Raw genomic sequence first — 57,671 nt, 5'->3', positions numbered from 1 at the left:
GCACGGGAGCGCAGTTCAAGAAGCTGGCGCGGCCTTGAATGCGCAGAATCACCGGCTCAGAATAAGCGTCGATGAGAAAAACTGGGCTTTCGGTTTCGGGCATGGATGTCTGTTAGGTCTATGTTCTGGGATGGTAGTTTCGCCGTCCGGATTGGCCGAACGGCGAAACAAAGTGCTGTAAATTAGTTATCGAGCAATTGGCGCAAAACATAAGTTAAGATACCACCATTGCGGTAATATTCAATCTCAACTTGAGTGTCCAACCTCACATCGAGCGTGACTTTTTCCTCTGTACCATCCGCGCGATGGATGACCAAAGTGGCCTCGGCTCCGGGCTTGATATCTTCGCCTAAGCCTTGGATGTCAAAGACTTCTGTCCCGTCGAGACCGAGCGTATCCTTGTCTACGCCTTCCTTGAAGCAAAGCGGCAGGACGCCCATACCAATCAGATTGCTGCGGTGAATACGTTCGTAAGACTTGGTTACCACAGCCTTTACACCAAGCAAGGCCGTGCCTTTGGCGGCCCAGTCGCGGGAGGAACCCATGCCGTAATCGACGCCGCCGATTACGATCAGTCCTTCACCGCGCTCCTTGTATTTCATGGCCGCATCGTAGATGGGCATGATTTCGCCGTCGGGCTGGAGCTTGGTGTAGCCGCCTTCCTTGCCGTCGGCCATTTCGTTGCGAATGCGGACGTTGGCGAAGGTCCCGCGGGTCATCACGCGGTCGTTGCCACGGCGAGAGCCGTAGCTGTTAAACTCACGCACCTCGACGCCGTTATCGAGCAGGTATTTACCAGCCGGGCTGTCGGGCTTGATCGCGCCAGCAGGCGAAATGTGGTCCGTGGTCACCGAGTCCCCCAGGAGCGCCATCGGGCGCAAACCGGCAAACGACTCGATCTTGCCCGGTTTCATGCCAAAGCCATCGAAGAACGGCGGCTGCTGAATGTAGGTGGACTTCGCGTTCCAGTCGTAAATGTCGCCCGTCGAGGACTGGACGTCATTCCACTGAGGGCTGGCCGAGTTGAGGTCGGCATACTTCTGGCGAAACATCTCCGGCTTGAGTCCCTTGAGGATGTTTTCCTGGATTTCCTCGTGGCTGGGCCAGATGTCTCGCAGGTAAACGGGATTGCCGTCTGCATCGGTGCCGAGCGGGTCGTTGTCCATGTCGAAGTTAACCGTGCCAGCCAGCGCGAAGGCCACGACCAGCGGGGGGCTCATCAGGAAATTCGCCTTAATGGAGCCATGGACACGGGCTTCGAAATTGCGGTTACCGGAGAGCACTGACGCCGTCACGAGCTCGCCCTCCGAAATGGCTTCCTCAACAGACTGGTCCAGCGGCCCGGAGTTGCCAATACAGGTCGTGCAGCCGTAGCCGACGAGGTTGAAGCCGAGCTTATCGAGGTATTTGCTCAGCCCGGTTTCGTTCAAATAATCGGTCACCACGCGGGAGCCCGGCCCGAGCGAGCATTTGACGGTCGGGTCGACGGTCAGGCCTTTTTCGACGGCTTTTTTCGCGACCAAACCGGCGGCCAGCATCACGGACGGGTTCGAGGTGTTGGTGCAGCTGGTGATCGCCGCAATGAGCACGGAGCCGTGGGTGATCTCCGGCAGCGTCTCGGTGTGAACCAGCGCCCCACCCTCGTCACGCCAGCGTTCGATGTCTTTGCTGGCATCCACGGAGGCCGTGCGTTTGGCGTTCTCATTGGAGACGCCATAACCACCTTCGGCAATCGGCGCATGGAGCATCGTGTTCCAGGCCGACTTGAGCTGGTCCAGATCGATGCGGTCCTGCGGTCGCTTTGGGCCAGCAACGCTGGGCACGATGGTCGCCAGGTCGAGGTCGAGGCTTTTGGTGTATTTAATTTCGCCCGCCTTCGGCATGCCGAAGAGGCCCTGGGCGTCCAAAAATTCTTTAACCAGCGCAATCTGGTCTTCCGTGCGGCCGGTGGCGCGCAGGTAGTCGAGCGACTTGTCGTCGACGGGGAAAAAGCCCATCGTCGCGCCGTATTCCGGGGCCATATTGGCGATGGTTGCGCGGTCGGCCAACGTGAGCGCCTCGGCACCCTCGCCGTAGAATTCCACGAACTTGCCCACCACCTTTTCGGCGCGGAGCATTTCCGTGATGCGCAGTGTGAGGTCCGTCGCGGTGACGCCCTCTTTGAGCGTGCCGGTCAGGTTTACCCCGATCACTTCCGGCGTCTGGAACGTAACCGGCTGGCCAAGCATACCAGCTTCCGCCTCGATGCCGCCCACGCCCCAGCCGACAATGCCGAGGCCGTTGATCATCGTGGTGTGCGAGTCGGTGCCCACAAGGCTGTCCGGGTAAAGCACGTTTTTGCCGCCAATTTCCTTTTGGAAAACGACCCGCGCCAGGTACTCCAGATTCACCTGGTGGACAATGCCGATCGCGGGTGGCACCACGCTAAAGGTTTCAAAAGCCTGCTGCCCCCACTTGAGGAACTCGTAGCGCTCGATGTTGCGCTCGAACTCCCGCTGCAGGTTCGCCACGAAAGCGTTTGCCGTGCCGGCGCGATCCACCTGCACGGAGTGGTCAATCACCAGGTCGACCGGCACCAGCGGCTCGATCAACCCGGCGTCTTTGTTCAGCTCGGCAACGGCGTCGCGCATGGCTGCGAGGTCGACGAGCAACGGCACGCCGGTAAAGTCCTGCAGCACAATGCGGGAGACGACAAACGGCACCTCTTCGGCGGCCGGTTTCTCGGCGTTCCAATTCGCCAATCGCTTCACATCCTCTTCGTTGATGCCTGCCGTGCCGCAGTTGCGCAGCACGCTTTCCAGGACGATACGAATACAAACCGGCAAGGTGGATACCGGGCCTACGCCGCTTTTTTCCAGCGCGGGCAGTGAATAGTAAACTCCCTTGTCGGCGAGTTCACGGACGACATTAAATGGGTCGGTGATGTCTGACATGGTTGTTAATTAAAGCGAAGCAAGATTGATGCGAATTGAGCCAGAGAAGAAAAAGTTTAACTGAGGGCAGCCTTGACCTCGTCAAACGGCGGAAGGTTATGCGGATCTTCCGTCACCCATGAATAGACGATTTTGCCGTCGGCGTCGATGACGAATGCGGCGCGCTTGGCCACACCCTTGAAGCCGAGCAGGTCTTCGTAGAGCACGTCGTAGCTGGCGGCGACGTCCTTATTGAAGTCCGACAACAGCGGCACAGTGATCGAGTTGGCCTTGGCGAAAGCTTCCTGCGAGAACGGGCTGTCCACGGAGATGCCGTAAACCACGGCGTCGAGGCCGGCGTATTCGTCAAGTGCGCTGCTCATCGTGCAGAGCTCGTCTTGGCAAACACTGGTGAATGCCAGCGGGAAAAACAGAAGAACGGTCTTCTTGGAGCCGAAGTTCGAGCTCAGGGTGACGTCCGACAGGCCGTCTGCGTTTTTAGTCTTCAGCGTGAAATCGGGAGCGGTAGTACCGGTAGATAATGCCATAAATTAGAATGGTTGGAATGAACTCACAACCAAGCCCCAAGCGAAGCGCAAGTCAAGCATTGCAGCGGATCTGTCCACATGGATGCCCGCATATTTATCATTTGATTAAGTTTGAACACCCAACTGGCGTCAGCACGCCTCCGCATTTCGCCTCAGCGGTTCCGTGGCCACGGCTAGCAGCGCGCCCGGCGCGTCAGATCCGGTGCAACAAGCCCGTTTACTTGGCCGCGGCTGGAGTCGGCCCATCGCCAAACTCCTTAAAATATGCCCGGGCAAGCAGCGTAAAGAGCAACGCATAAGCAACCAGCGCCATACATTCCTGGGCCAAAGCTACATTAATCCATTCGAAGTAGGCCGATAGGTAGAGCGAGAGGATGCCAAAGACAAACCCGACCATAATCGAAAAGATGAAGTAAAAGGAAACATACGCAGCCAGCAGGTAAGCCCCTGCGCTCCAGCCCGGTCGCACCATCCAGGCCAGCAGCGGGAAGCTCAGCACGAGCACAAGTATGATGATCGGCATCTCCATTTGCCCGCCACAAAAGCGATGCGCCACGCACGGGGCAAGCTTTACCCAAAACCGATTTTAGGTCGCTCAAATATTCGACGCATCCGGCACTGCCCCACCCCGCCCGGATTCAGGCGCCCGTTTCCAAGTATCACCAGTCTTTCAATTCCTCAACCAATCGACTAGGGGTTCATGAAGGATCGGAAACGGACGCCTGAGATTGAGCAGTGATGGCCGGCGTAGCTTCGGTGGGCCGGTTTGATGACACGAACCGACGCAGCCTCACCAACGCCATACAGCAGTGGCAATAAATCGTGTAGCTTAGCTTTAATATCAGGCTCCTCATGGTGGGGAACTTCGCATCAAGAAGCAAAAACGTCGTTTTGCCAATTCGCCAAAACCCTCATTTTTAATGGCTTACCAAATCAAACCTTCAATTAAACCAAACAGGCGCGGCCAAATTCTTACGCTAGCCCGCAAACATCCCCGGAAATATTCCACAATCCGTATTCCGCAATCCCCGTTGACATTTGCCCTTGTCCAACGGCGTCGATTCCGACTTTAATCCATGCCTTTCCAAGAAATCCCATGAGCCGACTAGACATCATCAAGCAGAACATCGACACCATCATTGGCGCGGACGAGCTAATGGAGCGCATTCGCGCTGGCAAAAAACTCCGCATCAAACTCGGCGTCGACCCCACCCGCCCCGACCTGACCTTTGGCCACCTCGTTGTCTTCAACAAGATGAAGCAATTTCAGGACATGGGCCACGAGTGCATCCTGCTCATCGGCGATTACACCGCCACCATCGGCGACCCCAGCGGACGCTCCGACACCCGCCCGGTCCTTACCGAGGACGAGGTGCGCGCCAACGCCGAAACCTACCTCGACCAGGCCTTTAAAATCCTCGACGAAGAACGCACCCTCGTGCGCTACAACAGCGAGTGGTTCAACAAAATGACCTTCGGCGATACGCTCAACCTGGCCCGCAAGATGACCGTCGCCCGCATGCTTGAGCGCGACGACTTCGCCAAGCGCCACGCGAGCAACAGCCCGATCTCCATCGTCGAGTTCCTCTACCCGCTCGTGCAGGGCTACGACTCCGTCATGCTCGAAAGCGACGTCGAGCTCGGCGGCACCGACCAGCTCTTTAACATGCTCGTCGGCCGCCAGTTGCAAAAAGACGCCGGGCAGCCCGAGCAGGCCGTCATCACCATGCCGCTCCTCGTCGGCCTCGACGGCGTCAAGAAGATGTCCAAGAGCTACGACAACTACATCTCCTTCAACCATTCGCCCAAGGAGATGTTTGGCCGCATCATGTCCATCGACGACGAGACGATGTGGGACTACTACCGCCTGCTCCTGCTCATGGACGAAGACCGCATTGAGCACCACAAGCAGGACCACCCGATGAGCTCTAAAAAGCACCTCGCCGCGTCCCTGGTCGGCATGTTCTACTCCCTGGCCGACGGCAAGCGCGAGCTGGAGCAATTTGAACAAGTTTTCGCCAAAAACCAGCGCCCCGACGACATGCCCGAGTTCGCCTGGGCCGACCTCGCCGGTGGCGAAGCCAGCTTTGGCCTGATCAACCTCATGATGGCCACCGACTTTTTCCCAAGCAAAAAGGAGATCCGCCGCCTCATCGAGCAAGGTGCCGTCAAGATCAACGACGAAGCCGTCAGCGACCCGACCACCAACATCGACAAGCCCACGGACGAGCTCGTCATCCAGGCCGGTAAGCGGAAGTTCTTCAAGGTGCTGGGCTAAGGAGTCCTCTGGAAAGTAACAACACTGGTGTTGCGCGACTACAAAACGTGCCCGGCGAGCACCGACTGTAGTTCGTAGATATTCACCTTCTTGTTGAACTTCTTCCAGATCGGCACATCGTCGCTACCCACCCAAATTTTAAGTTCTGCATCGAGGTCGAAGCTACCAGCGGTCTCCACGCTAAACTTCGTCACCTTGTCATAGGGCACGCTGAGGTATTCGATTTTCTTGCCGGTCATACCCTGCACGTCCACGAGTAGCAGGCGTTTGTTCGTGAAAACGAAGGTATCGCGAAAGACCGCAAAACCGATGTCGATCGTTTCGCCATTGGTCAGCAACTGGCCGTATTTTTCCTGAAGTTCCTCCGGGGCGACGACGCCCGCATTACCCAATAAATTAGAAAACAGTCCCATATTAAAATACAGCCCATCAACAAATCACCGCATGGCAATGTTTTTACCCCAAATCGGATCCACGGATCGAGGCTGTTAAGAAAAAGTTAAGCATGTGCCGCCGAGAGAATTATCTTCCACCGGTGACAAAGAAGCTTTTGCTAGAGTCTGTTTCGAGTGATTGCAGAGATGCTCCATAATCCGGCGTATTTGCTGAGCCTGTTTCTGGTGGCCTCGGTGCTGATGATCTGGCGGCTGGAGGAGCTGTCCAACGGCGGCATGGAGGGCACCGTACTGGGCAACCTCGTCATGCCCTACCTCTCCGGCCTCGGCAACCTGATCTTTGTCGTCGTCATCCTGCGCAATGGCCAACCCGGCGAGGAGGTCATGACGAACTGCCTCGTCAACAACGCGACCAACCTCACCTTGCTCGTTGGCCTGCCCGCCGTCATTTGGGGGCTCAGCCTCACACCACGGGGCAAAGCCAAGAAAGCCAAGCAGCAGGCCGAGCTCCACCGCCTGGCGCTGCTGCTCACGCTGCTGGCCATCTTCTTTTTCGGCGGCATCACCTGGGCGCTGGGTAAGGATGGCGTGCTCGACTTCGGTGACGGCCTCGCGTTAATCGGCCTGTTTTTCCTCTGGCAACTGTTCCACGTCTATGAGCTGCTCAAGGAAAACGTCCGCAGCTCTGGTCGCTTCAATCCGTGGATCATCGTGGAGTTCACCCTGCTCGCGCTCGGCGGCTACGGCCTGCTGTTTAGCATCACCGGGCTCGTCGATTACATTTCCGACATCGATTCCGGCTTCATCAGCCGTGAAAACCTCGGCCTGCTGACCGGCCTGCTCATGGCGCTGCCCAACGCCATGCTCGCTCTGTTCTACGGCGCGCGCCGCGAGGCCGACGTGGTTTACAGCGCCCAGGCGGGCGACGCTCACGTGTGCATCCCGCTCTGCGTCGGGCTCTATGCGATCGTGAAACCGCTGGAACTGCCGGCAAACTTTACCCCAGCCATCCTGATGATCGCGGGTGTGGCGGCATTTCACGTGCTCAGTCTGGCGCTGTTCCGCCGCCTGCACCGCGCCAGCGGTGGCGTGCTGATCGTGCTCTACGGCGTGTTTCTTTATTGGAGCGCGTAGGCGCTGCAAGTGAAACGGGGTTTTTAACCACGAAGGACACGAAGCGCACGAAGGATAGGCCAACTGATTAAAACCACGGAGGGCACAGAGGAATGGAGCTAACATTTCTCCGTATCTCTGTGCCCTCCGTGGTTAAAAAAACTTTGCAGTGGTCTTCGTGCGCTTCGTGTCCTTCGTGGTTAAATAACAGCTGGAGTGGACCCATTTTGTCATCTGGCCTGAGTTGCGAAACTTCCATTAGTGGCTTCGGTATTAGCCATGTGGCACTCCATCCGGACCGAACTAACCCTGGACCTCCCGCGCGAGGAGGTGTTCGCGTTTTTCGCCTATGCCGAGAATCTGGAAAAGATCACCCCGGACAATCTCGGCTTCCGCATCCTGACACCGCTGCCCATCGAGATGCGGCAGGACGTCGTCATCGACTACCGCATCAGCCTGCATGGCATTCCGATGCGCTGGCGCACGCTGATCCCCGTCTGGGACCCGCCACATGAATTCGTCGACGAGCAGATCAAGGGGCCCTACAAGACTTGGATCCACCGCCACACCTTTGAGGAGCTGGGCCCGCGCCGCACGAAGATCATTGACTACGTGCGCTACGAACTGCCCTTCACGCCGCTGGGCGACATCGCCTACCCGCTAATTAAGCGCCAGGTCGAAGGCATTTTCCGGCATCGCAACGAGGTCATCCCCAAGTTACTCCAGGCCACCGAGTGATCCTATTTCTCAAGAGCCACCCAAGGCTTAATTGAACTTGCGCATCCCGCCGCGCCGCTAAAACATTCGCCTGCATGAATGACGCAGCGAGCATTCTCGAAAAGGAGATCCCGGGCGAAGTCGGCCTCGTCGAGTGGCAGGACTACACCCATGACGCACCCTTCACCTGTGAAGGCGGCGGCACGCTGCCCGGCTTTACCCTGCGCTACGAAAGCTACGGCCGCCTGAACGCAGAGCGCAGCAACGCCATCCTTATATGCCATGCCCTCAGCGGCGACCACCACGCAGCCGGCGTCCACGACCTGAATGACCGCAAGACCGGCTGGTGGAACAACATGATCGGGCCCGGCAAGCCCATCGACACCAACGAATATTTCGTGCTCTGCGCCAACTGCCTCGGTGGTTGCCAGGGCTCCACCGGCCCCGCCAGCGTCAACCCGCAAACCGGCAAGCACTACAACCTCGACTTCCCTGTCGTGACGATTCGCGACATGGTACGCGCGCAAAAGCACCTCATCGAGCACTTCGGCATTGAGCAGTTGCACGCCGTCGTGGGCGGCTCCATGGGCGGCATGCAGGTGCTCCAGTGGATGATCGAGTTTCCCGAGGCCGTGCGCCTGGCCCTCCCAATGGCCACCACCGCGCGCCAAAACGCGCAGGCTATCGCCTTCAACGAGGTGGGCCGCAGCGCGATCATGCAGGACCCCGAGTGGCGCGGCGGCGATTACGAAGACGGCAAAGGCCCACACGTCGGCTTGGCCATCGCCCGCATGATGGCCCACATCACCTACCTGTCAGACCGCGGCATGGACGACAAATTCGGCCGCCGCAGGCGCTCCTCCGACGCCCGTGAACTCTTCGACATCGAGTTCGAAGTGGAGAGCTATCTGCGCTATCAGGGCAAGACCTTCGTCAACCGTTTCGACGCCAATACCTACCTGTATTTCACCAAGGCGTTGGACCGCTTCGACCTCTACGGAGAAAACGGCCGCCTGGAGGAAAAGCTCGACGCCGTGCAATGCCGCACGCTCGTCATCGGCTTCAAGACGGACTGGCTGTTCCCGCCCCAGCAGAACCGCGCCATCGCGCACGCCCTGCTACGCTGCGGCAAGCACGCCACCTACGCCGAGATCGACAGCGACCTCGGCCACGACTCATTCCTCGTCGAAGCCCCCGAGCTACAAAAGCTCATCCGCGAGTTCCTGAAGAAGCGGTGAGGTAGCTGGAGGGCGATGCTTCGTCATCGCCGCAGCGTATCCTTAGCTAAGTCAAATTGCGAAGGGGCAAATTGACGGTGGTGACGAAGCACCGCCCTCCAGCGTAATTCAGCCCATTTGCCCAATCGGCAAATGTTTCGGAGTATACAGCAAAGGCGGGACGCCAATGCTACGGATCAATCTGGGACAACCTTGTTCAGCGGATACTCGATGATGCCTTCGGCACCGTGGGCCTTGAGGCTCGGGATGATCTCGCGGACCACCTTTTCGTCGAGCACAACTTCCAGCGCGACGTAGTTTTCGTCGGTGAGCTGGGAAATGGTAGGGTTGCGAAGCGCGGGCAACTCGTCGAGGATGTCCGGCACCTTGCTCTTTTCGATGTTCAGCTTGAGGCCGACTTTCTTGTTTGCCTCAAGGGCAGCGGTCAGCAGCAGCGCCATGCTTTCGATCTTGGCACGCTTTTCCGGGCAGGCCCAGGCTTCCTTGTTCGCAATGAGCTTGGTGTTGGTTTCCAGCAGCACATCAACGATGCGCAGCTTGTTCGCGCGGAGGGAATTACCGGTCTCGGTCAGGTCCACGATCGCGTCGACCATTTCCGGAACCTTCACCTCCGTGGCACCCCAGGAGAACTCAACTTCGGCCTTCACGCCGTTGTCTGCCAGATAGCGGCTCACGATGTTGGTGACCTCCGTGGCGATGCGCTTACCCTCCAGGTCCTTGACGGACTGAACCGACGATGCTTCCGGAACGACAAGCACCCAGCGGCTCTTCACATTGGAAGCGCGGCTGTAGATGAGGTCGCAGACTTCGACAACGTCGGAGCCGTTCTCCACCACCCAGTCATGCCCGGTGAGTCCACAATCAAAAAAGCCGTTCTCGACGTAGCGGCTCATTTCCTGCGCACGGATGAAGCGGCCGTCGAGCTGTGGGTCGTCAAAGGACGGGCGGTAGGAGCGCGAGCTTTTCGCGATCTGGTAGCCGGCCTTGCCAAACAGCTTGAGGGTGGATTCTTCCAGGCTGCCCTTCGGCAGACCCAGCATGATGAGAGGTTTTTCGGATGTCACAATAAACGCATGACAAACCGCCTCAGGCCGTGCAGACAAGCTAATTTTGCTTTGCCATCGGCATTGGGGCGAATAGGCTCCATTGAAATCGCCTTCTGGCGACTCCATTTTTCGTATGACAGCGCCCACTCCATTATCTCCCGGCAGCCAAACGCCCGGCTTCGCTTTTCGCTATGCGGACGGCACCGAAGGCCACACCGACCAGCTAAAAGGTCTCTATCTGGTGTATTTTTACCCGCGTGACGACACCCCGGGCTGCACCAAGGAAGCCTGCGCCTTCCGTGATATTTTTGAAGATTTCACCAAGGCCGGCATTACGGTGATCGGCGTTAGCTGCGATGACGACGCCTCGCACGAGAAATTTCGAAAAAAATTCAGCCTCCCCTTCCCTCTCGCCGCCGACACCGACCAAACGCTGGTCAAGGCATTCGGCGTGTGGGGCCCGAAGAAATTCATGGGCAAGGAGTATGAAGGCATCCACCGCATGTCATTCCTGGTCAGCCCGGATGGCAAGGTGCTCAAAACCTATCCCAAAGTAAAACCGGAAGAACACGCCGCTGAAGTCCTCCAAGACGCCCAAGCACACACCTAACTTATCATGCCGAAAGAAGCCAAGCCTCTGATCCTGATCTGCGAAGACGAAAAGGAAATTGCCGAGATGGTGGCCGACCATCTTGAGACCGAAGACATGCTGCCCCAGATGTTTCACCGGGGTGAGAACGCCATCCGCTTCCTCAAGAGCAACCACGCCAACCTGATGCTGCTCGACGTAAACCTGCCGGATACGACGGGCTTCCAGCTCATCGAGGAACTCCGCCAGCACAACATCCAGGTGCCGATCATTTTCGTAACCGCGCACAACTCGGAAGTCAGCAAGGTGAAGGGGCTCGACCTCGGTGCCGACGATTACCTGACCAAGCCTTTCAGCCTGCCCGAGCTAACTGCGCGCATCAAGGCTGTGCTCCGCCGCACCGAGACGGCCAAGGACCAGCACATCACCAACAACGTCGAGATCACCGAAAAACCGTTCGATTTCTGTGGTGCCAGCGTCAACCCGACCCGCATGGAGATCGAGTTCCCCGACGGTGCCAGCGAGAAAATCGGTCGCAAAGAGCTCGGTATCATTTCCTATCTGGTCTCTTACCCGAACACCGTGCTGACCCGCCGTAGCCTGATCCACGCCGTCTGGGGCGTGCATGCCGACGTCCGCAGCCGCTCGCTGGACCAATACGTGGTTAAGATTCGCAACCTGCTCTCCGCGCACGAGTGCAACACGGACATCTTCCGCACCGTCCACGGCGTCGGTTACATTTACGACCCGCAGTAAGGAGCCAGATCAATTACGCCCGAAGTTCCACAGAGGTTCGGGCGTAATTGTTAAAAATGTCGGTCGAAAGTAGGACAAACTTTCGGGCGTGTTGCGGGTATCTTTCGCCCGAAAATTTGTAGCATCACACTAACCCAAACCCAAGCCATAGCGCTCGTAGGCTTGGTCGGCGGATTGTTTCATCTCCATCAACTCCAGGAAGTCGACCAGTTTGCGCATTTCCACCGGCGCGCGTTCGATCTGTCCGCAATCAAAGCTCGTGTCTAGCGTGACCAGCTTTACGTTTCGGCGCAGGTCATCCGCAAATGCAGGCAACTGCTCACGAAAGCGCGGCGGCTTGATGTCGGCAGCATTGGCGATGGTGTTTTCCAAAGACCCAAATTCATTTAGCCACTTTGCCGCAGTCTTCGGACCGCAACCCTTGAGGCCGGGAATGTTATCCGAGGTGTCCCCAATAAGCGCGAGGTAATCGACCACCAATTCCGGCGCAACACCGAACTTTTCCGTCACCCCCTCGGCGTCCAGCTTACGCCAGCCGATGCGGGGATTCGCCGTAGGTGCCGGCAAAAGCTGTGTCACGTTGCCGCCCACGCATTGGGCCAAGTCCTTATCGGCGCTGACAATGACGACCTCGTGCCCCTGCTCTCCCAAGATACGCGCCGCCGAGCCTATCAGGTCATCGGCCTCAATGCCCCTCTGTGAGCGCACGGGATAGCCCAACAGGCTCGTAAGCTCACGAATCAGCGGCACCTGCTGCTCCAGCGCCTCTGGCGTTTCGTCGCGGTTAGCCTTGTAATCGGGTAAGATTGCGAGGTGTCGGTCAGAGCCCCCTTCATCAAAGAAGACGGCAATAATGTCCGGCTGCTCCAAGTCTTCGAGCTTCCACATCGCCTTGATCCAACCGTGTAGCGCACCCGTCGGAAGGCCATCAGAGCGAGTCAAATCGGGCAGCGCATAGTAGCTGCGAAACGTGATGTTGTAACCGTCAACGAGGAGGATTTTGCTCATACCATCAAGGAAAGTCGCGTAAAGCCTCGCCCGCCAGCATGTAATGTTTGAAGGCAAAAAAAAGTCCCCAGCGCTCAAGCACTGGGGACTGAAAAGTTTGATTTAACTTACTCGGAGATCGAGCGGCCTACGCCACCACCGGGAGTAACCACAACCGGGCTCTGGAAGAGCGAGTTGGCTTCAACCGAGCCAATCGTTTGGCGTGCGGGCGAGCCCCCGGGGGAAATCAGGTTGGCAGTCACGAAGATCAGGAGGTTACGCTTTTGAGCGGTTTCACCCTTGTTCATGAACAGACGACCGAGGAATGGAATGTCGCCGAGAACCGGGACCTTGTCTTCGATGGTCTTGATTTCTTCGCGGGTCAATCCACCGATAACCACCGTAGCACCGTCGAAGATCGTGACTTCGGTGCGGACTTCACGGGTGGAGAAGATCGGCTGATAGAAACCGGAGGGAACCGTAACCGTGGTGCCAGAGGCAATCGCGATGGACGGGCCACCGTATTCCACAAAGCCTTCGAACTCGGTAACACGCGGCTCAAGCTTGAGCGAAATGTTGTCGTTTTCTTCAACGGTCGGCGTAACTTCCATTTCCACACCAACGTTGCGGACGGAGAAGTCTTGCGGCGTGCCCGCGGTAATCGCAACCGCAGCCGAGCCACCACCGGTGGTGATCGAACCACCAGCTTGCGAAACTTCCGCTTCGATATCACCGTAGTTTTCCGGGTAACGAAGTTCCTGAGCCACGACGATCTGAGCGGTGCGGCCGGAAAGAACGGTCAGCTTCGGAGCGCTGAGCAGGTCACTGCCTTCCTGGCGAGCCAGAGCGTTCACACTCACGCTAACATCGACACCTTCGATGATGCCCATGAAGGAGCCCATCACGCCACCAGCGGCACCCAAGTCAATAACATTGGGGATCGCAGGAGCACCGGCATCGTAAGTCGTGTCCGGGAAGCCGGTTTGACGAACGTTGATGAAGGAGTCTTCAGTCTGAGTGCTGAATACGTTGGCAAGTGTCTGGTTGCTGGAACCAATAAACTTATCTTGTGGATTATTCGGATTCGATACGGTCCAATTGAAGCCGAGTTCATCGAGGTTACCCTGAATGACGTCGAGGAACTTCGCTTCGATTTCAACCTGCTTGGTTTGGTCGTAGCGGCGCAGGATGTTGCGCATTTTCTCGAGGTTCTTCGGAGTCTGAGTAACGATCAGCTGAGTGCCGTCGAACACGAGGCTCGCGCCCGGCTCTTCGAAGTTGATACCAGCACGGCTGAAGAAGTCACGGATGGATTCTTCTTCGTCACCACCGCTAGGACCGGTCGGAGCTGCTGGAGCGGAGAACGGGTCGCTGACTGCAGAGGCACCACCGCCACCAGTGCCACCACCGCCAGTGAGGCGGATGATGATTTGACGGGAGATCGGGAAGAACTCAGTTTCCATCAGGCCACCTGAATTATCACCGCCGGGAGAAACGATCACTGTTTCGTCACTGATGTCCCAGGTGAAAGCAACGGACTCCGTGGTGAAGTCCAGGATGCGGTCCAGGGAAAGGCTGCGAAGGGTGATATTGACCATCGGGTCGCGGCCACCGGTGTTCAGCAGAACGATATTGACGCCACGGTCCTTGGCAGCGGCATCCACTGCGGGATCATATTCGACGGAAAGTTCGGACAGAGTTTCAATAACGCGGGATAGCGGCACATTGGAGAAGCTGACACGCGGGATGTAGATCGACTTCAACTTTGCAACGATCGGATCTTCACCCGTTTCTTGATTCGGGCCTGCATCCAGGTCGTAAACCTGTGGGCGCTGCCAGGAACGGGAAACTTCCTGAAGCATCTGATCACGGGTCTTGCCGTGGTCAAGCCATGAGGACTTGCCAAGCTGCTGCATAATTTCCAGTTGGAGAGCCTTTGCTTCGGCATTGGTGGGGTCGCGGGCTTCAACTTCGCGAAGCTTGCTCATCGCACCTTCGTAATCACCATAAAGCATCATGGAGCGTGCGGTAACGAGCGTTTCGTCATTGGTCTTCACCTTGGCAACGTAGTCCGGGCTCAGCACCTCGGGGTCTTGACGCCATGGGTTGCTCTGAAGCTTCTTAACCTTCTTCTCAAACTTTGCGAGACGCTCGTCCTCGCCAAGAGTATCGCGGTAAGCCAAAGCAGCGGCTTCAGCGGCGGTCGCGTTGTTTTCCTTCAGCGCCTTGTTACCAGCGTCGAGGATGATGTCACCGCGTGCGGTGCGCAGGTCTTCGATGATGAATTCGGTCGCGGTGGACTCTGGAATGGACTGCTGGGCAGCGGCCAAGATGGCGTCGGCTTCGTCAGCACGGCCATTTTCCACGAGGATTTCCGCATCAGCCAAAGCTTGCTCACCACGGGCGATGGCGGCTTGCTGCTCGGTGGCGGCGGCGGCCATCAGGTAATCCACGTCATCACCGCCAGTGAGGATCACTTCGGTGGTGGTCTCGGTGCCGTCCGCGTTGGTCATGGTGACCACGGTTGCGCCGTCGGTTACGGTCGTGGCGGCCGGTTGAAAATCACTAATGCCTGCAGCCTGGCCGTAAACGGTGGGCTGTCCGGCGCTTTGGCGCTCGATGTCCTTGTTTACGGAATCGAGGAGGCGTTGCACATTCTGGTCATCCGGATTCTTGCGGAGCAATTCTTCCAGATTGGCTTTTGCCGTCATGAGCTCACCGGACTCACGAGCGCGGAGTGCGGACGCCATGAGGCGGATTTTTTCTTGAGTTTCGCTGCTCTGGGCATGGACCTCAGTCACGCTGAGGCACGCCGATGCGACGATGGCTGCAGCGGCGAAAGTAGAGGCGAAGCGATGGAGTTTCCGGAGTCGTTTCATGATTCTTAAGTTAGCAAGCAACGGCGAGACTACGCACGTTGGTCATCAAATTAGCATTTAGGAGTATCACTTAATTTTGAAAAAAGCTGTCAAAAACACTGGAATTTTCATCCTGTGCTTCATTTTCTTCGGGGGATTGGTCATCAACCGTGCTTTCAGGCGCAGCGGTGGATGCTGGTGCAACGGTTAAGGTTTTAGTTTCAGTTGGAGTGTCATCAGCAAACGTTTTCTCGATAGAAGCCGATTGGTTGTCAAAATCAAAGTCAAGTAATTTGAACGTTACATCTCCAACCTCTTCACTTTGGCCCGCATCTTCCCACTCAATCGTGCGGGATGGGTATGGCGGCAAAGTTTCAAACTTCAAGAAGTAAGAATTGGGGATGTAAAGACGCTCGGCAGTGGTGAGCACGATGTTTTCACCACTGACTTCGTCTTTGATCGTCACGCTGGGCACGCGGCTGATCAGCCCCTGCTCATCAACGACCTTTTCTACCACGAAGTCCATGATCTCGACTTGGTGCTCGGGGAAGCGATCGCCGACCTTACCACGGAAAGCCTGATTGGTATCGTAGTTGAAAAGCGAAACGGTCGCGTCGTCGAAATCACCGGACAGCGCTTCGAAATATGCCTCCAACTGGACACGGAACAGCTCACGCTCGATGCTGACAAAGCGGAAACCAAAAGGCGGGATCGGCTCGTCTTCCTTGGGTGGCTGAAAAATGAATGTCTTGGTCGCTTCGTCCCACCAGATTTTCGGCGGAGTGAATACATCGTATAGTTCGCGACCATCGTCATCCTGGGCAACAGGGTCCACCCAGACAGCAGTCGACGACTCAAACTTATCTGCGGTGAGATTCTCGTAACCTTCGCCAAATGGCGTTTTGGTCACGGAAGCTTCTACTTCCGCTTGCTGCGTGGCGTAGTATGCGCCGCTGCCAGCAAGGGCGATGACTCCGACGGCGAGGATGATTTTATCGTAAAAAGCTTTCATGGGGATTAATATGCCTCCTCTCCGTCGAGCATGGCCTGATTGGAGGATGCTTCATCCTTGGTGAGGTCAACCGAGATATATTCGAGAACAACAGTAAATTCGGAGACGTTTTCCGCCACAATCGGCTCACGCTCAGGCTCTGCGGACTCCTCCGTCTCCTCTTTTTCGGGGACACCGCCAAACAGGCTGAAGATATCCTGTTGGTCAGTCTTCGTCGTTGAGGCCGTAGAGCTGACGCTGCTTTCCAGCGGGACAACTTCCACGGCGCGCACCACGAGTGGCACTTCGAACTCTTCGATCTGCTTGAGGAAAGAGCGCAGATTCTCAGTGTATCCGGTGAAGACGATTTTGAAGGGCAAGGTTTCTACCGCACCTTCGACAGCGGCTGTTTCAACACCAATGCGGAACTCATCCTTCTTCATGCCATCGCTGGCCGTATTAGGCGTGCGGCGATTGCCCGTTTGTTGCGGAGCCTCCATCAACGAGGTCACCTCCACAGGAGCGCGGCTGATTGAAACGATACCCTTGGGACGCGTATTGAACAGCTTGCGCAAGATGTAGGTAAGGATCTCTTTTTGCTGATTGATGATAGCTACATCACTGTCAGCGGGTGGCTTACCGGAATCAATGTAACGGCTGAAACCAAAAGCAAAGTTCTCCGGAATCGAGGTCGACGGGATCGGCTCGCCCGCTGCCTTCTTCTTCTCGATCTGCTCGTCGGTAAACTCGACCGGAATGGTGCGTTTGGCGACTTGAGCGAATTCGTTGCTGTAAGCGCGGAGTTGGAAAAGCATCTGCGTGCCGTTAGTCGGTGCTTCGACCTTCAGCATGTCTGGCTTGTTACCGTAAGTTGAGTCCACCCGTGCTTCGAGGGCCTTGGTCAGCGCCTCGACATTGGCCTTGGCGGCATCCAAATTGGCCTGCGTGGGAGCGGGCTGCAAGGACAGCGCAGCGTTCAGCTGTGACTCGGCCGACTTAACAGCCTTCTTTTGCTTATCCACTTCTTCCTGCAACATGAAGAAGTAGACTATCCCGCCGATGAACAGTAGTATGAACAGCGCCAGCAGCGCGCTGAATACCGGGTTCTGTTTCAATTTATTCATATTGGGCTTAAAGGGGTCGTTCGGGGTTGATCACCAGAGAGAAGTCAAACTTGAGGATGCGTGGGTCGCTGTCATCGAAGTTCTGGTCTTTCACATCGCTAATAAATTCGGATGCTTTGAAACTTTCGAGCAGCTTGTTCACACGCTGGTAGGCCTGATCATAACTTGCGGTCGGCTCGGACGGATTCCAGTTTTTGATCAGCAGACGACCGGAGAGGTCGAGATTGCCGGAGGCGGCGCGGTCGAGCTTGAGGTCTTCCAGCCACACATCCTGCACGGCTTGCAAGCGCTCCTGCAAGTCACTAAAGAATGCGATCCAGTTCGAGCGCGAATTGACCAGGCTTTCGAGGTCGCCGATGTCATCACGAAGCGATTCTGCCTGGGCCTGAAGATCGACGATCTCCGTGTGCAAGCTTTGCAGAGGCGGTGCCTGAGTCTTCAGCTGGCGCGCCTCCTTTTCGTAGGCCGCCTTGGCCTGCATTTGGCCGAAAATCGGGGGCACGGTAGCCAGTGCGAGGCAAGCAGCACCGATCAGGATGAACGGCTTTTGCTTGGCGAAGCGCATCTTCTCAGCGAGCTGCTGCGGGAGCAGGTTGATGCTGACGGCCTCGGCATCAATCATCCGGGCAGCTTCACCGACGACCTCACTCAGCACGTGCTGGTGCTCTTCGAGGTAAACGGCATCTACATTCGAGCCAACTTCCAGGCTCGCAACCGGGTCAAAGAAATGCACCGGCATGCGCTGGGATTGCTCCAGTTGCTCAGCCAAACCGGGGAGCAGCGAGCCGCGGCCCGTCAGCAAAATGCGCTTTGGCGCAGCGGCACCGCGTTGGCGGCGGTAGTTGACGATGGAACGGGTGACTTCCTGGCTAAGCTTCTTTTGGAAATTCTGGGCGTTGGTCTGCAGCACCTGAGCGCTCGGATCGTCCTGATCCATACTCGTTTGGCCAGAGAAGAACGCGATCTTGATCTGCTCGGCGTCCACGAAGTTTTTGCCAAGGCTGTCCGCAAGGTTCTGGGTAAGCGTGTTGCCACCTAGGGTGATGTTGCGAATGAAAAAGCCAAGCTCATTAATGAAGAGCAGATTCGAGGAACGGGCACCGATATTGATCAGCAGAGTGTCCTCTTCGTCGCCCGGGTAGCAATACTTGTAGGCGTTGTAATCAAGGATCGAAGCCGCCTCGATATCCAGAGGCGTAATGCCCTGCTTGCGAAGGTCGGTGCAGAATCCGTTAATCACCTCACTCTTCACCGCAATGACGACCACTTCAGTTTCGACGCCGTCATCGGCAATCACCTGGTGGTCCCAAACGACTTCATTGAGCGGGAACGGAATTTTTTGCTGGGCTTCGAAGGCAATGATCTGCGCGCGTTTGGACTCATCCACATGCGGCACATTGATCAGCTTGGTCAGCAGTTGGTAACCGGGGACAATCAGAGTCGCCTTGTCACCGCCTTTGACGCGGCCTTTGACGTTGCGGACGGCGTCCATGACCACAGGCAACCACTCGGTTTCCTCGGTCAGGTCGTATTCGAGGTCCTGTTGGGCGAAGCTTTCCAACACCAAACTGTTGTTGCGTTCGCTAAAGACAGAGGCGGTCACGTGACCAGCTCCACAATTGATAATCAGTTTCTTAGCAGCGCTCATGAACGAGGAAAGGGGCCATTTGAATAGGGATTAAAGATTGCGCAAGCATATTTCAAAACCAGCGCGCGCGGTAAGGTATATCACTATCAAAGAGTTAATTCTCTTCAATTCTGACAAAAGGCGGGCGATCGGTGCCACTTTCGCGGTAGCCATTGCCGGAGAGGTAGCCCGGCAGCATGATGCCCTGGGTGGGAGAACCGGCGATGCCCTTCATCGAAGACAGGGACTGCATATTCAGGTTACGCGAAGCGCGCTTGCTGATGTTCTCCGCTGACACGGGGATGTCTTGATCGTTTACAGCGAGATCAATCACCCAGTATTCCGGCTCCTTGCTGAGGTTGTCGCGCTGGGCGATGTCGTAAGGAATCCAGAAAGCAATTTTACGGGACTTCTTGGTTTCCATCGTAGCGATGACCACGGAAGCCTCGTGGAAGATAAATTCGCGGGCCGAAGCGGGACGATCCGGGTGCGGATAGCCGACGAGCAGCGTCACCTTGATGTTGTCCACGTAGTTCGGGTTGATCACCGACGGGTCGTTTTTCGGGTTACCCTTGGCCTCGACGTCGATCTCAATCATGTAGTCGCCCCAGGGTCGCTCCTTGGCACCGAACTTCACATTTTTGATTTCAACGCGGTCAGCTTGAGCGGCCACATCAGTGACCGAGCCGGCGAGAATTAGCAAAACTAAGATAAAGAGAGAAGGTAAACGGGGATGCATCCAGCATGGTAAAAGAGAATCACCGATGCGAATCAACAAGAAAACGCAGAGATTCAAGTGTTTGGGGAATATTTACCTAATTGAGGCCTCCGTATTAGCGAAAATATTCAAAAACATTGCCTTAGGCGGTGAGTCGCATTCCCTGACTGCTGTGGAAATTACCGCCAACCAACTGCCTTTTAAAATCAGCGTGCTCGTTTTCCTGCGGGGAAATGACGGCCGCCTGCTGCTCATCGAGCGCCGCAAAGCGCCCAACTACGGTTGCTGGAGCCCTATCGGTGGTAAGCTGGAGATGGCCTTGGGCGAGTCCCCCTTCGAATGCGCGGTGCGCGAAGTCGAGGAGGAAGTCCGCCTGAAAATCACGACCAACGACCTGCATTTATTCGGTTACGTTTCAGAAAAAGGCTTCGAGGGCAACGGCCACTGGCTCATGTTTCTCTTTGATTGCAAGAAGCCCATCCCTGCCCTGCCCGCCGAAATCGATGAGGGCCAGTTCGCTTTTTACACACGTGAGGAAATTAATGACCTTGCGATTCCACCAACGGACCACCAGCTCGTCTGGCCGTATTACGACTCCCACCGCGAGCGCTTCATTGCGCTGCGCGCTGATTGCCATCCCGACCGGGATTTAGAAATTGTGGTTGAACAATCCCTGTAGTGTGCGAAACTGCGCCGCTTTCCCGAATAATTCGTCTGTCGAACACAGCGGGGAATACACCACTCGAACCGATACACTCATCCGAACGATCACCATACCGTGACCGCCAAAAAGAAAACCAAATCAGTAAAGAAAGCTGAGCGCTGGCAGGACGTCGACGTCCACGAGCTGGCCAAGCTGGAGATCAACCAACGCCTGACCGACGAAGAAAAAGTGCGTTTGTACACCGACATGGTGCGCATCCGACGCTTCGAGGGCCGTAGCCTCCGCTCCTACCAGGAGGGTAAAATCGGCGGTTTTCTCCACCTTTACGAAGGCCAGGAAGCTTGCGCCGTGGGCACCATTTCCCTGCTCGGCGCGGACGACCACGTCATCACTGCCTACCGTGACCATGGTCACGCGCTGGCCGTCGGCATGAGCATGAACGAGTGTATGGCGGAAATGTATGGCAAGCACACCGGTTGCTCCAAGGGCAAGGGCGGCTCCATGCACTTCTTCGCGCCGGACAAGAATTACTGGGGCGGCCACGGCATCGTCGGCGGCCAGATCCCGCTCGGCACCGGCATCGCCTTTGCACTGAAGCGCCAGGGTAAAAAAGGTTGCTGCCTCGCCTACATGGGTGATGGCGCGATCAACCAGGGCGCGGTCCACGAAGCCTACAACCTCGCCGGCCTGTGGGACTTGCCCGTGATTTTCATCATCGAAAACAATGCCTACTCCATGGGCACCAGCCAGGCCCGCTCCTCGGCTTATCCGGAATGCCTCGCCCAGCGCGCCGAAGCCTACGGCATGGATTGGGATACCGTCAACGGCAACATCCTTTACGACGTCCGCGCCAAGACCTACGAGGCCATCAAGCGCGCCCACGAGGAATCCCGCCCGACCGTCCTGGAAGTCTTTACCTACCGCTACCGCGGCCACTCCGTTGCTGACGCGAACCACGAAAAGTATCGCTCCAAGGACGAGATTCTGGATTACAAGGAGAACAAGGACCCAATCACCTTGACCCGCAAACAGTTCATCGAAGAGGGCGTCCTGACCGAAGAGTCGGCCAAGGACATCGACAAGGCCGCAATGGAAGAAGCCACTGCATCGGCCGAATTTGCCGATAAGTCCCCCTTCCCGCCCGCAACCTCCATCCTCGAAGATACCTACTGGAGCATGGACAACAAGGGCCAGGACCCGCAAATCGACGAACTCAACCAAGGCCGGTTCATTTTCGAAGACGGCGGAGTCTACGACAAGTAACCACAGATTTTACAAGCAATGCCACAAATTACTTACCGCCAAGCCATCAAGGAAGCGCTCGCCGAAGAGATCGAGCGCGACCCGAATGTCTTCGTCATGGGCGAAGAAGTCGCCCAATACAACGGTGCCTACAAGGTCACCGAAGGCCTGTGGGAAAAATACGGGGACAAGCACCTCGTCGACGCCCCGATCAGCGAAGCCGGCTTCATCGGCCTGGGCATCGGTGCCTCGATGCTCGGCATGCGCCCCGTCATGGAGTTCATGTTCTGGAGCTTCTGCTACGTCGCCTTTGACCAGCTACTCAACAACGGCTCCTTCTGCCGTTACATGTCCGGTGGCCTGATGAATGTGCCCATCGTTGTCCGCGGTCCCGCCAACGGCGGCACCAATGTCGGCGCGACGCACTCCCACACGCCGGAAAACCTCTGCGCCAACCACCCGGGCATCAAGGTCGTCTGCCCCTCTAATGCAGCCGACGCCAAAGGCCTGATGAAGACCGCCATTCGCGACAACGACCCGGTCTTCGTCATGGAAAACACTGTGCTCTACGGCCAGAAGTGGGAAGTCCCCGAAGAGGAATACCTGATCCCGATGGGTAAGGCCAACATCCTCAAGGAAGGCAAAGACATCTCCCTGATCGCTCACGGACGCGCCGCGATCACCGCGCTCGAAGCCGCTGGCAAGCTGGCTGAGGAATACGACATCGACGCCGAGGTCCTCGACCTGCGCTCGATCCGCCCTCTCGACGTCGAGGCCATTCTCGCCACGGTCAAGAAGACCAACCGCGTCGTCTACGTGGAAGAGAACAAGCCCTTCGCCAGCGTAGGTGCCCAGATCACCAGCATCATCCAGGAAGAAGCGTTCGACTACCTCGACGCCCCGATCCTGCGCGTATCGACCATCGACGCGCCACAAATCTACTCCATGCCGCTGGAAAAAATCCAGATCCCCGACGCCGACCGCGTGGTCAAAAAGGTGCTCAAGATCTGCTAACCGCGAAATTTACTTTGCAACACCAAGCCCGGCCTCAGAGCCGGGCTTTTTTGTTTGGGGATTAGATGGACGATTTAACAGGAAGATCGGAAAGAACGGGAAGACATGCAAACAAACATGGGGCATGCGCATGCGCGTGAGCGGCCAACTAGGCCTATTATTTTGAACAGAAGGCAGCGAAGAGAGCAAAGGCCAACCGACGATTTCAAGGAGTTACCAGCGTTCCACAAGTTAACATATCCTCAAATCACCTGTATCATCTGGAAACCTTGACCAATAAGCGCTTGCACATCATATTCTAAGTTGAGGGACGCACCGACGGCTTGCGTCATTCGTAGGTTGCAGAAAATTAACTACGCTGCTCAGATGAATCACACAAACACCAGACATCACATCACATTCCTTCTGAAAATGTGGTTTTCAATAGTTTGGCACAGTCGAAAGGCACCTCGATTCTATGTTACGATGTTTTGGCTGGCTGCGGCAGGAGCGGTAAATCATTTATTAATATTTAATGTCATTTACATGGTAAATGATTCATGGCCGCATCCAATCACCACGATGTATGCCGTGTTAATGCTTATCTTCCTATTTTTTGCTACAGTATTCACACTGTACGCATCTCTTGCCTCGCTCCTGGGTCTGTTGCTCATGTTAATGATTCCTGCAATCAGGCCGCATGAGCGTAGCAATCAGAGTAGTTCCTTCTTTGAGGGAGATTTGAAAAAGAGTATTAATCTAACCAATCTGCTGGCTTTGATTATTTTTGCTGGCTGCCTATTTGGATCTTATTGGTATTTCTTCCTAACTGAATAAACGACAATTTGAATCAGTCAGAATATAGAACTGCGCGCCCCTTGGAGGATCATGCCATCTCACATTCCAGAGGCTAACATACGATAAACCGATTTCAACAGATAGCTATACCGAATCTGCCTTACCCCATATCCAAATCCAACCCTTCGGCAGCGGGGGGGTCGAGGAGCCAGACGACTTTGTGGGCGTGGGCGCGGAGGAGGTGGACGGGTTTTTCGCGCGGGTTGAAGTCGCCATGGAAGGCTTGAAAGATTGCCTCCTCTTTGGCGTCGCCGCGGACGGTGACCACGATCTGCTTGCAGCGGGAAAAGCCCTCGGGGGTGATCGTTACGCGCCAGCCTTTGCCTGGCCATTCGACGGCGGCGAAGTTCTCGTGGCGCTGGCCGCCGATCAACGGGCAATGCGGAAATAGCGAAGCGGTGTGATTGTCGCCACCCATGCCGAGGAAGCAGATGTCGAACCCGCGGTGCGCGCCGAAGCGTTCGTTCCAGCGGTGGTTAAACTCGTCGGCACAGGCCTCGGGAGCGAGCTCGACGGGCCACGGCATTTTATAGTTCGCGGTCACGCCCAGGGGTTGCAGCAGGCCGCGGTCGGCGTGGCCAAAGTTGCTCTCGTCGTCGTTCAGAGGGACGCAGCGCTCGTCACTGGTCGCCCAGACCACGCGGTCTTTCAGCGTGGAGGCGAGTGCCTGGTGGTTGGCCGCCCACTCGTAGAAGGCGCGCGGGGTGGAGCCGCCGGTCAGCCCGATGACAACCTCCTCATTGGCATTTTTGAGAGTGTTTTTAATCAGGCGCATCGTCTCCACGTAGAGCGCCTCTTTAGGCAATACGTGAACCTGACCCAGTTTGGTTTCAAAGGTCTTCATGGCAACGGAAGTTGGGGTTGACTGTCGGGGTATTGGTCAAATTGGGGCGTTAGGCGAAGAACATCGCCTCGGCGAGGGCCTTCTCACCGGAGAGCAGCTCCACATGCATTGGGGCGCTCGTGCGGCCAAGGCCGAAGTCCGCCGTGATCTGGGCACCGTGGCCTTCGGCGTTGAGGGTCCACAGCAGGTGGTGGCCATTGCTGTAGGTCCACTCCAGTTCGAGCGCGTGCTCGTCGGGGCAATTGCCCGTCACGAATTCCACGTCCAACTGGCTATCCTTGGTGCAGCTGGTAAGGCACTCGCGGCACCATTTCACGAGGTTGGCGGCCTCGCCCTTGTGGGTGGCGACGGCGCGCGCCTCGACTTTTTGCAGGCCGTCGATGAGGCGGGCAGGCTCAATGGAACTCAGGTGCTGGCCGAGCGACTGGCGCACGGGCAGCAAGCGCGCCCAGGCCAGATCGATCACGCCTTCGGGGCGCGGCCATTCGATGCTGGTCAGGTCGTTGGCGTCTTCCATTTCCACGGTCGAGTCATAGATGACGCGGCGGCAGCGTTTCACGAAATCCATGTGCATCTGGGTGATGCGCTCGGCGGGAATGCGGTTAAACCAGTGGTAGGTCGGCAAGTCATTTTCCAACCAGATCGACACCTGGCTGCTCAGGAAACCGGCCTCACGCGTCGGGTAGCCGAGGATGACGGCCTCCACGCAGCACTGGTCGCGCAGGGATTCGCCAATGTAGCACATGCTGAAAATCTTACCCTGCAGCAGGCGGTCGCTGCGCTCACGGCCCATCGGGCAAAGCACGACGATGCGGCAGGGATATTTCTGCCCAAATTCGATGGCCGCGTCGAACCGCTCCTTGGCCTCCTCGGGCGAGGTTTTCAGTCCCAGGTGCAGGATGATGTTCATCTGCGAAGCGCGAAATTCACTCGCGGCACCCAGCTTGGGATCGAACTGGGAGCTCCACATGCTGGAGAGCATCGGGGAAACCTCGGAGACCGGCATTTGCTGGCCGGGCAACACATCAAAAATAGTAGGCGGTTCGGCGGTGGTCATATATAATAGCCTAGCCCAATAACCCACCCGACGACAAGCATTTGTGGACGATTCTTGCCAAAAAAGTGCTCTTGGCGCACGCGTCCCTCCCCCGCGATAAATTTCCCCACGCTCCATCACATAAAATGGTTTACGCAACCTAAACGACGAGGCATAAATCAATCTCATCGCACCCATGAAAAACATTGCTGACGACGCCGTCGACTTGACCTTGTCAGCGGCTTGGTAACCGTCAGATGATCACTTTTTATGCTGCAACGCCTGCGACAGCTCATCACGCCCAAGGACGCTCCCAACGAGCGGGCGGCGCGTGGGCAGCTGGGTGAAAAGAAGGCCGCACAGCTCCTGAAAAAGAAGGGGTTGCGCATCCTTCACCGCAACTGGCGGGCGGGCAAAGACGAGTTGGACATCATCGCGCTCGACGGGGCCACGTTTGTCTTTGTCGAAGTGCGCAGCCGCAATGCCAGCGCCAAAGTCAGCGGTTACCACAGTGTGACGGCGAAGAAAAAAGCCTGTCTCCTGCGCGCCTGCCGTGCCTTTTTGCGCCAACAACGCCCCCGACCGGCACATTTTAGATTTGATATTGTCGAAGTCAGGCTTGGCAACGACGACGAATTGACTATTCATCACTACGAGAACGTTTCGCTGTTTCCAGACAGCTTCATCTGAAATACCACTCACTATGTTAAATACGGACGCTTCCGAACGTCACCCTTTTCTGCAAGGCCTGAGCAAGCACCGCGGTGCCCCGCCCACGGTGATCGTCATTTTTGGCGCATCGGGTGACCTCACTGCCCGCAAGCTGATCCCGGCGCTTTACAATCTGGGCCTCGACAATCTGCTCCCGCGCGACTTCCACCTGATCGGCTATGGCCGCAAGCCCATCCCCGACGAAGACTTCCGCAACGACGCCGAGGACGCGCTGAAGAAATTCTCCCGCCGTCCGCTCAACGACGATCTATTCCAACACCTGCGCCCGAACATTGCCTACCACGCCGGCGGTTACGACGAGCTAAAGGCCTTCGAGGACCTGCGCGAGAAGATGCTCGGCATCGAGAAGGAACTCGGCCGCGACGTGCAGTTCATGTTCTACATTTCGACGCCGCCAAGCGTCTTTAAGCCGATTCTGGAAAACCTCGGTGCCAGCGGCCTGGCCAAACACGGCGAAGGCACAGACCTGGCCTCCAAGGTCGTCATCGAAAAGCCCTTTGGCCGCGACCTTGCGACCGCGCGTGAGCTCAACCAGATCATCACCAACCAATTTGACGAAAAGCAGGTCTACCGCATCGACCACTACTTGGGCAAAGAAACCGTCCAGGATTTGATGGTGCTGCGCTTTGCCAACAGCATTTTCGAACCCCTCTGGAACCGCAACTACGTGGAGTGCGTGCAGATCACCGTGGCCGAAAGCCTCGGCGTGGGCACGCGCGGCGGTTACTACGACCAGTCCGGCGCGACCCGAGACATGCTGCAAAACCACACCATGCAGCTCCTCGCCCTGACCGCGATGGAGCCGCCCGTCTCCCTCTCTGCCGAGGACATTCGCGACGAGAAGGTGAAACTGCTCAAGGCCATCCAGCCGATGAAAACCGGCCCCGATGGCGATGTCGTCCGCGCGCAATACAGCGAAGGCCTCATCGACGGCGAACGCGTCCCCGGCTACATGCAGGAAAAGGACATCCCGGACACTTCCTACACGGAAACCTTCGCCGCGCTACGCATGTCCATCGACAACTGGCGCTGGCAGGGCGTCCCCTTTTACCTGCGCAGCGGCAAGCGCCTGGCTCGCCGTGTGTCAGAGATCGCCATTCAGTTCAAGCAGCCCTCGGGCAGCCTGTTCAGCGACCCTTCGCGCTTCGACTTGGCCTCGAACACACTCGTCATCCAGATCCAGCCGGACGAGGGCGTCACCCTGCTGATGAATTCCAAGATCCCCGGTCTGGAAACACGCACCCAGCCGGTGAAGATGCACTTCCGCTACGCGACCACTTTTGGCTCGAACACCCCGGAAGCCTACGAGCGCCTGATCCTCGATGCGATGGTCGGCGACTCCACGCTCTTCATCCGTGGTGACGAGACCGAGACCTCCTGGAAGCTTTACACACCCGTGCTCGAGCACTGGGCCGAATGCGGCCGCAAGGGGCTCGAAGAATACGCCTCCGGATCCTGGGGTCCGCTGGCCGCAGACCGCCTGCTCTGGCAGCGCAAGCACGAATGGCGTCGCGCCGGTCCGTAGCCCAGTGCAATCCAATGGCGGGAATAGGCGCGCCGGTTAATCCTTCTTAACTCGTGCGCGCAATCCTGTCACTTGCCCTGATGATTTCCCTGCCCCTCGCGGCGCAGGACACTTCGGGCTTGGATGATATCCAGATCATGCCGAAAATTGTCGGCGGCAAAGATGCCACGCCGGGCGAATACCCGTGGATGGTCGGCATCATGGAGCGCCAAAATCCGGATAACTACCAGGCCCAATTTTGCGGCGGCGTGCTCATCCACCCCTACTATGTGCTCACGGCGGCCCATTGCATGGGAGGCGAAAGCACGTCATCCATGAATGTGCTGGTTGGAACCGACAACCTTGATTTCGGCGGTCGTCGCGTGAATGTCAGCCAAATCATCATTCATCCGAACTACGACGATGAGGAGTTAGACTACGACATTGCCTTACTGCGGTTAGCAACACCCGTCACCGATATCGAACCCATTGGCATTGCCGACGACGAGGATTGGCAGGTCGAGGGCACGCTGGCGCGCATCATTGGCTGGGGACAATATACAATGACTCCGGCAAGCTGGCCGACGCAACTTCAGGAAGGCGACATTGAGATTCTCAATTACGAGCAAGCAAACGAGGCCTGGTTCTACACTTTGACCGATCGCATGATGCCAGCACTTGGCAATAACGGCCAGGTTGACACCTGCGTCTCAGACAGCGGCGGACCCTTACTCGTTCAAAGACCAATCGACAACGAATGGGTCGTGGCTGGCATTACCAGTTTTGGTTACGAATGTGGCTCCGTTGATCCACCGGCGATCTACACCCGCGTCTGGCGTCTGCGTGAATACATTTATCGCTACATCTACTCGGACTTCGAGGCCTACGCCTCGGGCTACGATCAGTATTCGCTCAGCTCAGATGTCGATGGCGACTCCTACGACCTGCTCGCGGAATACGGCTTCAATATGGACCCGGATGATGGCACGCTGGAAGGCATTCCCACCTCGGGCACCGTCCTGATTGATGGCGAGCCATACGCAACGATTCAGTTTAACCGCCGGCGCTTCATGGACGATTTCGCCTTCACGCTTTATCAGGCCCCCACCCCAACCGGACCTTGGGAAGAAATTGCCCTAGGGGCTCAGACAATCTCCACAACCATCGTCGACGCGACCACGGAATCCGTTCAGGCCCGCGCCGCTGCCCCGATTGGTGAAGCCGCCTTTCTCCGCCTGGAGCTGGAGCCGACCGGCGCGCTGTAAGGCGACTGCTGGCGGAACGCGGAACCGAAGCGGATCCTTGGCGGAACGCGAACCTCTGTGTTCGCTTACTATCCGTCACTCTTTAAAAAAATGATAGAATGGAGGCGAACACAGAGGTTCGCGTTCCGCCAGTGCTCCGCAATTCATTGCCTTAGGCGTCTGCTTCCAAAATCAAATCATACGCGGCGAAGCCCAGCCGCTCGTAAAACGCAATCGCGTCTCGGTTAGTGGCAGATACTCGAATACTGACCCGCTGCGCTCCATGCCCCTTGGCCCATTCACGGAAGGCGCTCACCAGGAGTTTGCCGACGCCGCCGCCACGCAAGGTCGGGCTCACGAACAGGGTCTCCAGCTCGGCCAGGGAAACCGCCTGCCGATAGCTGGCACATTCGCCAAGGCACCCCAGCGCCGCGCCGACGACTTGACCGTCCTTTTCCGCGACAAAGCAAACGCCGTCGTCCGCCAGCCGGGCATTGAAAAATTCCGCCGCTTCCTCGGACTCCGACCACGCGGCATCCAGTGATGCATCAAACTGCAAGTCATGCGCGATCAGTTGCCGGTCCAGTTCGCGAACCGCTTGAAAATCGTCCGGCCCCCCGGCGCGAATGATCGTCTCTGAAGTGTGATTTTTCATTGAGAATTCAGCAGAAGATGTCTCACTCTTCCGCATTAAGCAATACCGACCGTGTCGGCCCAATGATTCCTTATTTATTCGTTACCGATCGCCCTGAAAAATGGGCGTCCACCTTCCCCGCCGATTCCTTGGTCACGGCGCGTGATTACCTGACTGACCCCTCCATTGCGATCCGCCGTGGCGCGCGCGTGGTGAATTTGTGCGCGTCCTACCGCTACCAAACGAAGGGCTACTACGTCTCGCTCGTGGCCGAGGCGCGCCGCCACCGTCCACTGCCCGCGATCGACACCGTGCAGGACACCAAGCTGCCGTCGATCATTCGCCTGCTTTCCGCCGACCTCGACGAAACCATGAAGCGCTCCCTGCCCAAGGACAGCACATCATTCGAGCTGGAGGTCTTCTTTTCCCGCACACAGGAGAAGGCTTACGAGCGCTTGGGCCGGCAAATTTTTAATCTGTTTCCCGCGCCGCTGCTCAAGGCGTTTTTCCGCAAAGGCACGGACGGCTGGGCGCTGACTAACGTGGACCTGCTGCCGCTATCCGGTATTGGTGAAGGCTCCAAGGCGTTCTTTGGCGAAGCGCTCGCGCGCTTCATTGCCCGAGGCCAGCCTACCACTCCCCGCAAGACGCCGCCGCGCTTTTACCTGGGCATTCTTTACGACAAGGACGACCCCGCGCAGAAGGCCTCCAACCCGCGCGCGATTGAAAAATTCATCGACGCCGGTCGCCGGATGGGCATTGAGTGCGAACTGCTCGGCAAGGACGACTATGGCGAGATCGCGGAGTTCGACGGCCTCTTCATCCGCGAGACGACCGCCGTCAACCACTACACCTACCGCTTTGCCCGCAAGGCCGAGCGCGAAGGCCTCGTGGTGATGGACGACGCCCAATCGATCCTCAAATGCGCGAACAAAGTTTTCCTGGCCGAGCTGCTGTCGCGGCTAAAAATTCCGACACCGCAAACCTTCCTCTTAGACAAGGATATGCGTGAGGCCGCTTTGGCGCAGATCGGTTTACCGGTCGTCATCAAGAAGCCGGACTCGTCGTTTTCCATGGGCGTCAAAAAGGCCGAGACCCGCGAAGAGTGGCTGGCCGAAACCACGGCGATGTTTGAGTCGTCCGAGCTACTCGTAGCCCAGCGCTTCACCCCTTCGGACTTCGACTGGCGCATCACCGTGCTTGGTGGCGAGCTGCTCTTTGCCTGCAAATACTACATGGCGCACAAGCACTGGCAAATCTACAAGCAGACCAGCCAGCGCAACACCCGCGCCGGCCGCTCCGAAGCCATCCCGCCCGGGCAGGTGCCGCCCAAAGTTTTGCGCGCCGCGCTAAAGGCAGCCAAGGCAATTGGCAACGGCCTCTATGGCGTCGATCTCAAGGAGCTCAACGGCGAGGTAATGGTCATCGAAGTCAACGACAACCCCAGCATCGACGCTGGCGTCGAAGACGAACTGCTTAGCGACGAGCTTTACCGCCGCGTGATGAGCGAATTCCTCCGCCGCATGGAACACAGCACCGCTGCCCGCGCCTGACGATGATCATCCCCCCTTACCGCATCGACACCGCGACCATCGTGGAAGCTGGCAAAGGTCTCTTCCTCGAAGGCCCGGTCAAGGCTGGCACCGTGATCGTCTCGCCAGACAAGATTGACCGCGTTTACACCCGCGCCGAACTCGACGGGTTTGGCCCCGGTTCGCCGGAAGACGACGCCTCGGTTCGCTGGTTCGAGGGCTACTACACCGTCAGCCTCGACTGGCCGGATGAGTGCTACATCAACCACAGTTTCTCGCCCAACGGCCTTTGGCACCTGGGCTTTGTCTTCGCGCTGCGCGACATCGCACCTGGCGAAGAGCTGACCATGGACTACCGCCTGATCGTGGGCGACGGCGAACGCCTGCCCTTTAACGACGCCGCAACCGGCGAGCCCATCATCGGTCTCCCCTGGCGCGAAAACCTGCGCACCACCACCACCGCACTCGCCAAGCTGCTGTAAGATTTTTTAGCTAGCGGTGAACCTGCGCCATCGCTTTACTGCATGGCACATGGCTTTAAACCGACTGCTGCGCCGTGAAGTGATCATCGTTGGGCTGGTCACCATCATCACCACCAAGCTTTGGCTGATGGCGAAGTTTGCCACCGTGCAACCGGCGGATCTCTGGCCGTGGCGCGGCCCGTCACAACTGCTTGGTTTGCTGTCACTCGTTTACATGGGCCTCGCTCTCATGGCGGGTGCCCGCAGCCGCACGCTGGAGTCAATCTTCGGCGGCCTCGATCGCGCGGTGCGGCTCCATAAAAAGCTCGGTCGCTGGGCGATGATCATTCTGTTCATCCACCTGCTGATGCTGATTCCACCCTGGCAAGCCGCAGGCAAACCGGTGGGCGACCTCTTTATCCCCTGGTATTCGCCAACGGCACGCACGCCGGATATCCTCGTCACCTACGCGTTGTTCATCCTGGCGTTTCTGGCCTACAACAAGAGCCTGCCCTACGCGCGCTGGCTGGGGATCCATCAGCTGTTTGGCGCGCTCTATACCTTCTTTTTCATACACATTATTTTTGTGCCCGGCTCGATCACGGAGTTCGAACCGCTGAGCACATGGATCGTCATCGTCGGCGCAGCGGGCAGCTTGTCCTGGCTGTATCGCATTCTGTTCTTTAAACGCTTTGGCCCGCGCTACCGCTACGCGGTGCAAGCCGTCAACGACACCGCCAACGAATCCTTCGACCTCGTGCTCGTGCCCACCGAACGCCGCATGAACTACGACCCCGGCACGTTCGCCTTTATCTCTGCGGTCGATCACCCCACGCTGCCAGCGGAGCTTCACCCGTTCACGATTTCGTCGACACCGGTGAACCGCGAACTGCGTTTTTCGATCCGCGCCGTTGGTGACTACACCCAAGCTCTGCGCAAGATCGAGACCGGTGCCGCCATGGATATCTACGGCCCCTTTGGCGGCTTCACGCCCAACCATTTTGTGCGCTACCGACGGCTCGTGCTGATCGGCGCAGGCATTGGCATCACCCCGTTTTTATCGATGCTCGCCTACGAGCTAACGAATAACGATTTCCGCCGCATCTGGCTCTATTACATCGTCCGCACGCCCGAAGACGCGGGCTACGATGAGGAAATCCGCGCACGCTATCAGCAGGCAGATTCCTACATCGACTACGAACTTTGGATTACAAAGCAAAAGGGGCGACTGACCGCGCAGCAGATCCACGAATCCATTGGCGACATCGACGACTACGCTGTCATGCTCTGCGGCACCACGCCGTTCAACAAAGCCTTCACCAAGCAATTCCTCGAGCTCGGCCTCCCCCGCGAACGCATCATTTCCGAAGACTTCGCGTTCCGCTGAAACGTGCCGCTTCACCCAGAGATTTTCGCAATGCGAAAATAGCAATGCCTCAGTGGCTGGGTATGAAGCTAATTAACAGAAATCTGCAAGCGCACGTAAGGCAGGCCACCTTCGTGAATAGATGCCGTTTGCTGGTAGGCGTAGCGCCACACACCATTGCCTTGGTAGAGCGTGGTCAACGTTGAGGCAACCGGGTCCCAATCCACGAGGTTCGCGCTGCCTTGCAAGGTGACACTCACTCCGTCATCCAGCACACCATACGGTCGCTCAAAATGGATCGCCAACTGATTACCAGCGCTTAGTTGAAGCCCGGGTCGCACTGTATCCGTATTCACCAAAGACGGATTTTCGCTCATTAGAAACTCCAGTGCATTGGGCAGTCCATTGTGATTCTCGTCTTCCTCCAATTGCGCCAGCGTGAGGCCGTTGTCCTGCAGCCAGTCGTTCAATGAAAGGCCGCCATTGAGCACGCTGTTGATCGCCTTGTCCAGTTCGTCCGCAATGGTCTGGGCACCCTCCGGCGTAAAGTGCACGGCATCGAGCAGCTCGTCTTCTTTCGTGATCGCCTGGCCGTCGATCAAGTAAAGCCGGTCATGCCCTTCGCTTTGAAATTCAAGCACGATCGCCTCGACCATGTCGCGGTAATGATCGATGTGTTTATCCACGCCATCGACGGTCGCGCCCTCAGGATCGGTAGTCGCCGTCGGCTTGATGCAGAACACCCGGGCCTCCGGACAATGCGCCAGCACATCAGCCAGAAATGCCGTATAGCGTGCGCGGTAGTCATCGAGCGTGAAGCTCTTGTTCTGGCAGTCGTTGTAGCCCCAGAGAATCGTAATAATGTCGGGCTTGCCGTTCGCCCACGTCGTCACGACGGTTTCGTCGAGCACGTCCGCGATCTCTGGCGTAGTCGTCGAACCACCAATGGCGAAGTTAAACAGCTGCCAACCGTTGGCCTCAGCCAGACGAAACGGGTATGTCTGGTAGGCTTTGCAACCCTGCCCCGTGCCATGAGTAATCGAATCGCCAAAGGCCGCGTAAATCGGCTTATCCTCGACGGGATTGTCCGCCAGATCATAGCCATCCGCGAGCGTAAGCCCGGTGAAGTCCACGTTCGCCCAGCTCGGCAAAACCACTTCGTAGGTCACGGCATTACCCGGATCCACCGAGTCCACCAACAAGGTGAAAGCGCCAGGATTCGAGCCCGGGTTAAACTCTGTGATGTTGTCGTTGTCTCCGTTTTGAATGATGCCCAACTGCGGTGCACGCGATTGGAAATCGATCTCGTTCAAATGCACTTGCACTGTCGGGCTGCTCGTCGTGAAGCGCAGCAAAACACCGCTGGCCGATGCCGCTTTGAGGTCATTGTAAAACGCTTTGGTGATGTTGGAACCGTCGGCACGCTGACGCGCATGGAGGTAGTCCGTGAAGCGCTGAAAGTGCAGGCTTGAACCTGTATCTTTAACGATCAAAGCGCCATCCACCTCAATCCGCGGGTCATTGTAGGCTATGTCCACGGCGTTCGCGAGTGAAGCAATACCACTGGCAAGAAATAGGATTGTGAAAAGTCTCATGGGGTTATTCTGCAAGTATCGCAAGATACCACACCTGCCCCCGGCAAATAAATCTGACTCTAGCTAAACCATATCCAACGATCTAAATCTATCCGCCCGAAATGTGAAATAAATCCATACATTCGCTACTCTAATTGCGATTAGCAATTTACCTTTTGGCCGTAATTTCATAAGGATTTCGTACCTACTAACTCAATTCACGCTGTAATGCTCGATGAATCGCCGTTTCCACGCTGTATTGGCGTCCTTCTGCTGCCTGTGTCCCTCGCAGCGCAATCGCCCGTAACTTACAACGCCCCAGACCCAACGACTCCAGCCAGTTTTGAAAATCAGACCACGGTCAATGCGAGCAACGAACCCTACGCCCTTTCGATCATTTCACAGGGCGACGCCGGGCAACCTTCAGGCGGATTCTCCAGCGCCGAGACTCTCAACTCGCTCACGCTGACCAATAGTGACATCTCCGAGTATACGCAGCTCTTTCTGGTAAAAGCGGCGGCAGGCAATGGCGTATCCAACCAGGACGGCCCAGACTCAGGCACGGTTTATTCAAACAACTTCTCGAGCCTCTACGCCTACGGATCTTACAATGCCGGCTTGGCGATGTTCTCCACTTTTTCATTTGGCGGTAATGGCGCAAACGACGGCACGGGGCAGGATGGCGGTCATGGCGGTGACATCAGCGTGGGAAGCGGCTGGGATATTCAAGCCACCGATGGCGGATCGCTTTCCAGCACCGCGTCACTTTATGGCGTCCTCGCTCAGTCCAAAGGCGGTAACGCCGGTGATGCGGCAAACGGCAATCACGGTGGCAGTGGTGGTGAAGTCATCTTGGACAGCAGTGCGAACATCCAGCTCACCGGATTTACTGCCACCAACACATCCACGGACAGCCCAACCGAAGTTTACGGTATCTTCGCATCCAGCGTTGGCGGCAACGGCGTCGCCTCCAGCGAAGATAATGATAATGGTGGTCAGGGCGGCTCCACGCAGCAGGTGGAGATCACCAGTACAGCCCCGATCACGCTATCCGTCGCCTCATCGGGCTCCGGGCAAACGGTGACCGGCGCAGCAATCGGTGGGTTGACTCAAGGCGGCCAAGGCGGCGCTGCTTATGGTGGCAACGACAAAAGCACAGGCGGCCAAGGCGGAGATGCGGCGGCTGGCTACACTTCTTACATCAGCATTACTGACGCGCCGATTCAGGTAACGGGCGACTACCTGGGCCTTGCCCAGTTGCGCAACCTCGCAGGCAACGGCGGCAATGGCGGCGTCAATCAGGACCACAGCTTTGCGGGCGACGGGGGCGACACCGGCACTGCGCAAATCAAACTGCTCACCGACCAATTCGCTTTTTCGACCGTCGATTACTCAACCAATGGCGACTACGCCGTCGGCCTGGAAGCGAGCAATGTCGCAGGCAATGGCGGCTACACCAACGACTACACCCCCGACTTCGGCGGCGTGGTCGGCGATGGCGGCGCGGGCGGCAACGCGGGAGAAGCTCAAGTGAAAGTGGATGGGATCATTTCGCTGAAAACCGATGGCCTGACATCTCATGGCATCGTCGCGTTTAGCCAGGGCGGTAATGGCGGAGATGCCGGCGCACTGAGCGCAGTAGGCTCCTCTGGAACCGCTGGCGCTGGCGGAGCCGGCGGCCAAGGCGGCGAAATCGATGTTGAAGTTCTGGGCGGCGCAGCGGTGCAAACGACCGACAACGGCAGCCACGGCGTCATTACAGAAACCAGCGGTGGTAATGGCGGCGATGGCGGTGAATTTAAAGGCCTCTTCCATGGCGATGGAGGCAATGGCGGAAACGGCGGCTCCACCGGCGCAACCACGATCACTATCGACAACGCGTCCTCGGTCTCGACTTCGGGCGACAACAGCCTCGGCATCATCGCCCGGAGCTTGAGCGGTAGCGGCGGCGACGGCGGGGCCCGCGTTCAGGGCAATGGCAGTGATGGCATGGCGGGCACGGGAGGCACGACGGGCACGATCACCATTGAAAACGATGGAACGATTTCCACCGCAGGCAGCAGCTCGTATGCAATCTACGGGCTGGCGAACTCCGGCGCGGGCGGCAACTCCGGCCTTAACTCCTCAATATTTTATTCCCAACAGCAACCAGGCGGCAACTCCGGCTCGGTAGGTGAAATCAAGCTGACGAATACCGGCTACATTCATACCAATGGTGAAACATCCTACGGAGCCCTCATCACCTCGCTCGGCGGGACTGGCGGCGCTGCAGGCATCGACGAGGACTCGATTGCCTCCATCGGCGGCAGCGGCGGAGCAGCCTCCAACGGCGGGGCAATCAATTTTACCAACGACGGCTGGATATCCACACAAAGCAGCTATGCTCATGGTGCCATTATCCAATCAATTGGTGGCGGCGGCGGCGATGGCGGTTCGAGCACCGGCATCCTCTCAATCGGAGGCAGTAACACGGGCGGCGGCGGCTCTGGTGGCGACATCACGGTAATGATGAATGATGATGGCGTCATCGAAACCCTGGGGTCGCAATCCAACGGCCTGATTGTCCAATCGATTGGTGGTGGCGGCGGTAATGCTGGCAGCGCGACTTCGTCTTCCGCCAACTTCGTTCTCGCCATTGGAGGCTCAGGCGGCGCTGGCGGCGCTGGTGGAGATGTCGACATTACGAGCAGCAGCAATATTTCAACCAACAACTTTAACGCGCGCGGCATCACCGCGCAGTCGATTGGCGGCGGCGGTGGGTCCGGCGGCGCCGCTTATGCACTGGAAGTCGGCATTGAAATCGGCGGCGGCGTCGCGGTTGGCGGATCCGGTGGCGGAGGTGGGGCAGGCGGCAATGTCAGCGTAACGACCGATGGTGGTAATATCTTGACTGGTCAATTTGTAACGCCTCCACCCACCGCAATGAACGTCCTGCCCTCGGACGCAATCGGCATCCTGGCGCAGTCCATCGGCGGCGGTGGCGGCGCAGGCGGATCATCCTTTGCCGAGGCGGTGAACATTGGTCTGCCCACCAATGAAGAAGGCGCCTCCTTTGCCGCGTCGCTTGCCCTGAGCCATGGAGGCTCGGGCGGAGTGGCGGGCAATGCCGCAGGCAGTTCGTATGATGCCGACACCAGCGACGGCGTTTTCGTGAACATTCAGAACAACACGAACATACAAACTCAGGGTCAGGGCTCGCATGGCGTCTTGGCGCAGGGCATCGGTGGTGGCGGCGGCCATGGGGGTGATTCTACAGCGCTCGCGACTACCGTGCAGTATGTCCGCATCAGCGACACCGGTATCCTCGGCGGTGAAGATGATGATGGCGGCGGCGATGACAATAACTTTGACCGAACCTATTCAGCGCAACTCTCGGTCGCCAACGGTGGCAATGGCGGCGCCGCCGGTTATGGTGGGCGAGTGAACGTGACTATGGGCGGCGGGAGTTCCACCAGCACGGCCAATACGCCCGATAATGTCGTCACTACGTATGGCGATTACTCCAACGGCATCACCGCACAATCCGTAGGGGGCGGTGGTGGCAATGCCGGCGTCGGCAGCGGCACCACAGCGGGCTATGGAAACACCGAGTCCGTTGGCGCAACGATCGTGGTTGGCTCACAAGGCGGCGCCGGCGGCAATGGCGGGGACGCCAGCGTGACTACCGACGCCAACAATGCTATCGTCACCTACGGCTCTTCCTCCCACGGAGCAGTCGCCCAAAGTATTGGTGGTGGGGGTGGCACATCCCAGGGCGGCATGATTTCCCTGCGTGGCACCACGAACATCGAAATCGGCAATGGGCCTTTCTCATTGCAACCGGAAGGCCTGCTCAATATCGGGCTCGGCGCGACAGGTGGATATGGCGGCACTGCTGGCAGCGCTACGGCGACGATCAATGGCGGCATCAATACTTATGGCAACGACGCCGTTGGCCTGATCGTGCAGGCGATTGGCGGCGGGGGCGGCATTGCCGGCAGTGCGGGCTCAGATGCCTCGGCGGATAACCCTGTGGTCCTGGAATCTGAAGGCTTGCGGGCATTCATCAACTCAACGTTGCAGCTATACCTGCCCATCCCACTTTACGCGAACCTACAACTCGGCTCCTACAATACTGGTAGCGATGGTCACGGCGGCGTTGTCAATGCCGAGCTGGGCGGCTCCATTACCACCCGGGGTGACTGGGCGCACGCTATTCTGGCGCAGTCAATCGGCGGTGGTGGCGGCAAGGCCGGAACCGCGATTCCCACCGGCTCCCAAAGCACGAATATGCTGGGTGGTAATGGCACCTCAATCGACAGTGATTTCGATAAAGTCTACCTCATCGGTGGACGTGACGGGGGGAACGGCAATGGCAATTCAGTCACTGTCACGATGAATGGGACAATCAATACAGGCGTAAAAGATGGCAACGGCAACACCCGCGGCTTTTCCGCTTTTGGCATTCTGGCCCAAAGCATCGGAGGGGGCGGCGGCATTGGCGCGGATGGCTCAGACAGCGCCAGCGGAACCATCCAGGTTGGCCGCGGTGGTGCCACTGGCAATGCTGACACGGTGACGCTGAATGCCGATGGATTCATAACCACCTACGGCCAGGCGGCGCACGCAGTCGTCCTGCAATCCATCGGAGCGGGTGGAGGCATTGGCGGCGCTGGCAGCAGCGCAGCTAACGCTCCGGCCAGCTCGATCACCACTCAGGTCGCGGGTAATGCATCCATTTCTGGCGCCAGCGGTTACGGCAACACCGTTACGATCTCCGAAGGGTCGTTCCTCAACATCAACACGCATGGCGATAACGCGATGGGCGTCCTTGCTCAGTCCATAGGCGGCAGCGGAGGTTATGCCGCAGTCGTGAATCCGGTGCAGGGTGAGATTTTGGCCAATTCCGACGGTCAGGAGATCAATGGCGGCAAAGTCGATTTGAACTTCGACAACCAAAGCTTGATTCAGACGACTGGCGTCAACGCACATGGAGTCTTGGCGCAATCCATCGGCGGCGGCGGCGGCATTTCCGGATTGGTCACTTCGACTTCGAGCGCTCCCAAGCTAGCCACAATACAAGGCCAAATCACGAGTGGCGAAGGAGCCACTGTAAACATCTCCCTCGACGAAACCAGTGAAATCATTACCGGGGGCGCCGGGGCGCATGGCATCATTGCCCAAAGCATCGGCGGCGGCGGAGGCATTTATACGGAAGGGGCCGATTGGTATTATGGTTCCAATGGTTTCCAGCCCATCGCCCTTTCCTCTGGCGGCGATATCAACATCACCATTGATGGAGCGGTCACCACCAGGGGCGAAAATTCGATCGGCGTTCTCGCCCAAAGCACCAGCCCGGCCCTATTCGGCAATGACATCACCATCGACGTAAATGGCAACTTGGTCGGCGTCGTCACCGGTGCCTACGTGATCCATGGCAACGCCAATACCGTAAACGTGGGCGCCTCGGGCTACCTTCGCGCCGAATACGCCGTCCAATTCGAACGGGGCTCAGAGGGCAATATGAATTTAAATGTTGCTCAAGGCGGCACGGTCGACGGCTCAATCGGCAATGGCGTCAACGCCAACTACGGTTCGGCAGACATTCAGGTCAACAACGCGGGCACGTTTTACGCCGGGCCGGAGATGTTTGCTGAGATTCACAATACCGGAGATTTTTACCTGGGCTCTGGCTTACGCCGTCAGCCGCGTGTGGGCACCCCGGAAGATTTTCAAAAGACGACCGTTCAGTTCGACTTCAAGCAAAGCCCGACCGGCGCCATTTACTCATACGTGGATTTCGAGCATGGGCTCTATGACCAACTCCACATCCTGGGCGACGCCACGCTGGATGGTGGCATCAATGTCCAAGCGGTCAGCCTGATGCCGGATCGCGAATATCCCGTGGTCATTGTTGACGGCGCTTTATCCGGAAGCATCGCCGCGACTGAGCAGGATGGGATCTTCCAATACATTGCTGAACAGCGGGACAACCAAGTCTTCGTGCGCGCTGAGGGGGCAGACTTCACCCCTCCAGGCATCGCGCTCAATCCGAACGCAAGCGCCATGGCGCAGCACCTGCAATCGATTTGGGATAATGGTGGCAGTGGACCGCTGGCCGAAACTTTCGCCGCTCTGGATCAAGCCGCCAGCACCAACCCTGCCCTTTACAGCCAGACGCTCAATTCTCTATCGCCGGGCGTCTCCACTGCGTTTGGCGCAACGAGACTCCAGAACATGCAGCGCTTTGCGTCGAGCGTGCTCAGCTATCCGCTCTTTGTTGGCGACACCGCTCAGCTCTACGAAAACGAAACGACGTGGACCGGCGGCAGCGGCGGCACCACGCATCAGGACTCCAGTCCCGGCGTCGACAGTTTCCGTGTGAACAACACCATGTGGCAGGCGGGCGGCCAAAAAGAAATTGACCACAACTGGTTCCTCGGCGGTGCCATCGCTTATGAATACAGTTGGATGGATTCCGGCACGGGCGCAATCAGTGGCCATGGTCAATCCGCCGTGGGCGCGATTACACTGAAGAACCAGCGAGGCCCGTGGCTCTTTGCGGGTGCCATTCATGGCAGCGCCAGCTTCTACAGCATGGACCGCCAAGTCACCGCTGGCGGCGTAAGCAGCATCGCGAAGTCCGACCCCAAACAGCAGAGTATCGGCGCCTTTGCCCAAGTTAAATACACCTACGCGTGGGACGATTACTACCTGCGCCCCAGCCTCTCACTCGACACCACAACGGTATTCGCCAACGGCTACACCGAGTCCAATCCCAATGGCCTCGGACTCACCGTGAGCAGCGACACGACGCCGAACTTTACGGTGCTGCCCGGCATCGAAATCGGCGGTCGCATCAACACTTCGAAGACCGCGAACATTCGCTGGTGGGTTGGTCTGGCCGGAGGTTATTCGGTGGACGACAGCTACAACACCACGGCTCGCCTGACTGCCGCTCCCGCGGGCGCCGCGCCCTTTGAGTCGAACATCCCGATCGACGATTTCTTCGGCCGCGTCGAAGCGGGGCTCCAATGGAATCTCAATGAGCACATCAGTATCCAAGGGCGCTACAATGGCGAATTCGGCGACACGATTCAAAGCCACGGCGGCAAGCTCAGCGTCGCCTACCAGTGGTAATTTTAAATACGCGGCAGCACCGCAACCTTTCATTTACACCTCAACCTAGAACGGGAAGCCCAGGCCCACTTGAAAACGACCGTCCGGGTCGATGGGGCGCTTCTTGACATTGTAGCCGTATTCGAAGCGCAGCGGGCCGACCAAGGTGCGGATACTAATGCCGCCACCCACGCTGACCAACACTTCGTTGAAGGGATACTCACTGATCTGCGCCGCGTTGCCCACGGTGTCCACAAAGGCGACGATGGAGAACGTCTCGTTGATGCGCTGTTCCAGCTCACCCTGCCAAAGCATGTAGCTGACGGCACCGATCTGCTGCCCCTGCGCGTTGACCGGGGAGGCCTGGTCGCGCTTGTAACCACGCACCGTGTTTTCACCCCCGAGGAAGAAGCGGCGGTTGACGGGAATCTCCTGCTGCGCCGAGCCACTGGTGGTGATCACGCCGTGTTTGAAACCCAGATGCAGCGTTAGGCCAAATTCACCCAGCGGATGGTGATAAGCACCGCCAAACTCCACGCTATCGTAATTAACATCGCCGCCAAAAAACGGGCGCGCAAACTCCGTTACGAAAAACCAGTGATAGCCGTCGGTCGGGAACACGGGGTTGTCCAGATCACTCTGCACGAGCTTGAAACCCAACGCACCGATGCGCGCTTGCAGCGGGCCGGGTGGCACGAGGAAATCCCGGTTCGTAGCCTTAACGTTGTCCAGCGAATAGCTGATGGAGCTGTTCACATCCAAGGCCTCAATGAAGTGCTGGAAACCGGCGGAAGCACCCCACTCTTCGCGGTCGAAGGTCAGCTCTTGCCGGCGGAGATAATTGATGTTACTAAAGAAATCCAAGTCCCAGCCCATGAGCTGCGGGATCCAGTAATCGACGTCGGCATAGGTCGCCTTAAACGACTGCACGGCGCGCAGATCAGCCCGATGCGCGAGGCCCCACAGGTTGTTGCGCTCGATCTGAAAACCGCCCCGCACGATGTCGAAACTGCCGACGCCAAAGATCAGGTCGATCTCGGTTTTGCCCTTGGGCGTGAGCTCGTAAACCACGTCCCATTGTCCGGGTTCGACTTCTTCGTAGTCGATCTGCACCCGGCGGAAAATGCCCAACTTACTCAGGCGGTTACGCCCCTCTTCGACTGCGGTCCGATTGAGCGGCTCGCCGGGTTTGGCGTTCGCCTGCTGCTTGAGCAACCACGGTTTCACGTCTTCGCCCCCTTTGAATTTCACCTCGTTCAGCGTCGCGTGCGCGCCGGGATAGACGTTGAGGATCAACTTGCCGAACACACGGTCATTAGTCTCTTCAATCACCTCGAAGTCTGCCTCCACATGCGCCTCGGGATAGCCTTCGGCAAACTTCTGGCGGCGTAGTTGCTGGATCTCCATACCGACCCAATCCGGGGTCAGCCGCTTTTCAGGAAAGCTGTTTTCCTCGGTCTCGGCGATCTGCTTTTCAGGCATCTCTTCGACTTGTTTATCGCTCAGGTCGTGGATGACGTTGTCCGGCGCATTGATCTGGCTAACCGTCGCCTTGTCGGGCTTCTCCGGCTGGTGGAACTGTATCTCCATCTGGTCGGTGTAGAAGATCGGGCCGGGCTTAATCGTCGCCGTACAGGTGACCTCGCCGGTGAGGTCATCGAGCGCGTAATCTTTCTCCACGATCTTTACCTTGCGATAGCCCATGTCCTTTAGCGTTTGTACGATGCCGTTGAGACCGGCCTGAAAACGCCCCTCGGTGAAGTAGCGATCTTTTTCGCTAACGATCATCTGGTCTGTCGCGTAGAAATAGCTGTCCACCTTGCCGGGCAAATCCGCGGGCAGGCCGTCAACCGTGATCGAACTAAAGTAATACAGCAGGCCGGCGCGCACCCGGAAGTTGACCGCATCTCCGGAAACATCGCGCGGCGGGTTGTTCTCCAAATCGCCATCGCTCCAGGTAGAGCTGTAGATGACTTCGCCGTCCTTGAGCAGCTCGATGTCGATATCGGGATCGAGGTAGCCCTTCTGCTTGATTTCACCCGCGAGGATCCACACGGCGTCTTCAATAAAAAGGCCGTCGTAGCTGTCGCGTTCCTCGCCTTCGATGTCGAGGATTTGCAGTGACCGCTCCAGGAATAAATCCGAGAAAAAGCCGAAGCCCGACACCGTCACATTCGGGTCACCGATGAGCCCGAAGAACGACCCCGCGCTGGCAAGCCCCGGCGCGATCAACAAGCAAAGTAAAGCAAGCCGGCGCATCAGTCGCGGTAGATATTCCATTCAAAGTCGAGGTAGTAGGCGTCATACTTATCGTAAGCGCCGACCGCGTCCCAGTCGTCGTTAATTTTGTAGCGGATATTAATGGTGTCTTTGCCGGAGGTGGAGACGTCTTCCCCCACGTTAACCGTGAGCGTTTCGTCCAGCGGATCGATCAGTCCGAGGTCCACCAGGAAGCTGCGGCCAATATACATGCCGATGCCGCTTAGCCGGCTTTCCGTGGAGCGCGCGTGGTCGGGGATTTGGCCGGAGGTGATCATTAGGATGATGTCCGACTGCTCCAGACTCGGCGTCGAGTTAAAGGTAATGATGGGGGCACTGGCCGTGCCGGTCACCCGCATTTGCAAATCATAGCCGTAGGCGCGGCCGCTGGCCGTCACGTTGAGCGTTGGCTCGTCGGGCTCATTCTGGCTAATCTCCACCGCACCACCATCAATGCGCAGCGTGGCAAAGGGAAACATCACAATGCCCTGTTCGAGCTCCGCCTGTCCATACATGAACGGATTGCGGAGCGGCCCGCGTAAATTAAAGTCCGCCGAAACCACGCCCTCAAACGTCGGCACGCGCACGCGCAGGAAGCGGTCGCCTTCGATCTGCAAATGCAGACGCCAGTCCGCCAAGGGCGCATCCTGAATTGAGAAATACGGAGGGCGCATCCCGCCGCCACCGGCCGCCGCGCCACCGCCGCCGCCTTGTTGGAACGACGCCAGGTCTTTCGTGAAGAAGCTCTCATTGAGCGTTAGCTTGCCCCCAATGGTGGTCACGCCTTCGTTATCGGTCTTCAAAGTAATCGCGGGCGTGCCACGCAAAATCATTCCTGGCGAACGCGCCAGCGGAACGTTTTCACCGGCCAGCTTGAGATCAAAAATCGGCTGCCATTGCAGGTCCAAATTAACCGTGCCTGTGATCCCGATCGGTGCGCCGCCCACGACCCCTTCGGCCTGTTTCACCGTCAGCGTGCGGCCATTCATGCGGAACGAGGCATTGATGTCATTGACCGAGCCCAACTGCGCCAGCGGGCGCGTCTTGACGCCCTCAATGTCGAGCGCACCTTCGATCTGCTCGCCTTCGGAAAGTTTCGCCGTCAGCGAGAGGCTCCCCTCATTGCGCAACACATCCGGGAGCCAATCTTCAAACGAATTCAGCGGCACATCAGTAAAACGCAGGTCGCCAGTCGCACCGGACCAATCGGGCACTTGCCCGTCCTCGATCAGCGCTTCCCAAGCCTTGCGGCCCATTGGGAGTTGCCCCACGAGCGTCAGCGGTTGCCCCGCGATATTCACCTGCCCCTTGGTCACGGCAAACTGATCGGGCGACAGGTCGATGACGATTTCCGCCTGTTGCACGCGCGGCAACTTGCGCTCGGAATCCGCCATGGCCTCCAACGCGGCGAAGCGAATGTCGATCATGCCCTCCGGCGCATCGATGTCGCCCGACACTTGGAAATCGACCACCGGCTCGATGAAGTCGAGATCGAGCGACCGCTCCAACCAGGTCCATACCGGCGAGTCATCCGGGGCTGCCTTCAGTTTAAAATCAATGGGTTCATCGGGCTCGATTTCCCAATACTTCGGGCCCGCCGGCGTAATGACCAGCGGCGCTTCGCCCTTGGCCTCAACCAACATGTATTCGCCCTGCGCCACGTGCAAATCAGGAATAGCCAATATGCCCTCGCCCAAAGTCAGGTCTGCGATCAGTTCCAGCTCGTCCTGGTCTTCAGGCACCAGGCCCGCATCGAGTTTCAGCTTGGCTTGCAGCGGCCCTTCATCCCACTGCGCGTCGACGGTTAGCTCATCCAACTTCACCACGTAAGGCAGCGGCTCTTCCAGCACGAGGTCCAGCCAAACCGCCGACACATCCCGCGCCTGCACCTGCGCCTTGCCCGCACGTGGATAATCGACATCGGCGACCAGGCTGATCATGCCACCGGCTTCGCTGTTAAGCTGCATGCTGGACACGCGTATGCCCTCCTCCCCAACCGTCACCGTGAACGGCGCGGCGAGGTTTAGCTCCGGCTGCTCCCGCACATCGAGGCGCAGCTTTTCCACGTCCACCGTGCGCACCGGACCGCCCAACGACGCACTGGCTACAAGGTCGATTGCGCTACGATCATTCTTCAGACCAATGGCCAAGTGTGAGAAATCCAGCCAATCAGCCTCCCAGTCCATCGTGAGGTGCGCGGGCGGTTTTTTCTGGTGCTTCAGGTTCCCCACGCGCAGCGAACCGCCGTGCGTGGGCGAGTCGATGTGGCCGTTGATATCCACAGTCAGCTCGATGGTTTCGTAATCAAGCTCCTGCTCGCCGATCAGCGGCTCCAGGGCCTTGAGAAACTTCGGGTCAGCGACGAGGTCCAGCTTGATGCTTTCCACGTGGTGCTCCTCCACGTCGGCCTTCCCCGTCACCGTCAGTTTGGTGCCTTCACCGGTCGAGGCGTTCATGGCCTCAATGGTTAGTTGCGGGTATTCGAGCTGCGCGCGAAAGTCCAAGCTTTGCAATACAAAGTTATCATAGCGCAAGCTTTGCCCCGCAAAGTCCGCTGTGATCAGCGGCCAACCTTCGTTTGGCTGGTGATCCACCACGAGCGCCCCCTGCAAGCGGCCATCGAGCTTCTGCTCGGGGATGTCGCTCAGGTTCAGATCGACGGTCAGCTCGGCATCCGGCAAGTCCTGCAAATTGTTTAGCTCCACACGCACCGGCTTGGACAAAGCCACCTTGCTCGACCACGCCTCGGCATTGAGCTGATCCACGTTGACCACCTCGTCATCCCCGCTCGCATGCAGGGTCACTTTGAGCGGCGGCAAGTCCGGTTTTTTGGCGGCAGCGTTGGCATCAAGTTCAATCTCCGCCGTCGCGCCATCCCAGTTTGCGGTGAGGTTGATCGCGGGCTGCTGGTAGTCGGGCAGCTCGGCAAGATCGGCCGGTAAGACAAAGCCCTTCGCATTGGCCTTAGCCTGCGTAGGAATATAGCCCTCTGCGCCAATCGTCGCGGCAAAATTGAGACGATTCGTTTCTTTGCCCAGACTCAACCACCCATCCGCGTCAATCTCCCCGCCGACGCGAATCCCAGCTTCCGAGCGCACTTCCAGCGATGGAACGGACAAAGTGACCCGCAATGCCTCGGCCTCGCGGTTAACCGCCAGTTCGATCTCACCCAAAGCGCGGTCGTTAATCTCCACCCCGGGCACGTCTAGCACCATCAGGTTAAGTTTCTCGCCGTTGAGGCTGAGGTCCAGCGGTATGGGCTCCGCGTCTGGCTCGGTCGCAATTTTAAATTCTCGGGCTTCGACAAAATCCACCCATTGAAAGGCGAGTGTCCAGTATTCCAGCCCCATTTGGGCCAGCTCCGGCAGACTCGATGATTCGCTGTCATCCTCCGCCGGCACATCATCCACACCGGGCAAAAGCGTGAGCTGGCCTTTGTTGACGATTACCACCGCCTCGCTGTCTCTGCCCAGCCAGCGCTTGGCGACCAGCCGCCAGAGGGTTGGCATTTGCAGCTCGGCGATTTCCGCCTGCATGCTGTCATCCGCGTAAGTCACCTCGCGTAAAAAATAATGGCCGTCCGCGCGATCAATCTGCTCAACGTTCGCGCCATAGTGGGCCAGCAGGGGCTTCATCACCGACGGTGCCCAGAGGTCCGCGCTGCCCAGCACTGCGAGAAAAAGCAGAACGAGCACGGCTGCGGTCCAGCCGACGGCTTTGAGGAGTTTCCTTTTCATCGAACGGGGCCTAAGGCACCGACTTTTGTTGATTTTGGCAAGAAGTTAGATTCGAGGTTGCAGGTTCGCAAGTCGGGCTTCAATGTTCTTTCTCCCAAATGGCGCAAGAGGCATATCAAGTCATCGCGCGGCGCTGGCGCCCCAAGCAGTTCGACGAAATGGTCGGACAGGAGCACATCGTCCGCACCCTGAAGAACGCGATCGAATCCAACCGCATCGCGCACGCCTACCTGTTTGTCGGCCCGCGCGGCACCGGCAAGACGACCACCGCCCGCATCTTCGCCAAGGCGCTCAACGCCGAGGGCGGCCCCCAGGTCGCGCCCGACGACTCCACGCCCATCTCCCAGGCCATCATGAGCGGCTCCTGCATGGACGTCATCGAGATCGACGGTGCCAGCAACAACGGCGTCGACCAGATCCGCGACCTGCGTGAGGAGTGCCAATACGCCCCCACCCAGGGCCAGTTCAAGATCTACATCATCGACGAGGTGCACATGCTCTCGAATCAGGCGTGGAACGCGCTCCTGAAGACCCTCGAAGAGCCGCCCGCGCACGTAAAATTCATTTTCGCCACGACCGAGGCCAACAAAGTCCTCCCCACAGTCGTCTCCCGCTGCCAGCGCTTTGAGTTCCGCCCGATCCCGGACGAAAAGATCATTGAGCGCCTGACGCACATTGCCCAAGCCGACAGCATCCAAGTCGACGACGGTGCCCTGAAGGCCATCGCCCGCATGGCCGACGGCGGTATGCGCGACGCGCAGTCCATCCTCGACCAGCTGATTTCTTTCTGTGGCAACGACATCACCGAAGCCAAGGCGCTCGACGTCTATGGCCTGGCCGCGCCAGCCAAGATCAACGAGATCGTGCAGGCCATCGCCATCGCCGACTACCAGAAGCTCTTTGCCGCCATCGAGGAAATCGCCGCCGAGGGCCGCGACCTCTACCGTGTGCTGATGGACATCCAGTCCCGCGTGCGCGAGGCCATGATCGAGGCCATCCGCAGTGGCGGCTCCACCGACAGCCTCGGCACCCCGCTGACTGCGGAGTCTCTGACCCGCATGCTCGACGCCCTGCAATCCGGCGAAAGCCAGGTCCGCAGCGGGCTCAGCCAACGTGTTAATTTTGAAGTCGCCCTGCTGCGCGCCGTCGACCAAAGCCGCACCCGGGCGATCGACTCAGTCATCAAGGAACTTTCCAATCTCGCAGCCGGCCTCCCCCAAGACGCCGGCCAAAAAAAAATAGAGACACCGCAAGCCCCGGCTAGCCAGGGCCCGATTCCGCCATTGGGTTCGTTGCCTGCCCTGAGTTCGTCGAATGGGCCCAAGGGCAAAGCGCTGCCCCCCGCCAGCCCGCCGCGAGGCCCGGTGGCGCGCGCCACGGGAATCGACACCGAGCACCCCGAAGGCGGTGACCACCCGGGCGGCCCCACCGAAGACGAGTGGAACCGCGCATCTCACACCGCTGACGAGCAGCCCGATGACGGCGAAGCCGACGCCCCCGAACCCACCCTGCGCCGCGCCGACGAGTTTGACTCCGAAAAATACGGCCCCGGCACCGAGGAGTTTAAAACCGCCCTCGAAGCCATCTCCGACGACACCGAGCACCTCCTCACCGAGCTCCTGCGCATCGACTTCAAGTATGTCGAGGAAGTGAATCCCGATGTGCTGAAGTAGCCTCGCACGCAAACCCAGACAACAGGCCAGCCCAAGCGACGGAGCCAACCGAAGCAACCGAGCCAAAATAGCGTTTCCCTATGCTGTGTTTGGTAAAAGACGCATGCTTCTTTTCCGAAAAGCCTACTGGGGCTTTTTCAAAAAGCCCTATGCTATGTTTTCAAAAAGCAGCATGCTGTGTTTTGAAAAAGCCACTACTGTTGTTTCCCCAACACAGCCACTGTTGTTGTGTCAACATAGCCACTGTTGTCGGAGCAACACAGCTACTGTTGTTTTCTAAACACCCATGGGCACCTTTTTCACACACCCCCAACCGGCATCCCCCTGCGGATAATCCGGAACGCGGCCTTCCACTCCTCCCCAACTCAATAGCGATGCCCGCAACGCTCAAACATCGCACTCAGAGTCACGAATCGAAATACCAATCGCCACTAGGATAAGCTTACTCCTAATACACTGAAACCTTGACGAACAAGACCTTTACGCCCACCCTCAACCCATGAAACACTCCAATAAGCGAGTCAGTTCGTAAGCTTTGAGGTGTGATCGATAATGCTGCTAGGGTCACAAAAATCAAAATATGTTAATCGAAATACAAGACTGCATATACGATGAAATCCAATTGAAGAAATCTCATGGATTCGATGGTCTCGATAAAATCGGCAAAGAATCATTCGTTAATCACATTCATTTTGAAGGTTCAGATAATCGAGGAACTGCTCAATCAAAAATAAATGAATGGAAAGAAGAGATGTTGAAGAAGTGGCCGAATAAGTCATTTCGAATCTATAGGGACGAACAAGAGAGTGAAACAATCTTAAGATTTCATGAAGTCCGACCGGAATTACCAAATTGGTGTGACTCAGGGGTCGAAATTATGGAAATAAACCCTGACAAGGCGAGCGAGAGGAATGCCGAGCACGCTCCGCAGGCCCAGCATCCCTCCTCTTAACGTTGTGCAAAAAAATGGAAAAGCTACACTTCCAGGCGTAAGTAACCTCGACGTTCGCAGAAAAAGTGAAATGAAAAATGGAAAGATGGTACTACGGATTGCAGGTTTGTTGCTTCTATTTGTAGCAGCTTATCTGTTCTGGGCGCACCTCAGAATAGAATATGTAATTTTTGGAAGCGATAAAAGCTGGCCATATCCAGACGCTTGGATCGTCGAGTGGGAAAAGAATTTAAACGAAAAGCATCCAGCCCCGGAGGACTCAATTAAAATGGAGGGCGAGATACCCAGAATAGAAATTTATCTTAAGGCGTCGATTTTAGCATCAGTTGCCGCTGGAATCAGTTGCCTATACATAAGCCGCAGAAAGCCTAACCCGGCGGAGGTCGCGACGCCGTAGGCGCGCCACTACTCGACGTTCAACACAATAAAACCATGAATCACTATCAGAAGGTCATCATCTGCATTTTTCGCACGCTCGGAGTCATACTTGTGGGCTATGCTTTAGTCATGATGGTTATGGCTGTGCTTCTCGGGATGGCGATTTTCGCATTTGTTCCGATTATGGCAGCCGGGCTTCTGTCTTATTTCGGAGCGACACCCTTTTCCAAAATAATCACTATCGGTTTGGACGATTGATACCTTAGAAGCCACAACCGGACGACGGAGCGGAACCTTCGCTCATCGCCCTTGGCCCTTCATGACGGTCAGCGATTCATAACGTTCCGCTCACTTCATTCCTTCGCGCCTTTGCCTCTTCGCGTGAGATCATTGCGCATGAATGGTTCACGTTAAATACACGAAGCCACGGCGAGCCCGTCTAACCAGCGTGAGTCGCCAGCATCGCATTGAAAAAGGCACGGGTGATAAATCTGGCACCGCACCCTAAACGCGACATTGAGCCGTTATCGAAAATCGCTACAAACGATAACTGCATGCACCTGGCCGACACCAACAATCGCAAGATCATCCATATCGACATGGATTGCTTCTACGCGGCGATTGAGGCGCGGGATGACCCGGCGCTGCGGGGTAAGCCGATTGCCGTCGGTGGCGACGGGCTGCGCTCGGTCGTCTGCACGGCCAGCTATGAAGCGCGCCAGTTTGGCGTGCGCAGTGCGATGCCCATGATGCGTGCCAAGGCCGAGTGCCCGGGGTTGATCATCGTGCCACCGCGATTCGAGGCCTACAAGGCGGAGTCACTCAAGATACGGGACATCTTCGCCGACTACACCGACTTGATTGAGCCGCTGTCCCTGGACGAGGCCTACCTGGACGTCAGCCATTCGCCGCGGTTTGCCAGCGCGCTGGCCAAGGAGATACGGCAGCGCATTTTTAAAGAGACCGCCCTCACCGCTTCGGCCGGCATTGCGTCCAACAAGATGCTCGCCAAGATCGCGAGCGACTGGAAAAAGCCGAACGGCCAGTTCACCGTGACGCCAGATCAAGTCGAGGCCTTCATTGCCCCGCTGCCGATTCGCAAGATACCCGGCATCGGACCCGTGATGGCCGACCACCTGCGCAAGCTTGGCGCGGAAACCTGTGGTGATTTGCAGGCCCTCGACATGAGCGAGCTTATCCGGCATTTCGGCAAAAGCAGTTACTCGCTCTACCAACGCTGCCGCGGTATCGACGACCGCCCCGTCGAGGCCAACGCCGCGCGTAAATCCCTCAGCAATGAGCGCACCTTCAGCGAGGATCTGGAAACACTGGAAGCTTGCCGCAGCATGGTCGCCGAGCTGCACGACGAGCTCTTAAAAGATTTGCTCAAGGTCGAAGACCGCGTGATTCACAAGCTCGTGGTGAAGGTGAAGTTCAGCGACTTTCAGCAGACGACCAAGGAATGCGTCCACCCAACTCCCGACCTCCCTGTATTTCAGGATTTGCTGGAGGAAGCCTATGCGCGTAGCACACAGCCAGTCCGGCTCCTCGGCGTCGGCGTCAAATTTTATGACGAAGAGAAATACCAACAGCTTTTACTCAAGCTGTAGGTAAATGCGGCACCGATGAACTCTGTCAGCAATTCGCTTGTTCAACTACCCGTGCGCAACATCAGCAAAATTGGGCATCGCTAGGGTCAACGAACATTCATTTGGTATCTTGATTGCTGCAAACACTGCCCAAACGGGGCTACGCAACCATAGCCCAGGGTTATAGCGAACCGCTTGCGGGAAGCGCTACCCTGGGAAACCGAATGCGCGGTTATCTCCCAGCCCCAACGGGGCTGCGCAAGATGTCGTTTTGCGCAATCCCGTTGGGATAGGCAATGTACGTATTCGTATTCCCAGGGTAGGCGTTCAGCCGCTCTGCGGCCTCAAGCCAACCCTGGGCTATAGTTGCGTAGCCCCGTTGGGGTAAGTTTACTGAAAGTTGAAAGCCCGTTCGCCCTAGCGATTGGTGAGGTAACTCGTGGGGTCTCCCCTGACGACTTTGCCCCAATGAGTTGGTTACCAACTCTCCATCTCGTCGATCCCGCCGAGGTGCTCGATTCTGTACATCTGACGCCGTACCCGAATAAAAATATCCAATCTCAGCAGATTTTTAGGCCACAGGGCCAATTGGCATACAGCCTGCATTATACATTATTGTATACAAAATAGAATACCGAAAACCCTGCCTTCAATCTCTACACACTAACCAAAAAGACTGATGATGTCCTATACATATACCAAGATGAAGAATGCCGGCGTATGCGCCGCAGCGCTGCTCCTTGGAGCAGGATTTGCCCAAGCGCAAATCAATGAAGAACTAACCGGTGACGCGGCGACGAGCGTCACTCCTCCCACTGAATCGAGCGTAGGCGGCGCTATTAGCGGCTCCTTGAATTTTGACTTCAATTCGCATTTCATTTCTTACGGTGCTGATGTCTGGGGCGAAGGTGGCTCCTGGAATAACCTGCTGTTCAACCCATCACTGAGCCTAACTATGGACTTCGGCGATGGCTTCTATGGCTTCGTTGGTACTTGGTGGGATGTTAACAGCATTGGCACTTCGGGCATTGGTGACGACATCCAGGAGATCGATCTGTGGATCGGCTTTGGGTATACCTACGAAAAGTGGAATTTCGAGCTAACCTATCAAGAATGGATTTACGCTCAAGACGCTGAGCGCATTCTGGATGTGGTCGTTAGCTATGACACCTTCCTGAATCCGACCTTGGTCATCCACAACCGTGTGGACGGCAACGGCACGCAGGATACAGGCACGGTATTTGTGCTCGGTGTGTCCGAGGGCTTCACCTACGAGGAGCTATCCGTGGACTTCGGTGTCGATGTCGCGTTCAACACCGACAACTACTACGGCGGTCAAGGCGGCTTTACCTATCTGGCTCTCGGCCCGCAACTTAGCTACCCGCTCAACTTCATTGGCGAGCAATATGGGGCCTGGAACATCCACGGGGGCATGACCTTTTACTACACTCCCAACAACACCATCCCAACCAACATCACCGAAACGTTCCTCACCGGAAACGTCGGTATCGGTGTCGACTTTTAATCGAATTAAGCAAGCCGTCCATGAGTTGGCTTAGTCTTAGCTAGGCCAACTCCAAATTCACAAAAACAAACGATCCGATATGATAACACTACTCATGAAGTTTGCGCGTCGCTCCGCCATCGCGACAGCAATGCTCATCACCCTATTTAGCAGCTTTGCCCGAGCGGAAGAAGACACCGTCAAGGTAGGCATTCTCCACTCCCTCAGCGGCACCATGGCCATCAGTGAAACTTCACTACGCGACGTGCTCCTGTTCACCATTGATGAGATCAACGCCAACGGCGGCGTGATGGGCAAGCAGATCGAACCGGTCGTCGTTGACGGCGCTTCGGACTGGCCACTCTTTGCGGAAAAGGCCAAGCAACTGCTTGTGCAGGACAAGGTAGCCGTCGTCTTCGGCTGCTGGACTTCCGTTAGCCGCAAGTCGGTGCTGCCCGTCTTTGAAGAATACAACGGCCTGCTCTTCTACCCGGTTCAATACGAGGGTGAAGAAATGTCGCCGAACATCTTCTACACCGCAGAAGCGGTTAACCAGCAGGCTATCCCGGCCGTGGACTTCCTGCTCGAAGAAGGCAAAAAGAAGTTCTACCTGATCGGCACCGACTACGTTTACCCGCAGACCACCAACCTGGTGCTCCTCGAGTATCTGCTCTCCAAGGGCGTGCCGCTCCGCAACATCGGCGGCGGTCTTCGCGAAGACGCCAACGGCGAAGTCATCTCCGCTGGCAAATACACTCCCTTCGGTCACACTGACTACCAGCAGATCATTGCGGAAATCAAGCAGTTCGCCGCTTCCGGTGACGCCTGCGTGATCAACACCATCAACGGTGACTCCAACGTCGCATTCTTCAAGGAATACGCCGCATCGGGCCTCACCGCTGAAGAATGCCCGGTCGTTTCCTTCTCCCTCTCCGAAGACGAATTCCGCAGCCTTCCCGCGAAGGACCTGGTTGGCCAGCTCGGTTGCTGGACTTACTTCATGTCCCTCGATACTCCGGAGAACGAAAAGTTTGTGGAGAACTTCCAAAGCTGGCTCAAGACGACCGATGTCGACGGCATCGAGCGCGAAGGCCGCGTAACTTGCAGCCCGATGGTTCTCTCCTACGACGGTGTATACCTCTGGAAGAAGGCCGTTGAAAAGGCAGGCAGCTTTGATGTGGACAAAGTTGTCAAGGCGCTGGAAAGCGGCATCTCCTTCGATGGTCCCGGAGGCGAAGTCACCACGCAGGCAAACCACCACCTGACCAAGGACGTCTACATCGGCGAAACCATGCCGGACGGACAGTTCGAAGTCATCGAATCCTTTGAAGATGTTTATGGCGAGCCGTTCCTGAAGGGCACGTTTGAGTAACCGAAAAGTCAGTTAGGTTCAGTAAATTCAGGAATCGGGTTCCCGGGGGGCGTGGTTAGCCCCCGCCTCCCGGGTAACTTTTAAAAAATTACTACGCACCGGATCCAAGCAAAGCCACGCTATGCGCTACTCGTCTCCCATCATTTTACGATTCATCGCACTCGCGACATGCCTGCTGGGCATGACGTCAGTCAACGCCGATGAATCCGAGGCTCGGCAAATTCTCGCCGAGGCCATGCTCAGTAGTGGCGACGATCAAATGACCTTGGTCGAAAGCCTGGTCGAAACCGGTGAACCCAAAATCGTCGACACTTACCTGGAAGCCTGGAAGCGCGGCGATGTCTACGTATATGAAGCCAAAGATGGCTCCGTAATTCCCCTTTACATCCCTGAAGAAGATGGCGTCTCCGGACCCCGCCCCGCAACGGTGGTTGCGACAGGCGAAATCTTCGTCAACCGCATGGGCGAGCCCGAGATGCTGGATCCCACCACGCTCGACTCCGCCCGCCCGTCGCGCAAGACCCGTAAGGCGTTCACGCGTGTGATCGACCTCGTCGCTCTGAGCTCCCAAGACCCTATCATGCGCGCCGACGCCGCGCTCAAGCTCGGCCTCAAGCAAGACGCTGATTACCTGCCCGTCCTGCTCGAAATGCAGCAGAAAGAAACGGATGATAAGGTTAACGAGGCCGTTGCTGAAGGCATCGCTGTCAGCCAGTTGGCCCTCGGGTCAAAAGAAGAGCGCTTGGCCGCCATTCAAACTTTGCAGGACATGAATTCCATTGCCGGCATGACCGCGCTGGAAAACTTTAAATTCAACCTTAAAGACGGGGTTGCCGGCGTCGAGTTTACGGAAAGCGAGATGGCGGTGCTGGACAGCGCGATGCAGTCCATCGAGAGCTACATCAAGGTAGTCGATTTTATCGGCACTTGCTTTCGCGGGCTTAGCCTCGGCGCGGTGCTCGTCATCGTGGCGCTGGGGCTTGCGATTACGTTTGGTCTGATGGGCGTCATCAACATGGCGCATGGCGAGATGATCGCGGTCGGCGCCTACAGCGCTTACATCAGCCAGCAGATGTTTACGTCGATGTTTGCCAGCACCAACTTGGCTTATGAAACCTACTTCTTCTTCGCCATTCCGTTTTCGTTCCTCATCGCCGCGCTGTGCGGACTGGTGCTGGAGCGCAGCGTGATCCAATTCCTTTACAAGCGTCCGCTTGAGTCGTTGCTGGCGACGTGGGGCGTGTCGCTGATTCTGCAGCAAGGTTTCCGCTTGGTCTTTGGCGCCGCGAACCGCCAGGTCAACTCGCCTTCGTGGTTGCTGGGCAATATCGAAATCTTCGACATCACATTTGGCTACAACCGCCTGTTCGTCATCGGCTTTGCCGCGCTGATTGTCTTCGGCACCTGGCTGCTGATGACGAAGACTTCGCTTGGCCTCGCGGTGCGCGCTGTGATGCAAGACCCGATGATGGCGTCGGCCATGGGCATCCGCATTGAGCGCGTGCGCATGATGACGTTTGCGTTCGGTTCCGGCCTCGCGGGACTCGCGGGCGTGTTCCTTTCGCAGATCGGCAGTGTTGGTTCCAACCTCGGACAGAGCTACATCGTCGACAGCTTCATGGTGGTCGTAGTCGGCGGCGTCGGCAACATCTTCGGCACAGTCATCTCGGCGCTTGGCATTGGCGTGACCGACCAGGCGCTACAACCCGCCTTCGGTCCGGTGATGGGCCGCATCACGGTGCTCGTGATAATCATCATTTTCTTGCAGTGGAAGCCGGGCGGACTCTTCCCGAGCAACAGCCGCAGCCTCGACTAATCACTGCCAATCTCTTTTCCCAATGCATTCCAGCGAAAGCAAAAAGTCCCTTCCGGGCATCATCATTGTCGTGGCGATCATGTTCGCGCTGCCACTGCTCAACGCCTTTACGCCCGAAAGCTTTTTTCTGCACGTCAGTGATTTCCGCCTCAACCTGTGGGGCAAGTATTTGTGCTACGCTGCGCTCGCGATTTCGCTCAACCTTCTCTGGGGCTACACTGGGTTGCTCTGCCTGGGGCAGGGGCTTTTCTTTGCGCTCGGCGGCTACGCGCTCGGCATGCACTTGATGCTGAAAACTGCGCAATCGGAGTCGGACGCCAGTGGCTTGCCCGACTTCATGGACTTCATGGGCTACACCGAGCTGCCCGCGCATTGGGTCCCCTTCGACAGCTTTGGGGTTGCGGTGATCGCCGTGATGCTGGTGCCGGGAATTCTGGCCGGCGTGTTTGGTTTCCTTGCGTTCCGCGCTCGTATCAAGGGCGTCTATTTCGCAATCATCACCCAGGCGCTGACCTATGCAGCGTGTCTGCTCTTCTTCCGCAACGAGTTCACCTTCGGCGGCAACAACGGCTTCACCGATTTTAAAACCATCCTTGGTCACGGCGTCTTCGAGCCCGGCACTCAGCGCGGACTTTATATCCTCACCGCGATTTACGTAACGGCCTGCATGTTCTTCAACTGGTGGCTCACGCGCACCAAGTTTGGCCGCGTG

Annotated in this window: 44 protein-coding genes (2 of these 44 cut by a window edge); 26 read left to right on the top strand and 18 right to left on the bottom strand. The window is 57.4% G+C overall.

Translation table 11 applies throughout. The features are described 5' to 3' along the window. The 4 genes from O3S85_RS16455 to O3S85_RS16440 all read right to left on the bottom strand — a co-directional run. Positions 1-103: the start of an STAS domain-containing protein gene (locus O3S85_RS16455; RefSeq protein ID WP_269541833.1), read on the bottom strand. Its footprint begins 410 nt before the window's first position; 103 of the gene's 513 nt are visible here — the first part of the coding sequence; it begins with the start codon at positions 101-103; the stop codon falls past the left edge of the window. A gap of 79 nt (positions 104-182) precedes the next feature. Continuing rightward, positions 183-2,933, bottom strand: coding sequence for an aconitate hydratase AcnA (gene acnA / locus O3S85_RS16450; RefSeq protein ID WP_269541831.1), 2,751 nt, complete (start codon positions 2,931-2,933; stop codon positions 183-185). Positions 2,934-2,989: 56 nt separating this feature from the next. Beyond that, positions 2,990-3,460, bottom strand: coding sequence for a redoxin domain-containing protein (locus O3S85_RS16445; RefSeq protein WP_269541828.1), 471 nt, complete (start codon positions 3,458-3,460; stop codon positions 2,990-2,992). 217 nt (positions 3,461-3,677) lie between these two features. Then, positions 3,678-4,016, bottom strand: a complete 339-nt coding sequence (locus O3S85_RS16440) for a hypothetical protein (RefSeq protein WP_269541826.1) — start codon at positions 4,014-4,016, stop codon at positions 3,678-3,680. A gap of 540 nt (positions 4,017-4,556) precedes the next feature. On the opposite strand from O3S85_RS16440, the gene tyrS reads away from it, so the two are divergent. Further along, positions 4,557-5,738: a tyrosine--tRNA ligase gene (gene tyrS, locus O3S85_RS16435; protein WP_269541823.1), complete on the top strand. Its 1,182-nt coding sequence runs from the start codon at positions 4,557-4,559 to the stop codon at positions 5,736-5,738. A gap of 38 nt (positions 5,739-5,776) precedes the next feature. Here tyrS and O3S85_RS16430 read toward each other — a convergent pair whose 3' ends face one another. Continuing rightward, on the bottom strand, positions 5,777-6,151 hold the full coding sequence (locus O3S85_RS16430) for a PH domain-containing protein (RefSeq protein ID WP_269541822.1): 375 nt from the start codon (positions 6,149-6,151) through the stop codon (positions 5,777-5,779). 168 nt (positions 6,152-6,319) lie between these two features. Here O3S85_RS16430 and O3S85_RS16425 point away from each other — a divergent pair, with 168 nt between their 5' ends. From O3S85_RS16425 to metX, 3 genes are all read left to right on the top strand, one after another. After that, positions 6,320-7,267, top strand: a complete 948-nt coding sequence (locus O3S85_RS16425) for a sodium:calcium symporter (protein WP_269541820.1) — start codon at positions 6,320-6,322, stop codon at positions 7,265-7,267. Positions 7,268-7,525: 258 nt separating this feature from the next. After that, the gene (locus tag O3S85_RS16420; RefSeq protein WP_269541818.1) at positions 7,526-7,984 is read left to right on the top strand and encodes an SRPBCC family protein; all 459 of its coding nucleotides are present in this window, start codon (positions 7,526-7,528) and stop codon (positions 7,982-7,984) included. Positions 7,985-8,058: 74 nt separating this feature from the next. After that, positions 8,059-9,201, top strand: a complete 1,143-nt coding sequence (gene metX, locus O3S85_RS16415) for a homoserine O-acetyltransferase MetX (RefSeq protein WP_269541816.1) — start codon at positions 8,059-8,061, stop codon at positions 9,199-9,201. 176 nt (positions 9,202-9,377) lie between these two features. On the opposite strand, the gene hisG is transcribed toward metX, so the two are convergent. Next, on the bottom strand, positions 9,378-10,241 hold the full coding sequence (gene hisG / locus O3S85_RS16410; RefSeq protein ID WP_343218963.1) for an ATP phosphoribosyltransferase: 864 nt from the start codon (positions 10,239-10,241) through the stop codon (positions 9,378-9,380). A 139-nt stretch (positions 10,242-10,380) separates the two neighbouring features. On the opposite strand from hisG, the gene bcp reads away from it, so the two are divergent. Together bcp and O3S85_RS16400 are read left to right on the top strand one after the other, a co-directional pair. Continuing rightward, positions 10,381-10,857, top strand: a complete 477-nt coding sequence (bcp, locus tag O3S85_RS16405; RefSeq protein WP_269541811.1) for a thioredoxin-dependent thiol peroxidase — start codon at positions 10,381-10,383, stop codon at positions 10,855-10,857. Between the two features lie 6 nt (positions 10,858-10,863). After that, a complete protein-coding gene (locus tag O3S85_RS16400) occupies positions 10,864-11,592 on the top strand; it encodes a response regulator transcription factor (protein ID WP_269541809.1) in 729 nt (242 codons plus the stop codon). A gap of 129 nt (positions 11,593-11,721) precedes the next feature. On the opposite strand, the gene O3S85_RS16395 is transcribed toward O3S85_RS16400, so the two are convergent. From O3S85_RS16395 to O3S85_RS16370, 6 genes are all read right to left on the bottom strand, one after another. After that, the gene (locus O3S85_RS16395; RefSeq protein ID WP_269541806.1) at positions 11,722-12,600 is read right to left on the bottom strand and encodes a 5'-3' exonuclease; all 879 of its coding nucleotides are present in this window, start codon (positions 12,598-12,600) and stop codon (positions 11,722-11,724) included. Positions 12,601-12,707: 107 nt separating this feature from the next. Then, entirely contained in the window at positions 12,708-15,458 is a 2,751-nt protein-coding gene (locus O3S85_RS16390) for a type II secretion system protein GspD (protein WP_269541803.1), read from the bottom strand. Between the two features lie 70 nt (positions 15,459-15,528). Then, positions 15,529-16,449 carry a transcription initiation factor TFIID subunit 7 family protein gene (locus O3S85_RS16385; protein WP_269541802.1) on the bottom strand — a complete coding sequence of 307 codons (921 nt, stop codon included), beginning with the start codon at positions 16,447-16,449 and terminating at the stop codon, positions 15,529-15,531. Positions 16,450-16,454: 5 nt separating this feature from the next. Next, positions 16,455-17,552, bottom strand: a complete 1,098-nt coding sequence (locus O3S85_RS16380; RefSeq protein ID WP_269541801.1) for an Amuc_1100 family pilus-like protein — start codon at positions 17,550-17,552, stop codon at positions 16,455-16,457. Positions 17,553-17,559: 7 nt separating this feature from the next. Continuing rightward, entirely contained in the window at positions 17,560-19,200 is a 1,641-nt protein-coding gene (gene pilM / locus O3S85_RS16375) for a pilus assembly protein PilM (RefSeq protein ID WP_269541799.1), read from the bottom strand. Positions 19,201-19,294: 94 nt separating this feature from the next. Beyond that, complete coding sequence (locus O3S85_RS16370; RefSeq protein ID WP_269541798.1) at positions 19,295-19,882, bottom strand: hypothetical protein; 588 nt, start codon at positions 19,880-19,882, stop codon at positions 19,295-19,297. Positions 19,883-20,069: 187 nt separating this feature from the next. On the opposite strand from O3S85_RS16370, the gene O3S85_RS16365 reads away from it, so the two are divergent. The 4 genes from O3S85_RS16365 to O3S85_RS16350 all read left to right on the top strand — a co-directional run bounded on the left by O3S85_RS16365 (position 20,070) and on the right by O3S85_RS16350 (position 23,633). Next, positions 20,070-20,576 carry an NUDIX hydrolase gene (locus tag O3S85_RS16365; RefSeq protein WP_269541797.1) on the top strand — a complete coding sequence of 169 codons (507 nt, stop codon included), beginning with the start codon at positions 20,070-20,072 and terminating at the stop codon, positions 20,574-20,576. A 99-nt stretch (positions 20,577-20,675) separates the two neighbouring features. Next, positions 20,676-21,824 (top strand): pyruvate dehydrogenase (acetyl-transferring) E1 component subunit alpha, encoded by a 1,149-nt coding sequence (gene pdhA, locus O3S85_RS16360; protein ID WP_269541796.1) that lies wholly within the window; start codon positions 20,676-20,678, stop codon positions 21,822-21,824. An 18-nt stretch (positions 21,825-21,842) separates the two neighbouring features. Then, complete coding sequence (locus tag O3S85_RS16355; protein WP_269541795.1) at positions 21,843-22,817, top strand: alpha-ketoacid dehydrogenase subunit beta; 975 nt, start codon at positions 21,843-21,845, stop codon at positions 22,815-22,817. A gap of 465 nt (positions 22,818-23,282) precedes the next feature. Beyond that, positions 23,283-23,633 (top strand): hypothetical protein, encoded by a 351-nt coding sequence (locus tag O3S85_RS16350; RefSeq protein ID WP_269541794.1) that lies wholly within the window; start codon positions 23,283-23,285, stop codon positions 23,631-23,633. A gap of 121 nt (positions 23,634-23,754) precedes the next feature. Here the strand turns inward: O3S85_RS16350 and O3S85_RS16345 are convergent, their stop codons facing one another. Together O3S85_RS16345 and O3S85_RS16340 are read right to left on the bottom strand one after the other, a co-directional pair. Next, positions 23,755-24,498, bottom strand: coding sequence for a 6-phosphogluconolactonase (locus tag O3S85_RS16345; RefSeq protein WP_269541793.1), 744 nt, complete (start codon positions 24,496-24,498; stop codon positions 23,755-23,757). 49 nt (positions 24,499-24,547) lie between these two features. Next, a complete protein-coding gene (locus tag O3S85_RS16340; RefSeq protein WP_269541792.1) occupies positions 24,548-25,555 on the bottom strand; it encodes a glucose-6-phosphate dehydrogenase assembly protein OpcA in 1,008 nt (335 codons plus the stop codon). 249 nt (positions 25,556-25,804) lie between these two features. Here O3S85_RS16340 and O3S85_RS16335 point away from each other — a divergent pair, with 249 nt between their 5' ends. The 3 genes from O3S85_RS16335 to O3S85_RS16325 all read left to right on the top strand — a co-directional run bounded on the left by O3S85_RS16335 (position 25,805) and on the right by O3S85_RS16325 (position 29,035). Further along, positions 25,805-26,224 carry a YraN family protein gene (locus O3S85_RS16335; RefSeq protein ID WP_269541791.1) on the top strand — a complete coding sequence of 140 codons (420 nt, stop codon included), beginning with the start codon at positions 25,805-25,807 and terminating at the stop codon, positions 26,222-26,224. 13 nt (positions 26,225-26,237) lie between these two features. After that, positions 26,238-27,791, top strand: coding sequence for a glucose-6-phosphate dehydrogenase (zwf, locus tag O3S85_RS16330; protein ID WP_269541790.1), 1,554 nt, complete (start codon positions 26,238-26,240; stop codon positions 27,789-27,791). Between the two features lie 80 nt (positions 27,792-27,871). Beyond that, entirely contained in the window at positions 27,872-29,035 is a 1,164-nt protein-coding gene (locus O3S85_RS16325) for a serine protease (protein WP_269541789.1), read from the top strand. A 151-nt stretch (positions 29,036-29,186) separates the two neighbouring features. Here the strand turns inward: O3S85_RS16325 and O3S85_RS16320 are convergent, their stop codons facing one another. After that, the gene (locus tag O3S85_RS16320; RefSeq protein WP_269541788.1) at positions 29,187-29,669 is read right to left on the bottom strand and encodes a GNAT family N-acetyltransferase; all 483 of its coding nucleotides are present in this window, start codon (positions 29,667-29,669) and stop codon (positions 29,187-29,189) included. Between the two features lie 62 nt (positions 29,670-29,731). On the opposite strand from O3S85_RS16320, the gene O3S85_RS16315 reads away from it, so the two are divergent. The 3 genes from O3S85_RS16315 to O3S85_RS16305 are packed head-to-tail and all read left to right on the top strand — an operon-like array spanning position 29,732 to position 33,028. Next, positions 29,732-31,201, top strand: a complete 1,470-nt coding sequence (locus tag O3S85_RS16315; RefSeq protein ID WP_269541787.1) for a RimK family protein — start codon at positions 29,732-29,734, stop codon at positions 31,199-31,201. 2 nt (positions 31,202-31,203) lie between these two features. Beyond that, positions 31,204-31,662, top strand: coding sequence for an SET domain-containing protein-lysine N-methyltransferase (locus O3S85_RS16310; protein WP_269541786.1), 459 nt, complete (start codon positions 31,204-31,206; stop codon positions 31,660-31,662). 49 nt (positions 31,663-31,711) lie between these two features. Beyond that, the gene (locus O3S85_RS16305) at positions 31,712-33,028 is read left to right on the top strand and encodes a ferredoxin reductase family protein (RefSeq protein WP_269541785.1); all 1,317 of its coding nucleotides are present in this window, start codon (positions 31,712-31,714) and stop codon (positions 33,026-33,028) included. Positions 33,029-33,096: 68 nt separating this feature from the next. On the opposite strand, the gene O3S85_RS16300 is transcribed toward O3S85_RS16305, so the two are convergent. Beyond that, the gene (locus O3S85_RS16300) at positions 33,097-34,602 is read right to left on the bottom strand and encodes an SGNH/GDSL hydrolase family protein (RefSeq protein ID WP_269541784.1); all 1,506 of its coding nucleotides are present in this window, start codon (positions 34,600-34,602) and stop codon (positions 33,097-33,099) included. Between the two features lie 207 nt (positions 34,603-34,809). On the opposite strand from O3S85_RS16300, the gene O3S85_RS16295 reads away from it, so the two are divergent. Continuing rightward, a complete protein-coding gene (locus O3S85_RS16295) occupies positions 34,810-41,700 on the top strand; it encodes an autotransporter outer membrane beta-barrel domain-containing protein (RefSeq protein ID WP_269541783.1) in 6,891 nt (2,296 codons plus the stop codon). A gap of 45 nt (positions 41,701-41,745) precedes the next feature. Here O3S85_RS16295 and O3S85_RS16290 read toward each other — a convergent pair whose 3' ends face one another. Continuing rightward, entirely contained in the window at positions 41,746-43,959 is a 2,214-nt protein-coding gene (locus O3S85_RS16290) for a BamA/OMP85 family outer membrane protein (protein ID WP_269541782.1), read from the bottom strand. Further along, on the bottom strand, positions 43,938-47,675 hold the full coding sequence (locus O3S85_RS16285) for a translocation/assembly module TamB domain-containing protein (protein WP_269541781.1): 3,738 nt from the start codon (positions 47,673-47,675) through the stop codon (positions 43,938-43,940). The genes O3S85_RS16290 and O3S85_RS16285 overlap by 22 nt, the downstream gene beginning before the upstream one ends. Positions 47,676-47,773: 98 nt before the next feature. On the opposite strand from O3S85_RS16285, the gene dnaX reads away from it, so the two are divergent. The 9 genes from dnaX to urtC all read left to right on the top strand — a co-directional run. Next, the gene (gene dnaX, locus O3S85_RS16280; protein WP_269541780.1) at positions 47,774-49,348 is read left to right on the top strand and encodes a DNA polymerase III subunit gamma/tau; all 1,575 of its coding nucleotides are present in this window, start codon (positions 47,774-47,776) and stop codon (positions 49,346-49,348) included. 580 nt (positions 49,349-49,928) lie between these two features. Next, the gene (locus O3S85_RS16275; RefSeq protein ID WP_269541778.1) at positions 49,929-50,300 is read left to right on the top strand and encodes a hypothetical protein; all 372 of its coding nucleotides are present in this window, start codon (positions 49,929-49,931) and stop codon (positions 50,298-50,300) included. A 4-nt stretch (positions 50,301-50,304) separates the two neighbouring features. Then, positions 50,305-50,697, top strand: coding sequence for a hypothetical protein (locus tag O3S85_RS16270; RefSeq protein ID WP_269541777.1), 393 nt, complete (start codon positions 50,305-50,307; stop codon positions 50,695-50,697). 35 nt (positions 50,698-50,732) lie between these two features. After that, complete coding sequence (locus O3S85_RS16265) at positions 50,733-50,936, top strand: hypothetical protein (RefSeq protein WP_269541776.1); 204 nt, start codon at positions 50,733-50,735, stop codon at positions 50,934-50,936. 296 nt (positions 50,937-51,232) lie between these two features. Continuing rightward, a complete protein-coding gene (dinB, locus tag O3S85_RS16260; protein ID WP_269541775.1) occupies positions 51,233-52,288 on the top strand; it encodes a DNA polymerase IV in 1,056 nt (351 codons plus the stop codon). A 658-nt stretch (positions 52,289-52,946) separates the two neighbouring features. After that, the gene (locus O3S85_RS16255; protein ID WP_269541774.1) at positions 52,947-53,792 is read left to right on the top strand and encodes a hypothetical protein; all 846 of its coding nucleotides are present in this window, start codon (positions 52,947-52,949) and stop codon (positions 53,790-53,792) included. A 79-nt stretch (positions 53,793-53,871) separates the two neighbouring features. Next, on the top strand, positions 53,872-55,143 hold the full coding sequence (urtA, locus tag O3S85_RS16250) for an urea ABC transporter substrate-binding protein (RefSeq protein ID WP_269541773.1): 1,272 nt from the start codon (positions 53,872-53,874) through the stop codon (positions 55,141-55,143). Between the two features lie 121 nt (positions 55,144-55,264). Continuing rightward, the gene (gene urtB / locus O3S85_RS16245) at positions 55,265-56,959 is read left to right on the top strand and encodes an urea ABC transporter permease subunit UrtB (protein ID WP_269541772.1); all 1,695 of its coding nucleotides are present in this window, start codon (positions 55,265-55,267) and stop codon (positions 56,957-56,959) included. Positions 56,960-56,981: 22 nt separating this feature from the next. Further along, a protein-coding gene (gene urtC / locus O3S85_RS16240) for an urea ABC transporter permease subunit UrtC (RefSeq protein WP_269541771.1) crosses the window boundary here: on the top strand, positions 56,982-57,671 show its 5' portion. The gene runs 441 nt beyond the window's last position; 690 of the gene's 1,131 nt are visible here — the first part of the coding sequence; the start codon lies at positions 56,982-56,984; its stop codon lies beyond the right edge, outside the window.

The organism is Cerasicoccus sp. TK19100 (assembly GCF_027257155.1).
Lineage (GTDB): Bacteria > Verrucomicrobiota > Verrucomicrobiia > Opitutales > Cerasicoccaceae > Cerasicoccus > Cerasicoccus fimbriatus.
The sequence above is the reverse complement of the archived record's forward strand: the minus strand, read 5'-3'. Positions and strand labels throughout refer to the sequence as shown.

What these genes read in the sequence shown, in the direction of transcription:
- acnA (WP_269541831.1), bottom strand. Translation starts at nt 2,933, where the DNA reads ATGTCAGACATCACCGACCCATTTAATGTCGTCCGTGAACTCGCCGAC.
- O3S85_RS16445 (WP_269541828.1), bottom strand. Translation starts at nt 3,460, where the DNA reads ATGGCATTATCTACCGGTACTACCGCTCCCGATTTCACGCTGAAGACT.
- tyrS (WP_269541823.1), top strand. Translation starts at nt 4,557, where the DNA reads ATGAGCCGACTAGACATCATCAAGCAGAACATCGACACCATCATTGGC.
- O3S85_RS16430 (WP_269541822.1), bottom strand. Translation starts at nt 6,151, where the DNA reads ATGGGACTGTTTTCTAATTTATTGGGTAATGCGGGCGTCGTCGCCCCG.
- O3S85_RS16425 (WP_269541820.1), top strand. Translation starts at nt 6,320, where the DNA reads ATGCTCCATAATCCGGCGTATTTGCTGAGCCTGTTTCTGGTGGCCTCG.
- O3S85_RS16420 (WP_269541818.1), top strand. Translation starts at nt 7,526, where the DNA reads ATGTGGCACTCCATCCGGACCGAACTAACCCTGGACCTCCCGCGCGAG.
- metX (WP_269541816.1), top strand. Translation starts at nt 8,059, where the DNA reads ATGAATGACGCAGCGAGCATTCTCGAAAAGGAGATCCCGGGCGAAGTC.
- hisG (WP_343218963.1), bottom strand. Translation starts at nt 10,241, where the DNA reads ATGCTGGGTCTGCCGAAGGGCAGCCTGGAAGAATCCACCCTCAAGCTG.
- bcp (WP_269541811.1), top strand. Translation starts at nt 10,381, where the DNA reads ATGACAGCGCCCACTCCATTATCTCCCGGCAGCCAAACGCCCGGCTTC.
- O3S85_RS16400 (WP_269541809.1), top strand. Translation starts at nt 10,864, where the DNA reads ATGCCGAAAGAAGCCAAGCCTCTGATCCTGATCTGCGAAGACGAAAAG.
- O3S85_RS16395 (WP_269541806.1), bottom strand. Translation starts at nt 12,600, where the DNA reads ATGAGCAAAATCCTCCTCGTTGACGGTTACAACATCACGTTTCGCAGC.
- O3S85_RS16390 (WP_269541803.1), bottom strand. Translation starts at nt 15,458, where the DNA reads ATGAAACGACTCCGGAAACTCCATCGCTTCGCCTCTACTTTCGCCGCT.
- O3S85_RS16385 (WP_269541802.1), bottom strand. Translation starts at nt 16,449, where the DNA reads ATGAAAGCTTTTTACGATAAAATCATCCTCGCCGTCGGAGTCATCGCC.
- O3S85_RS16380 (WP_269541801.1), bottom strand. Translation starts at nt 17,552, where the DNA reads ATGAATAAATTGAAACAGAACCCGGTATTCAGCGCGCTGCTGGCGCTG.
- pilM (WP_269541799.1), bottom strand. Translation starts at nt 19,200, where the DNA reads ATGAGCGCTGCTAAGAAACTGATTATCAATTGTGGAGCTGGTCACGTG.
- O3S85_RS16355 (WP_269541795.1), top strand. Translation starts at nt 21,843, where the DNA reads ATGCCACAAATTACTTACCGCCAAGCCATCAAGGAAGCGCTCGCCGAA.
- O3S85_RS16350 (WP_269541794.1), top strand. Translation starts at nt 23,283, where the DNA reads ATGTTTTGGCTGGCTGCGGCAGGAGCGGTAAATCATTTATTAATATTT.
- O3S85_RS16345 (WP_269541793.1), bottom strand. Translation starts at nt 24,498, where the DNA reads ATGAAGACCTTTGAAACCAAACTGGGTCAGGTTCACGTATTGCCTAAA.
- O3S85_RS16340 (WP_269541792.1), bottom strand. Translation starts at nt 25,555, where the DNA reads ATGACCACCGCCGAACCGCCTACTATTTTTGATGTGTTGCCCGGCCAG.
- O3S85_RS16335 (WP_269541791.1), top strand. Translation starts at nt 25,805, where the DNA reads ATGCTGCAACGCCTGCGACAGCTCATCACGCCCAAGGACGCTCCCAAC.
- zwf (WP_269541790.1), top strand. Translation starts at nt 26,238, where the DNA reads ATGTTAAATACGGACGCTTCCGAACGTCACCCTTTTCTGCAAGGCCTG.
- O3S85_RS16325 (WP_269541789.1), top strand. Translation starts at nt 27,872, where the DNA reads ATGATTTCCCTGCCCCTCGCGGCGCAGGACACTTCGGGCTTGGATGAT.
- O3S85_RS16320 (WP_269541788.1), bottom strand. Translation starts at nt 29,669, where the DNA reads ATGAAAAATCACACTTCAGAGACGATCATTCGCGCCGGGGGGCCGGAC.
- O3S85_RS16315 (WP_269541787.1), top strand. Translation starts at nt 29,732, where the DNA reads ATGATTCCTTATTTATTCGTTACCGATCGCCCTGAAAAATGGGCGTCC.
- O3S85_RS16310 (WP_269541786.1), top strand. Translation starts at nt 31,204, where the DNA reads ATGATCATCCCCCCTTACCGCATCGACACCGCGACCATCGTGGAAGCT.
- O3S85_RS16305 (WP_269541785.1), top strand. Translation starts at nt 31,712, where the DNA reads ATGGCTTTAAACCGACTGCTGCGCCGTGAAGTGATCATCGTTGGGCTG.
- O3S85_RS16300 (WP_269541784.1), bottom strand. Translation starts at nt 34,602, where the DNA reads ATGAGACTTTTCACAATCCTATTTCTTGCCAGTGGTATTGCTTCACTC.
- O3S85_RS16295 (WP_269541783.1), top strand. Translation starts at nt 34,810, where the DNA reads ATGCTCGATGAATCGCCGTTTCCACGCTGTATTGGCGTCCTTCTGCTG.
- O3S85_RS16290 (WP_269541782.1), bottom strand. Translation starts at nt 43,959, where the DNA reads ATGGAATATCTACCGCGACTGATGCGCCGGCTTGCTTTACTTTGCTTG.
- O3S85_RS16285 (WP_269541781.1), bottom strand. Translation starts at nt 47,675, where the DNA reads ATGAAAAGGAAACTCCTCAAAGCCGTCGGCTGGACCGCAGCCGTGCTC.
- dnaX (WP_269541780.1), top strand. Translation starts at nt 47,774, where the DNA reads ATGGCGCAAGAGGCATATCAAGTCATCGCGCGGCGCTGGCGCCCCAAG.
- O3S85_RS16275 (WP_269541778.1), top strand. Translation starts at nt 49,929, where the DNA reads ATGTTAATCGAAATACAAGACTGCATATACGATGAAATCCAATTGAAG.
- O3S85_RS16265 (WP_269541776.1), top strand. Translation starts at nt 50,733, where the DNA reads ATGAATCACTATCAGAAGGTCATCATCTGCATTTTTCGCACGCTCGGA.
- dinB (WP_269541775.1), top strand. Translation starts at nt 51,233, where the DNA reads ATGCACCTGGCCGACACCAACAATCGCAAGATCATCCATATCGACATG.
- O3S85_RS16255 (WP_269541774.1), top strand. Translation starts at nt 52,947, where the DNA reads ATGATGTCCTATACATATACCAAGATGAAGAATGCCGGCGTATGCGCC.
- urtA (WP_269541773.1), top strand. Translation starts at nt 53,872, where the DNA reads ATGATAACACTACTCATGAAGTTTGCGCGTCGCTCCGCCATCGCGACA.
- urtB (WP_269541772.1), top strand. Translation starts at nt 55,265, where the DNA reads ATGCGCTACTCGTCTCCCATCATTTTACGATTCATCGCACTCGCGACA.